The organism is Microvirga sp. P4_A5 (genome assembly GCF_056402495.1).
Window position 1 is genome coordinate 1 of sequence record NZ_JBFUHH010000020.1, and the last position, 50509, is coordinate 50509.

Here is a 50509-nt window from a genome sequence, read left to right on the forward strand (position 1 = left end):
GTCGAGGACCGCCGCGGAATGCGGATGCCCGGCGGTGGCGCCGGCGGTTTGGGAATCGGCACCATCATCGTCCTGGGCCTGATCGGCTGGGCTTTCGGCATCGATCCGCGCATTCTCATCGGCGGCGCCGAGATGATGACGGGAGGCGGCTCCGGCTACGAGCAGCCGCAGCAGCAGGGCCGGCAAGGCGCCCCTCAGGACGAAATGGGACGGTTCGCCGCCGCCATTCTCGGCAACACCGAGGACGTCTGGAAGGAGGTGCTGCCGAAACAGGCCAATCGGCAATACGAGGCGCCCAAGCTCGTGCTGTTCTCGGAAGGCACCCGCTCCGGCTGCGGCGCGGCCCAATCGGCGATGGGACCCTTCTACTGCCCCCTCGACCAGACGGTTTATATCGACCTGACATTCTTCCAGGACATGCAGCGCAAGTTCGGCACCGGCGGCGAATTCGCCTACGCGTACGTGCTCGCCCACGAGGTAGGACACCATGTGGAAAACCAGCTCGGCATCCTGCCCCGCGTCCAGGCCCGCCAGCGCGAAGTCGGCCAATCGGAAGGAAACCAGCTCTCGGTGCGCGTGGAACTGATGGCGGATTGCCTCGCCGGCGTCTGGGCCCATCATTCGCAGGCGAAATGGCAATCCCTGGAGCCGGGCGACATCGAGCAGGCGATCGCGGCGGCCGAAGCCATCGGCGACGACCGCCTGCAGCGCAAGACGCAAGGACAGGTCGTGCCGGATTCCTTCACCCACGGCTCCTCGGCCCAGCGCGTCCGATGGCTGACCACGGGCCTGAAGCAAGGTTCGGTGCAGGCCTGCGACACGTTCCGCTCGCCGAGGCTATAGGCTTCCATGCCGGGCATCGATGAGAGCCGCGGATTCGTGCCGCTGACGATCGCGGTTCTGACCGTCTCCGACACCCGGATCGCGGAGGACGACCGCTCGGGCGATACGCTGGCCGAGCGCCTGACGAAAGCCGGCCATATCCTCGGCGACCGGGCCATCGTGCCCGACAAGATCGAGATGATCCGCCGCAAGGTGAAGGCGTGGGTGGCCAATCCCGCCATCGACGTGGTCATCACCACCGGCGGGACGGGCTTTACCGGCCACGACGTGACGCCGGAGGCAATCGAACCGTTGTTCGATAAGCGCATGGACGGCTTTTCGACGGTGTTTCACCGCCTCTCGCTCGATACCGTCGGGACCTCGACCATCCAGTCGCGGGCGACCGCCGGGCTCGCGGGCACGACGTTCATCTTCGTCCTGCCCGGATCGCCGGGCGCCTGCCGGGATGCATGGGACGGCATCCTTTCCGCCCAGCTCGATTACCGGCATCGCCCCTGCAATTTCGTCGAGATCATGCCCCGGCTCGATGAGCACCTCAAACGCGGGAAGCCCGCCCGCTGAAGGCCTCGTCTCGCGCGATGGCGGCGGCCAGACGCACCGGCGCGGCACCCTTTGTCTCGCTGAGCATGACGTCCCGGCGCAGCAGATCCCCCGACCTGATGGCGTTGGGAGTCAGGATCATGCGAATCGCGTCCCGCAAAACTCCTCGCAGGCCCTGATGCCGCCGCAACCGGGCGCGCTCGTGCCGATTGCCGCTCACGCCCACGAAGCGGTCGAGAACCCGGATCCAGCCCTCCTGCGGCAGATCGCCGTCGTCGAGGCAGAGAAGCCATTCGTGGCGGGCGCTGCCAGCGGCTTCGACCCATGAGCCTGCTCTCGCCACGACGAGCGTAGCGCCCGCCGCCTCGGCCACCCGCGCGACATCCTCGTCGAGGTTTTCGGCAAGGATGACGGCGTCGGCCACGAGGCCGTCCGCCACCGCCGGAACGAGGGCGCTGAGGGTGACCGCAAGGGCTTCGGCACCGTGAGAGACGCGGATGAGAACGGTAATCATGGGGACAACATAACGTTTTTGCGGAACGAAGTCGCCACAAAGGCGTCTTGATTATGTTCCACTTCTGTTCTTTGTTCATGAAACGTTCTCATTCCGTGATTCTCCCGAGGCACCGAAAATGTCCGTCCGCGTCAGAGAAACCAGCAGCCCGGCAGGCGCCTTCCCTCCCGCCCTCTCCCGAGCCGAGGCGGCCGATGCCGCCCGTCGGCGGCTGATCGATCCAGCCACGCGGGTCGACGCGGACCGCCGTCGCGGACGGGGCGCGGTCACCAACCCGACCGGCCGTTTCGAGCCCGCCCGGCGCGAGACCTTCGAGGATGGCTGGGCGTTCGAGGACGAACCGGCGCCCCTCAACACCGAGGTGATCATCGAGAAGCCGCGCACCATCATCGCGCGCAACGATTCCCCCGATATCGGCTTCGACCGCTCGATCAACCCTTACCGGGGTTGCGAGCATGGCTGTTCCTATTGTTTTGCGAGACCCAGCCACGCGTTTCAGGGGCTCTCGTCCGGGCTTGATTTCGAGACCAAGATCTTTGCCAAGCCGAGCGGCCCCGAGCTTCTGGAGAAAGAGCTGAGGGCCAAGGGCTACGAGCCCCGGACCATCGCGATGGGCTCCAACACCGACCCCTACCAACCGGTCGAGAAGCAATTCCGCATCACCCGCCAGATCCTCGAGGTGCTGGACCGGACGAACCACCCGGTCGGAATCGTCACGAAATCGGCGCTCGTCACGCGCGACATCGACATCCTGAGCCGGATGGCCGACCGGCAATTGGCCAAGGTGGCGATTTCCATCACGACGCTCGATCCGAAGCTGGCCCGCAAGATGGAGCCGCGCGCCGCCTCGCCGGCGAAAAGGCTCGAGACGGTGCGCAAGCTGTCGGACGCGGGCATTCCCGTGACGGTCCTGGTCGCGCCGATCATTCCGGCCATCAACGACCATGAAATCGAGGCGATCCTCAAGGCCGCCCACGCCGCCGGAGCGCGCGAGGCGGGCTATGTCCTTTTGCGGCTTCCGCACGATCTCAAGGAGCTGATGCGCGATTGGCTCGCGGAGCATTATCCCGACAAGCTCAATCACGTTTTCTCCCTCCTGCAGGAGGCGCGCGGCGGCAAGGATTACGATTCGGAATGGGGCGTCAGGCAGACGGGCGTAGGCCCCTTCGCGTGGATGCTCGGCCGCCGCTTCGAGACCACCACGGCGCGCCTGGGCATGAACACGAGGCGGATCAAGCTGCGCACCGATCTCTTCGCGCCGCCGGCGAAGGACAAGGATCAATTGTCGCTGTTTTGAGTGCTTTCCCTCCCCCTTGCAGGGAGGGATCAAGGGTGGGGGTCGCAAGGTCCGCCGCGGTGGATTCAGGCTTTCGCTCGCGCTCAAGGCAATGCGCCCCTGACATCCGGTTTCACCAGTCGTTCCACCCCACCTCCAACTCCTCACCGCAAGGGGGAGAAGAGTTTCGTCGGCGCTTTCAAAAAACGGGCGTCCTTACCCCTTGCGGGGAGCGACTCGACTCGGCCATCCGTGACTTGCCGCGACAGTGAGCGGCGATGAACGGTCTGGCGGCGCTCGTCGTTTCGCGCTTTCATCCCGTCATGTCCGAACCGATTCGCATTCCGCCGCCCGACATCGGCCTCAAGCGCGAGCGCGCCTTGAAGCGCGCCGGCTTCACCTGCGTCGCCGGCCTCGACGAGGTCGGGCGCGGGCCGCTTGCCGGGCCTGTGGTTTCGGCGGCCGTCGTGCTCGATCTGAAGCGCGTGCCCGCGGGGCTTGCCGATTCGAAGGCCCTGGCGCCCGAGCAGCGGGAAGCGTTGTTCGACAAGATCCTCGCCACCGCCCATGTGGGGATCGCGTCGATCTCCCATAGCGACGTGGACAGCATCAACATCCGGCAGGCTTCCCTTCTCGCCATGTGCCGGGCGCTGGCGGCATTGCCCTGCACGCCCGACATGGCGCTGGTCGACGGCAACGATCCGCCGAACCTGCCCTGCAAGGTCGAAGCGATCATCAAGGGCGATGCGTCCATCGCGTCGATCGCCGCCGCCTCCATCGTCGCCAAGGTGGTGCGCGACCGCCTGATGGCGCGGCTGGGCGCGATTTACCCGGTCTACGGGTTTCACACCAATGCTGGATACGGCACCCGATCCCACCTGTCCGCGCTGGCGAGCGACGGCCCCTGCCCGTTCCATCGCATGACATTTTCGCCCCTGCGCCAAGGGTTACTGGATCTGTAACCTAGCTTAACGCTCGTTAACCCAAAAAACTCAATTATTACAATACGTAGGCAAAGTTTGCCGATCTAAAATAAGATCGGTTTTTCGCCGCTTGGAAACTTCGTCTTTACCCTAACGCTCCATGATCCGGATTGTCAGTTGCGTAAACGGTGATCACCCATGGGTACCTCGCGTACCGGGGCCGCCGGCGCCGCCTCCCGGATTGTTGTCTCGCGTACCGGGCGGCTTGCGTCGGCGCCTCGGACGGGGCTCAAAGCCCCCTCGTCCGTCTTGCCAAAACCATCCCTCAAGAGAGACGTTTCTCTCGGGTCCCTTCCACTCAACGAGATCCTTCTCGGCGATTGCATCGCTTCTCTGGCGAAGCTTCCCGCCGAGAGCGTGGACGTGGTCTTCGCCGACCCGCCCTACAATCTCCAGCTCGAACAGGCGCTGACGCGCCCGGACCAGAGCCTCGTCGACGCCGTCGACGACGACTGGGACAAATTCGCGAGCTTCTCCGATTACGACAGTTTCACCCGCGCCTGGTTGTCGGGCGTGCGGCGCGTGATGAAGAAGAACGCGACTTTGTGGGTGATCGGCTCCTATCACAACATCTTCCGCGTCGGCGCGACCTTGCAGGACCTCGATTTCTGGCTCCTCAACGACATCGTGTGGCGCAAGGCCAACCCGATGCCGAATTTCCGCGGCCGTCGCTTCACCAACGCGCACGAGACCATGATCTGGGCTTCGAAGAGCGCGGATGCGAAGGCCTACACCTTCCATTACGACGCGATGAAATCCGCCAACGAAGACGTGCAGATGCGCTCGGATTGGTTCATCCCGCTCTGCACCGGCGACGAGCGCCTCAAAGGCGAGGACGGCCGCAAGGTCCATCCGACCCAGAAACCCGAAGCGCTCCTCGCCCGCATCCTGCTCTCCTCGTCGAATCCCGGCGACGTGGTGCTCGACCCGTTCTTCGGCACCGGCACCACCGGCGCGGTGGCAAAGAAACTCGGTCGCCACTTCATCGGCCTCGAACGCGATCCGCTCTACGCCAAGGCCGCGCGGGCCCGCATCGACGGCGTCGAGCCGCTCTCCGGCGTATCGATCGCCGCCGCGCCGGAGAAACGCGCGGAAATCCGCGTGCCGTTCCTCTCGCTCATCGAAGGCGGACACGTGAAAGCCGGCGAGACGCTCGTCGACGAACGCCGGCGCTTTCAGGCGATCGTGCGCGCCGACGGCACCCTGACCCTCGGCCCGATCATCGGCTCGATCCACAAGGTCGGCGCGCTGACGCAAGGCCTCCCCGCCTGCAACGGCTGGACGTTCTGGCACGTGGAACGCAACGGCAAGCTCGTCTGCATCGACGAGTTCCGCGCGAAGGTGAGAGCCGAGATCGCATCTTAAAGTGGACAAAAGCCCAAGGTTTCAAATGGCCGGGTCCTGCCCGGCCATTCGCTTGTTCGGCGCTCCTGAGTGTCATTCCTCTGACGCATTCGAGCCGGGACTGACAGGCAGCAACGCGCCCTGTCCCAAAACGAGAGTCGGCGCGCGCTTGCCGGGATTCGCGTTGAGGGTCTGCAGGATGCGCAGATTCATGAGTTCCGCGTTCCCTTTCAGCAACCGCGACGCGTTGGCGAGTGACCGTATAGCGGCGTGCTCACCGCGGGCCCGCTCCAATGCGGCGAGCCCTTCCGTTTTGGCTCGCTCCACCTCGGTGATCATTCGACGGATTTCCGGGGGTAGGACTACGGACGTGATGGTCACAGCCTTGACTACACAGCCGACAGGTGAGGCGGAAATCGAACTCTGAAGTTTCTCATCAAGTGCGGCCCGGTCGGTAAGAAACACTTCGAGGGTGGATTCGCCTGCGAGCTTCGTCAGTGCGCGCACGAAACCAAGCCGAAGCTGTTCATCGCGGTCGTTGGCCTCGAATGCACGCTTCGGGTCTACAATCTCGTAAGCTATCGTGGCGCCCACGCGGAACATCCACTTGTCGGCGCTTGCAACATCAAGCGGATAAACCGCGAGAAGTTGCTCGTGCTTGCGCAGAGTATGAATATCGCGTGTTGCAATCCCCAGCCTGAAATATCGGCCTGGCGGTAGCACACGCGCGAACTGGCCCGCCACATAAAGCAGTGCGTGCTCCCACTCGTATACAGTAACGAGCAGTTCCGATCGATTCAGCAGCCATCGCCCGAGCGTTCGAAACGCCAATAGAATAATCAACGCGGCGAAAAGTGCGGACGCGAGATTCCAGAATGCGATAGATTGTTCCATCGTGCGTAACGCCCGTGCTGAGTAGAGGCTCCTGCACCACGACGAACGAGCGGGAGTCCGAAACTCACAAAGCCCATTCGCCGTTTGCCCTTGGGCGGGTGCAGGAGACCCATTTTGCGGTGACCAATCCGGGAGATTTGCTCTTCTTTGAACTGGCCGCGCTCTCGCGAGCGACGCGTTGAAAGAACAAATGCTAGGGGATTCAAACCCGCTACCTTGTTACAATACAGGAAGGGGAAGGTGAAGCTTTATCTTCATGCTCCCGGGCGGAGGCTGTCGGATCGGTGGCCGAAATCTGAAGACCTCCCCACCAACTATAGCGGGCTGCCCTGAGAGCCCGCGCGGACAAAGATGGATCGGCAATTCCGCCCGCTCCAACCGCGACGTCCCCCATGGCAAATCACCCGCACTCCTTTAGCATCGTCTCATGGCTTCTTCTCCTCTCGACCCCGCCCGGCTCCCGCAGCCGCACCCGTCCTGGGACGATCTCCGGATTTTCCTGGCCGTGGTGGCTCATGGATCGCTGAACGCCGCCGGGCGCGCACTCGGTCAGAGCCAGCCGACCGTCGCGCGCCGGATGCGGGTGCTGGAGGATGTGCTGGGCGTGTCCCTGTTCGAGCGCGGGCCCAACAACCTCGCCCTCACCGAGGCGGGCCGCGCGATCCTCGAGGCGGCGGCGCCGATGGCGGAAGCGGCCGACGCGGTGCCGCGTCTCGCCGCCGGCTACCGGCCGGATTCCGCCGCGCCCGTGCGGATCACCGCCACCATGTCGATGACCCTGTTTCTCTCGTATCACGCAGCGGAATTCGCAGGCGCGATCGAACCGATTCCCATTGCGTACATTCCGAGCCGGCGGCGGCTCGACCTTGCCACCGGCGAAGCCGACATCGCGCTTCGCATGCGCGCCCTGCCGGACAGCGACAATCTCGTCGCACGCAGCCTTGGACGGGTGGCGTTCGCCGTCTATGCCCGCACCGCCGACATCTCGACGGTCATCGTACCGCCGGAAGATCCGAACCTCTCGCAACAGGCAGCGCTGATCGGGCGCTTCGCGGAGGGGCGCACGATCGCCGCGCGCATCGGCGACATGCCGATCCGCTATCAGGCGGCGAGATCCGGGCTGGGCGCGGCGGTCCTGCCGTGCTGGCTCGGCGATTCCGATCCGGACCTCATCCGCGTCCTCGATTCCCCGGCCGAGATGGTGGAGGACGCCTCCCTCGTCATGCACCGCCGAAGCCGCAACCTGCCTCAGGTTCGGCGCGTGGCGGACGCGATCATCGCGCTGTTCCGGGCCAAGCAGGACGTGCTGGCGGGAGTGAGGGCCCGTTAGTCCGTCGGCTTTCGCGCCGCCTTCGCGGGCTTTCCGGGATCGAACGCATGGGCCAGCACCTTCTTCATCACCCCCGGCAGGGCCTCCTCGTGCAGATCGCGCCGAAAGGTCCAGCGCATGTCGCCCGGTTCCGGCGTCCCGCGCGGCACCTTCGCGAGGAAAACCGTCAATTCGAGCGGAAAATGCGTGAAGACATGACGGACGATGCCGGGCAGGCGCTGCCAGCGCGCCTCGATGGGGGCATCGAGCATCGCGCGGGAGGGTTCGTAATCCGGCTCCCACACGCTTGTGGGCATTTCCACCATGCCCCCAAGCAGCCCCTGCGCCGGACGGGTGCGGAGCAGGACGCTGTCATCGGCGCGCAAAACCACGAAGGCGGCGCCGCGGCGGAGGGTGCCGGTGATCTTCTTCTGCTTCTTCGGATAGAGCTCCTGCGTCCCCTCGGCCCGGGCCTCGCAGGGCTCCATCCAGGGGCAGAGGGCGCAGGCCGGTCTCTTCGGCGTGCAGATCGTGGCGCCGAGATCCATGAGCGCCTGTGCGAAATCCCCCGGCCTGTCGACCGGGACCAGATCCAGCGTGATCGCGCGGATGGTCGGCTTCACCTTGGGGAGGGGCTCATCGATCGTGAAGAGACGCGAGACGACCCGCTCGACATTGCCGTCCACCGCGGCGGCCGTTTGGTCGAACGCGATGGCGGCGACAGCGGCCGCCGTATAGGCCCCCACCCCCGGCAGGGTCAGCAGTTCAGCCTCCGTGCCGGGAAAATCGCCGCCGAATCGCTCCATCACCGCGTTGGCGCAGGCATGGAGATTGCGGGCGCGCGAATAATAGCCGAGCCCGGCCCAGGCTTGCATGACCTGGTCGACGGGTGYCCCGGCCAGGGCTTCGACGGTGGGGAAGCGGTCGAGGAAGCGCAGGTAGAAGGGCTTGACCGCCGTCACTGTGGTTTGCTGCAGCATGATCTCGGACAGCCACACCCGATAGGGATCGGCGACCTCCCCCGGCTGGGCGCGCCACGGCAGGACCCGCCGGTGGCGATCGTACCAGGCGAGCAGATCGTCGGCTTTGGGCTTGGTGGCGCGCGGTCCGGAGAGTAGCATGAGGCTGTGGATAGCGATCCTGTCCGAATAATCCAGCGCTGCTTTGGATCAAATGACCCTGCGTAAGACACCCAATCTCCGGCCCCGACCTCATGCGTAAGCCGAGACCGCGCGCCAAGCCGCTCGCCGATTTTCTCGACGTCGCCCTGGGGCCGAGCCTTGCCCGGCAGGGTTTCGCCACGTCGGATGTGATCGTCGCATGGCCCGATATCGTGGGGGAGCGCCTGGCCGCCTTCACGCAGCCCCTGAAGATCGAGTGGAAGCGGAAAGGCCCCAATGCGGACCCGGAGGCCCGGCCCGAACCTGCGATTCTCGTCGTGCGCACGGAGAGCGCCTTCGCGCTGGAGATGCAGCACCTCGCGCCCATCGTGATCGAACGGGTGAACACCTATTACGGCTGGCGCTGCATCGGGCGGATCGTCCTCAAGCAGGGGCCGGTCATGCGGCCGGAGAAAAAGCGGCCGGTCGTGCCGGTCTTGAGCGAGGCGGACCGGCTGCGGGTCGCCGCCGCGACGCAGCCGATCGAGGAGGATGCCCTGCGCCTCGCCCTCGACAGGCTGGGTCACGCGATCGTCGGACATCCCACGAAAGCGTGACGAACGGAACGCTTGCCACAATTCCGATCTGCCTCTACCGCAAGACGAACCGTCTTCAGGAGCACCTTCACCGATGATCACCCGGCGCCATACGCTTCAGCTTCTCGGAACCGCCAGTGCGGCCGCCCTCGTCATGACGAGCCCGCCGGCTTTCGCCCAGAACGTCGCGCCGACCGATCTCGCGGTGCCCGGCCCCCTCGGGGACGTCGTTCAGGGTCCGGCCGACGCCAAGGTGACGATCGTCGAATATGCGTCCTTGACCTGCTCCCATTGCGCCAGTTTCCACAAGAACACCTATCCCGAGTTGAAGAAGCGCTACATCGACACCAACAAGGTGCGATTCATCCTGCGCGAATTCCCCCTCGACCCACTCGCCACGGCCGGTTTCATGCTGGCGCGGTGCGACGGAGAGGCGAAATACTATCCCATCACCGACCTGCTCTTCGAACAGCAGAAGAACTGGGCCTTTACCGAAAAACCCCTCGACGCCCTGCGGCAACTGATGCGCCAGGCCGGTTTTTCACAGGAGAAGTTCGAAGCTTGCTTGCAGGATCAGAAACTTTATGACGCGGTGAATGCTGTGAAAAACCGCGGTGTCGATACGTTCAAGGTGGACTCGACGCCGACCTTCTTCATCAATGGCCAGCGTCATCCCGGAGCCCTTTCAATCGATGAGATCGAGAAGATCATCAAGCCTCTGCTGGGAGAGTGATCTCCCCGCCCCTGCCCTGACCGGGCGGGCCGAAGGGGTGCGTCGATGAAACTGACGCGGCTGCGCATCGCAGGGTTCAAGACCTTCGTCGAACCGATGGATTTCCTGATCGAGACCGGCCTGACCGGCGTGGTCGGGCCGAACGGTTGCGGCAAGTCGAACCTCGTCGAGGCATTACGCTGGGTCATGGGAGAGAACTCCCACAAGAACATGCGCGCCACCGGCATGGACGACGTCATCTTCTCCGGCTCAGGGGGCCGTCCGGCCCGCAACACCGCCGAGGTGATGCTGACCATCGACAATGCCGAGCGCACCGCGCCGGCGGCGTTCAACGATGCCGACATGCTGGAAATCTCGCGCCGGATCGAGCGCGAGGAGGGCTCGACCTACCGCATCAACGGAAAGGAAGTCCGGGCCCGCGACGTCCAGATCCTGTTTGCCGATGCCGCCACCGGCGCCCGCTCGCCCTCCCTGGTGCGGCAGGGTCAGATCAGCGAGATCATTTCGGCCAAGCCGCAATCCCGCCGCCGCATCCTCGAGGACGCGGCCGGCATCGCGGGCCTGCATGCCCGCCGTCACGAGGCCGAGCTTCGCCTGAAGGCCGCCGAGGACAACCTCCTGCGCGTCGAGGACGTGCTGCGCGAACTCGAGACCCAGGTCGACAGCCTGAAGCGCCAGGGCCGCCAGGCCTCCCGCTACAAGAACCTGTCGGCCGAGATTCGCCGCCTCGAAGCTCTCCTGTTCGCCATCGGCTTTGCGGATGCGCGCGAACAGGCGGCGTCCTCCGAACGTCAGGCGGCCGAAGACCTGAAGGCCGTCGCCGAGCGCACCGAGGAGCAGACCCGCGCCGCCACCGCGCAGGCGATTGCCGCCCACGGTTTGCCGGCCTTGCGGGATGCCGAGGTGAAGGCCGCGGCGGCGCTTCAGCGGCTCACCCACGCCCGCAACGAACTCGAATCGGAGGAGCGCCGCTCCAAGGAACGGGTCACCGAACTCGAACGCCATATCGGCGACCTCAACCGCGATCTTGCCCGGGAGGCGGCGCAGAAAAGCGACGCCCAGGGCTCCGTCGAGCGCCTCCGGGAGGAGGCCGCCGAGATCGCGCTGACCACCGAAGGCGCCGCCGATTCCCGCATCGAGAGCGAAGAGCGGCTGCGGGTCGTCGAGACAGAACTGGCGGAAGCCGAGGCCGCGCTCGGGGCGTTGCAGGCGCAGACCTCCGATCTCAATGCCCGGCGCGCCGCACTCGAACGTTCGATCCGCGACGAAATGGAGCGCGCGTCCCGTTTCGCCTCCGAGAAGGAGCGTCTGGAGCGCGACGTCGCGGCGCTCTCGAGTTCCTCGGACGATTCGCCTCCCATCGACCTTTTGCGCGAAGACATGGTCATCGCCGAGGACGCGGTGGCGCAGGCCGAAGAGGCCGTGCTGGCGGCGCGCGAGGAATTGGCCGCCGCCCGGGAGGCCGAGAGCCGCCTGCGCCAGCCCCTTAACGAGGCCGAGCGCAAGGCGCAGCAGCTCGAAACCGAAGCGCGCACCCTCGCCAAGCTCTTCGTCTCCCAGAGCGGGGACCTGTGGCCGCCTGCGCTTGACCAGATCACCGTCCAGAAGGGCTACGAGACGGCGCTCGGCGCGGCCCTCGGCGACGATCTCGACGCGTCCACCAACGCATCGGCTCCCGCGCATTGGGCCGATACGGGCACGGGCGAAAGCGATCCGTCTCTTCCTGACGGCGTCTTGGCTCTCGCCTCCGTTGCCAACGCCCCCTCGGCCCTGCAGCGCCGCCTGAGGCAGGTCGGCATCGTCGTTAAGGCCGACGGCCTGCGGCTTCGCGCGAGCTTGAAGCCAGGGCAGCGGCTGGTCTCGCGGGAGGGCGATCTCTGGCGCTGGGACGGTTTTACCACCGCCGCCGAAGCGCCTTCCGCCGCCGCCCGTCGTCTCGCCGAAAAAAACCGCCTCGGCGACCTGGAAATCGACGCTGCCGAGGCGCGTGAAACCGTCGAGCATTTACGTGCCGAGGCCGAGGAAACGCACGACGCCGTCCGCCGCGCCGCCGCCCATGAAATGCAGGCCATCGAGACCGCCCGGCAGACCCGTCAGGCGGTCGACGGCGCCCGCACARGGCTTGCCCAGGCCGAACGGCGCGAGGCCGAGCTCGGGCAGCGTCGCTCCGCCCTGCAGGAGGGCCTGGCCCGCCTGTCCGCCAGCGAAGCGGAGGCCGTGGACAGGATCCGCGACGCCGAAGCAGCCCTTGAGGACCTGGCCCCCGCCCCCGATCTCGAAAACCAGCTGCTGGAAGAGCGCACCCGGGTGGCCGAGCGCCGGGCCGCGGCCTCCGAGGCCCGGGCAGCCCTCCAATCCCTTGTCCACGAGGCCGAGCTGCGCCGACGGAGGCAGGAATCGATTGCCGCCGATATCCGACTCTGGACCGACCGCACGGAGCGTGCCGCCCGCGCCCTGGAGGATCTCGGCGAACGTCTGGAGCGGGCGCAGGAGGAGCACCAGCGCCTGCTGGAGGCTCCCGACACCTATCTGATGCGCCGCCGTGCCCTGATGGCGGAAATCGACGCGGCCGAACTCGCCCGCAAGGCGGCGGCTGACCACCTCGCCGATGCGGAAACGAATCTCGCCGAGACCGACCGCGCCGCCCGCGCCGCCCTCGAAGCCCTGTCGGCCGCCCGCGAAGCCCGGGCGGGATCGCAGGCGCGTCACGAGGCGGCCGTGCAGCGCCTTACCGAGATCACCCACAGCATCGCCGAAACGCTGGAGACGACGCCGGCCGGGCTGATCGAGCTCGCGGGGCTGGAGTACGGCGTCGAGCTGCCCTCCCAGCATGAGATCGAATCGAAATTGCACAGCCTCAAGAGCGACCGCGAGCGCCTCGGCGCAGTCAATCTGCGGGCCGACGAAGAGCTCACGGATCTCGAAGGCAAGCACACGGGAATCGCCACCGAGCGCGACGACCTCGTCGAGGCGATCAAGCGCCTGCGGCAAGCCATCGGCAGCCTCAATCGCGAGGGCCGCGAGCGGCTGCTGGCCGCCTTCGACGTGGTGAACGGCCATTTCAAGGAACTCTTCACCACCCTGTTCGGCGGCGGCACCGCCGAGCTCACGCTGGTCGATTCGGACGATCCGCTGGAGGCCGGCCTCGACATTCTCGCCCGCCCCCCCGGCAAGAAACCGCAGAGCATGACCCTGCTGTCGGGCGGCGAGCAGGCCCTGACAGCGACGGCGCTGATCTTCGCGGTGTTCCTGACGAATCCCTCGCCGATCTGCGTGCTCGACGAGGTCGACGCACCCCTCGACGACGCCAATGTGGAGCGCTATTGCGACCTCCTCGACAGCATGTCGCGGCAGACCGATACCCGCTTCGTGGTCATCACCCACAACCCCATCACCATGGCGCGCATGGATCGCCTGTTCGGCGTCACCATGGCGGAGCGGGGCGTCTCCCAGCTGGTTTCGGTGGACCTGCAGAGCGCCGAGCGCATTCTCGAAACGGCGTAAGGCTTTCAGGCCTTGTCACAGTTCGGCCTCAAAATGCGCGCGGCATTCCTGCAAAGCCGCGAGCGAACCTCTATTTTTAGAGGTTTTTCAAATACTTAAAGCTTTCCCGCGCTGCCTTGACAGGGGGGACCCCCGCTCATATGTTGCGCGCGGCTTTCGGGGCCAGGCCGGAAGACCTTTTCGCGCACTGCTTTGACGGGGAGAACGCCATGGCGGATCCAACGAAGCGGGGCGATGAAAGCGGTCAGAGGCAGGGCAGCTCCGGCGATGCCGATCTTTCAGCGAGACTGAAGTCCCTCGATGCACGGCTCGAACAAGTGGCCGGGCAGAGCCGGGAGACTAAGGAAACGCAAACCCGCAAGACGTCGGATTCGAATGCGCTCGGCCAGGCTTTGAGGCTTTCGGCGGAGTTCATTTCCGGAGTGGCCGCGGGGGGAATCATCGGGTTCATCGTCGACCGGCTGTTCGGAACGTCCCCATGGGGGCTCGTCGTCTGYATCATCCTGGGGTTCTGCGCCGGGATGCTCAATCTGTTCAGGGCTGCCGGGATGGTGAAACCCGCGCGACCGGACGAGAAGCAGTAAACGGGCTCCTGAAGTCAGACGACCTTGTGACTTACGGCAACAGCGAAGCGAAGAGTGGATCATGGCGAGCCCGATCGAACAATTCCAGATCAAGCCCATCATTCCTGCCATTGGATTCACCAACTCGTCCCTGTTCATGGTCGGCGCGGCGGCGCTGATCGTCGGCGGCCTGATGTTCGCGAGCCGCAAGCGCGCCGTCGTTCCCGGCCGCTCGCAATCGATCGCCGAGATGTTGCACGAATTCGTCGCCGGCACGCTGAAGGATGCGACCGGCGCGGAGGGCATGAAGTTCTTCCCGCTCGTGTTCTCGCTGTTCATGTTCGTCTTGACCGCGAACCTGCTCGGGATGATTCCCGGCTTCTTCACGGTGACGAGTCACGTCATCGTCACCTTCGCGCTCGCCCTGCTGGTGATCAGCACCATCGTGATCTACGGCTTCATGAAGCACGGCACGCATTTCCTCGGGCTGTTCGTGCCCTCCGGCGTTCCCGGCTGGCTCTTGCCCTTCATCGTGGTGATCGAGATCATCTCGTTCCTGTCCCGTCCCATTTCGCTGAGCCTGCGTCTCTTCGCCAACATGCTGGCCGGACACATCGCGCTCAAAGTTTTCGCTGGATTCGTTGTTTCGCTCCTCGCAGCGGGCGGCGCCTTCGCGTTTCTCGCTCCGCTCCCGCTTCTCATGGCGGTTGCGCTCATGGCGTTCGAATTCCTCGTCGCCTTTCTGCAGGCCTACGTCTTCACGGTGTTGACCTGCATCTACCTGAACGACGCGCTGCACCCAGGTCACTAGGTCCGCGCCGAGTTACACCCTGCCTTCCCGGCTAACACCCCTATCCAAGGAGATCACGATGGATCCGGTTGCTTTCAAATACCTCGGCGCGGGCCTTGCCTGCATCGGCATGGGCCTCGCCGCTATGGGCGTGGGCAACATCTTCGGTAACTTCCTCTCGGGCGCCCTGCGCAACCCGTCGGCTGCCGACGGTCAGTTCGCGCGCGCGTTCATCGGCGCGGCGCTCGCAGAAGGTCTCGGCATCTTCTGTCTCGTCGTCGCTCTCGTTCTGCTGTTCACCTAATTTTGAATCGGTGACCGGGAAGGCAAGGCACTTTCGTGTTTTGCCTTGAATACGGTGGCGGCGGATCTTCCGCCGTCATTCGATTTTTTCAAAGACCTCCATCCGTGACAGGATCGGCTCCATGGCTCAGGCACAAACCACGCACGCGACAACCGAGGCCCATGGGGGCGCTCACGAAGATATCGGCTTTCCGCCGCTGAAGACGGAAACCTTTGCCGGCCAGCTCGTCTGGCTCGCTATCACCTTCGTGCTGCTCTACGTCCTGCTTTCGCGGATGGTCCTGCCTCGCCTGGGCGGTATCCTCGAACACCGCCGCTCGACGATCGCCAAGGATCTCGACGACGCGGCCGCCATGAAACAAAGGGCAGAGGACGCCGGCGCCGCCTACGAGAAGGCTCTCGCCGAAGCGCGCTCCCGCGCACAAGTTCTCGCGCAGGAAACCCGCTCGAAGCTTGCGGCCGAATCGGATGCCAAGCGCAAGGTGCTCGAAGCCGATCTCGGCAAGCGCCTCGCCGAAGCCGAAGCCGTCATCGCCGCCAAGAAGACGCAGGCGATGGGCAATGTCCGCGGCATCGCCTCCGACATCTCGATTGCCATCGTCGAACGTCTGACCGGCAAGGCACCGAGTGCCCAGACGATCGAAGACGCTCTCGACAACGTGAAAGCCTGAGGAGTTTACGATGTTCGCCAGCGCAGAATTTTGGGTTGCCGTCGCGTTCTTCATCTTCTGGGGCGTGATGTTCTATTACGGCGTGCCGGGCAAGCTCGTGGAATCGCTCGACCGCCGCGGCAAGCGCATTGCCGATGAGCTTTCCGAGGCCAAGCGCCTGCGTCAGGACGCCGAGGCCCTGTTGAAGGAATTCGAGCAGAAGCGCGGCGCGGCCGAACGCGAGGCCGCCGAGATCGTTTCTCTCGCCCGCGAAGAGGCCGAACGCCTCGCCCGCGAGGCGCAGGAAAAGATCGCCGATTTCGTGAAGCGCCGCACCGCATCGGCCGAGGCGAAGATCGCCCAAGCCGAAACGCAGGCCACCGCCGAAGTGCGCGCCGCCGCGGTCGATGCCGCCGTCAAGGCCTCGGAGCGCGTTCTGCGCGACGAACTCAAAGGCCCCGCCGCCACGTCGCTCCTCGAGCGCAGCCTCGGCGACGTGCGCGCGAAACTGCAATAGAACCCGCCTCTAGGCGGTTCGCATCAAGGCCGCCCCGAGGCGGCCTTTTTCTTTTCGGGAGACGCCATGCTGGTCATTTTCGATTGCGACGGCGTGCTGGTGGATTCCGAGGCGCTTGCCTGCCAGGTCGACGCGGACGTTCTGACGTCCCTCGGCATCGCCTATACGCGCGACGAAATCATCAACCAGTTCGTGGGCGTGAGCCTGAAGGACATGATGGCGCAGATCGAGCGGGAACACGAACGAACCCTGCCGGCCGATTTCGCCGACACCTTGAACCGCACCCTGTTCGCCCGCTTCGAGCGCGAGCTGCGGCCCATCGAAGGAGTCCGCGACGCGATCCTCGCCCTCCCCCATCGCCGCTGCGTCGCCTCATCCTCGCTGCCTGAGCGCATCGCCTTCTCGCTGCGCCTGACCGGGCTCGACGACCTCTTCGAGCATGTGTTCAGCGCCAGCGAAGTACGGCGCGGAAAGCCCACGCCGGATCTGTTTCTGCATGTGGCGGAGCGGATGGGATCGAGCGCCGATGGCTGCGTCGTCATCGAGGATTCGATCGCGGGCGTGCAAGCGGCACGAGCTGCCGGCATGAAAGTCGTTGGCTTTGCGGGCGGCGGCCATTGCGGGCCGGGGCATGTCGACAGGCTGAAGGCGGCTGGTGCGCTGAGCGTCATAGACCGGATGGCGGAACTTCCGGAAACATTGCGCGCCCTCACCTCTCCCTGAGGGCGAGGTCGAGCGAAGCGAGGGTGAGGGTTTTCACCGGAAAGCGCACTCCCCTCACCCGGACCTGCGGTCCGACCTCTCCCCRCGGGAGAGGTGAAGGGTGCTGATCGTCATCGASGGATGGCGGAGCTTCCGCAGMCRTTGCCCGCCCWCACCTCTCCCTGAGGGAGAGGTCGAGCGAAGCGAGGGTGAGGGTTTTGCCTTCTCCGGAAAGCGCRCTCCCCTCACCCGGACCTCSGGTCCGACCTCTCCCCGCGGGAGAGGTGATGGGTGCAGAAATGGCCGGCACGAACCCGGCCATCACACGGTCCACGACCGTTGAAAGTTCACTCGGCCGCCTCCGCCAGCGGCGCCGGCTTTGTCCATTTGAGCACCGGAGTGCGCGCCGCGCGGGTCTCGTCGAGGCGGCGGCGGGGGGCGTGGTAGGGTGCGCCCGAGAAGCGGTCCGTCTCCCCGGCCTTCGCCGACATGGCGAGGTCGCGAAGCGCCGCGATGAACAGATCGAGCGAGGCTTTCGATTCCGATTCCGTCGGTTCGATCAGCATCGCGCCATGGACCACGAGGGGGAAATACATCGTCATCGGATGATAGCCCTCGTCGATCATCGCCTTGGCGAAATCGAGCGTGGTGACGCCGGTATCCTTGAGCCACGTGTCGTCGAACAGCACCTCGTGCATGCACGGCTTGTCGCCGAAGGGCTGCGAGAACAGATCCGACAGGCTGGCGCGGATGTAGTTGGCGTTGAGCACCGCATCCTCGGAGGCCTGCTTCATGCCGTCGGACCCGTGCGACAGCATGTAGGTCAGCGCGCGCACATACATGCCCATCTGGCCGTGAAACGCCGTCATGCGGCCGAAGGGCTGCTCGGCCGCATCCTTCGCCTCCTCGACCAGCGTTAGCACGCCGTCCTTCGCGGTGATGAACGGCACCGGCGCGAAGGGTGCGAGGCGCGCGGAGAGCACCACCGGACCCGAGCCGGGGCCGCCGCCGCCATGGGGCGTCGAGAAGGTCTTGTGCAGGTTGATGTGCATGGCGTCGATGCCGAGATCGCCGGGCCGCGCCTTGCCTACGATGGCGTTGAAATTGGCGCCGTCGCAATAGAAATACGCGCCCGCATCGTGGATCGCCTTGGCGATCTCGATGACCTGGTTTTCGAACAGACCGCAGGTATTGGGGTTCGTCAGCATAATGGCCGCCACATCGGGGCCGATCAGCTTCTTCACGTCGTCCACATGCACCCAGCCGTCGTCGCGCGCCGGCACGGGACGCACGTTGAAACCGATGAGCGCGGCGGTCGCCGGATTGGTGCCGTGCGCCGAATCGGGCACGAGCACCACGTTGCGGGTTTTTCCTTCGCCCTTCGCGTCGATGGCGGCCTTGATGGCCATCATGCCGCAAAGCTCGCCATGGGCACCGGCTTTCGGCGACAGCGCCACCGTCGTGGTGTTGGTGAGCGTCACCAGATAGCGCGACAGCTCGTCCATCACCTCGAGCGCACCGCGCACGGTGGAGATTGGCTGCAGCGGATGCACGTCGGAGAAGCCGGGTAGCCGCGCCATGCGCTCGTTGAGACGCGCATTATGCTTCATGGTGCAGGAGCCGAGCGGAAACAGGCCCGTATCGATGCCGTAATTCATCTGGCTCAGGCGCACGTAGTGGCGCATCGCCTCCGGCTCGGAGAGGCCCGGCAGGCCGATCGCATCCTTGCGCTCCATGCCGCCGAGACGGGGCGTGAACGCGTCCGGCTCGTCGAGATCGACGCCGGTGGTTTCATGATGGCCGATCTCGAAGATCAACGGCTCGATCTGCGCCAGCGCCTTGTTGCCGGTGAAGGTCGGGTGGGCGCTGGTGCCGGATTTTCCAGCCGCGGTAGGACGTCCCTGACGGTTCAGCATCACAGAACCTCCTGCAAGGCGGCAACGAAGGCCGCGCGATCATCGTCGGTGTTCACTTCGGTGGATGCGACCAGCAGCAGATTGCCGAGGCCGGCATCGGGCAGCAGGCGCGAGACGGGAACGCCCGCGAGCACGCCCTTCTCCGCAAGGCGCTCGACGATTTCCGCTGCGGGCTTGGCGAGCTTCACGGTGAATTCGTTGAAGAACGTCTTGTTCAAAACCTCGACGCCCTTCACGGCGGCAAGTCGATCGGCGAGCTTCACGGCGTTCGCATGGTTGATGCGCGCGAGGTGCTTCAGGCCCGCCTCGCCGAGCAGCGTCATGTGAATGGTGAAGGCGAGGCAGCACAGGCCCGAATTGGTGCAGATATTCGACGTGGCCTTGTCGCGGCGGATATGCTGCTCGCGAGTGGAGAGCGTCAGCACGAAGCCGCGATTGCCGTCCGCGTCCACCGTCTCGCCGCAGAGGCGACCGGGCATCTGGCGGACATATTTCGATTGCGTGGCGAAGAGACCCACATACGGACCGCCGAAATTCAGCGCGTTGCCGATCGACTGGCCCTCGCCGACCACGATATCGGCGCCCATCGCGCCGGGGGATTGCAGAAGGCCCAGCGACACGACCTCGGTGAACACCGCGATCAGCAGCGCGCCATGCTGGTGCGCCTTGTCGGCGATGGCTTTCAGGTCGCGCACATTGCCGAACACGTCCGGCGTCTGCACCACCACGCACGACACGCTGTCGTCGATGCTGGCGAGAATGTCCTCGGTGGCGCCGACATCGGGCGCCAACGCCACGACCTCGTCGCTCGCCATCTTCGACAGGGTCTTGACCACATCGACGTAATGCGGATGCAACCCGCCCGAGAGCACCGCCTTGCGCCGCTTGGTGACGCGATGCGCCATCAGCACCGCCTCCCCGGTTCCGGTGGAGCCGTCATACATGGAGGCGTTCGCCACATCCATGCCGGTGAGCGCCGCAACTTGCGTCTGGAACTCGAACAGATATTGCAGCGTGYCTTGCGCGATTTCCGGCTGGTAGGGCGTGTAGCTGGTCAGGAACTCCGAGCGCTGGATCAGGTGATCGACGGTCGCCGGGACGTGATGCTTGTAGGCGCCAGCGCCGACGAAGAACGGCACGGAGGAAGCCGGCACGTTCTTTGCCGCCATGCGCGACATGATGCGCTCGACTTCCAACTCGCCCTTGCGGCGCGGCAGATCGACCGGCGCCTTCAGCAGTGCGTGATTGGGGATGTCGGCAAACAGATCGTCGACGTGTTTGACGCCGATGCGGGCGAGCATCTCGCCACGATCAGTGTCGGTAAGGGGAAGATAGCGCATCGCCCAATGACCTCAAAAAAGTTAGTGCGAGGGAATGCCCTTCACCACGATTTCCGTGAGCACGGAATTCGCGATGAAGCATTCCTGGTGAGACAGATGATGAATTTCGGCGAGTTGCTCGTTCGTCGGAACTCGGTCGCCTGAAAATGCGATGGTCGGATCGAGGGTGATCCTCGACACGAAGAGCTTGCCGTTCGCGTTCTTCGTCATGACGCCGACAGCGTTGTCCTCGTATCGGTCGACAACGAAGCGCTTCTTGCCCGCGATGGCCAGGAAGGTCAGCATGTGGCAGCTCGAGACCGCCGCAACGAAGGCCTCTTCCGGATCGACCGCCTCGGCGCGCGACAGCGGCAACGGCACGACCGAAGGTGAGGCCGACGCCGCGACCTCGATGCCGCCATCGAAGCGCCACACATGACCACGGCTGTAGCGGCCATCGGAGAAAACCTCCCCGTTGCGCGTCCAGCTTACCGTTGCGGTGTATTCGTGCGACATGCGGCCTGCGACCTCAGGAGATCGACTTCACGAATTCTTGGTACTGTTCTTCGGTCATGAGCGCATCGAGCTCGCCTGCGTCCGCGACCTTCAGTTTCAGGAACCAGCCCCGACCGGCCGGGTCTTCGTTGACGGTGCCGGGGGTCGATTCCAGCTCGCCATTCACCGCGACCACTTCGCCCGAAACCGGCGCGTAGATTTCGCTCGCGGCCTTCACGCTCTCGACCACCGCGGCCTCGGCGCCCTTGTTGAGAACCTTGCCGACGCTCGGCAGCTCCACATAGACGACATCGCCCAGCTGCGCCTGTGCGTAGTCGGAGATCCCGATGACGGCGGTATCGCCCTCGAGGCGGATATATTCGTGATCTTTGGTGTAGCGCGTTGTCATGTTCTGGTTCCCTTGATGTTCAGCGCTTGTAGCGGTGCGGTGCGAAAGGCATGGCGGCGACTCTTGCCGGGATCGGCTTGCCGCGAACGACGAGATGAAGATCTGTTCCCACGGCCGAGACGTCCTTCGAGACGTAACCCATGGCGACGGGACCGTTGATTGTGGGGCCGAAGCCGCCCGACGTCACGATGCCGACTTCGCGGCCATCCGTCGTCGTGATGGTCGCGCCTTCGCGCGCCGGCGCCCGTCCCTCGGGCTTCAGACCCACGCGCACTCGCGATGGACCGTCCTTGATCTCGCGCTGGATGCGGGCCGCGCCCGGAAATCCGCCTTCCTCGCGGCGGCGCTTCTGGATCGACCAGATCAGGCCGGCCTCAACGGGAGACGTGGTGGTGTCGATGTCATGGCCGTAGAGGCAGAGCCCTGCTTCGAGGCGCAGGGAATCGCGTGCGCCAAGGCCGATGGCCTTGACCTCGGGATCGCCGAGAAACGCCCGCCACAAGGCCGCCGCCTTGTCGACCTTGACGGAAATTTCGTAGCCGTCTTCGCCCGTATAGCCCGAGCGCGAAACATGGCAATCGAATCCCGCCACTTTCATGGTGCGCGCGGCCATGAAGGTCATGTCGACGGCCTCCGGCGCAAGCTTCGACATCACCTCGACGGCCTTGGGGCCCTGAAGGGCCATGAGCGCGCGATCGTCGGCGCGCGTCAGCGTCACGCCCTTCGGAAGCCGTGCGCCGATATGGGCGTAATCCGCATCCTTCATGGAGGCGTTGACGACCAGCATCAGGGTTCCGGCATCGGCCTCGTTCGCGGAACGGCTCACCATGAGGTCGTCGAGAATGCAGCCGGTCTCGTCCAGAAGCTGCGAATAGCGCTGCTGTCCGGGCTTGAGGTTGAGGATATCGGCCGGAACGAGCGCCTCGAGGGCGCGCGCCACCGTCTCGTGGCTCCCATCGACGGCGGTGAGAAACGCCTGGCCCATATGCGAGACGTCGAACAGGCCGGCATGATCGCGGGTCCAGTTGTGCTCGGTCATGATTCCGGTGGGGTACTGGACCGGCATGTCGTAGCCGGCGAACGGCACCATGCGGGCGCCCAGCGCCACGTGCTCGGCGTGCAGCGGGGTCTGAAGCAGCGTCTCGTCGGCGTGGACTGGCTCGGCCATGGATTTCCCTCAAAAGGCGCGCGTTCGACGGGTCTCCGAAGACCCGCGTCTCACGCCCCCTCTGTCCCATGACCTGAGAGATTTCCCTTCGGCGCCCGGAAGCGAAAAAGGTTACGCCCTTCGGTGGGCGACGTCGCGAAACGTCACCGCTTTCCAGAGTGCCAGCTCCCCAGCGGTCCTTTTGCCTGAGCGTTTCCGGGGCGGTTGCGCCTTCGGCGCCGGGCTCGAAGCCCGGTCTCTTCCGCGGGGATCAGCGGCYGATCAACCTCTGGCGAGGAATCCGGGTTCTGTCAATCGAGCAGGCGGCCCACAGCGCCCGTACCACTTCACAATTGACGCCCCCATTCCCAAGCCCCATGCTAAAAGGCCTATTCACAGAAGGGGAGAAACGCGGCCTGATGCGGTCGGCAGCTCCTGAGATCGTTGTTCGAACTCATCATCGCTATCTGCCTGATCGCCCTCAACGGCGTCTTTGCCCTGTCTGAGCTTGCTGTCGTTTCCGCCCGCCGTCCCCGTCTCAAAGCCATGGCCCAGAAAGGCCGTCCGGGCGCCAGGATCGCCCTGAAGCTGATGGAGGATTCGGGGCGGTTTCTCTCCACCGTCCAGATCGGCATCACCCTCGTGGGCATCCTGGCCGGCGCCTTCTCGGGCGCCGCCCTCGGCGCGCGGCTGACGGTGATCCTCGCCGAAAACGGCGTTCCGCAAGGGGTGGCCGAGCCCCTTGGGTTCGGCATCGTCATCGGCCTCATCACGTTCTTTTCCATCGTGATCGGCGAATTGGTGCCCAAGCAATTCGCCCTCCGCCATCCGGAGGGCGTGGCCTGCGCGGTGGCGCCCCTGATGCTGTTGATCTCCAAGGTCGCGGCGCCGGCGATCTGGCTCCTCAATACGTCGACCCGGGTGATCTTCCGGTTGTTCGGGGGGAGCTCGGAAGGCGACAATACGGTCACTGAAGAAGAGATCAGGATGCTCGTCGGCGAGGCCGAGAGCGCGGGCGTGATCGAAGAGGAGGAGCGCCGCATGATCGGCGGCGTGCTGCGCCTCGGCGACCGGCAGGTCCGCGCCCTCATGACGCCCCGGACCAACGTGGACTGGATCGACCTTGCGGACGATGCGGACGCGATTCGAGATCTTCTCGTCACGACGCCCCATTCCCGCCTGCCCGTCAGCGAGGGCGACGCCGACAACATGATCGGCGTGGTGCAGTCACGGGAGCTGCTGGCGGCGATCCTCAGCGGCGAGACGCTGGACGTGCGCAAGTACGTGCGAGTCGCCCCCGTCATTCCCGACACGCTCTATGCCCTCGACGCCCTGTCGCTCCTGCGCGACGCCGAGGTGCCGATGGCCCTGGTCCACGACGAATACGGCCATTTCGAAGGGGTGGTGACGCCCGCGGATGCTCTGGAATCCATCGTCGGCGTGTTCCGCTCCGACGCCGAAACGCCCGAACCGGACGCCGTGCGCCGGGAGGACGGATCATGGCTCCTCGCAGGCTCCATGCCGGTGGACGAGATGGAGGAGATCATCGGGGTGTCGCTGCCCGACGGCCGGACCTACCACACGGTCGGCGGCCTGGTGATCAGCGAGTTGCAGCATCTTCCCGTGGAAGGCGAGCACGTGGACGCGTTCGGCTGGCGGTTCGAGGTGATCGACCTCGACGGTCGGCGGATCGACAAGATCCTGGCCTCTTCGCTGGTACAGCGCGCCGGGGCGGCGCCGCACCCGCATTAGCGGGATCGGTCTCCCGGCTCAGCCGCGCGTGCGACGGCGGGGCGCGGCGTTGCCGCTTCCGAGGCTCACCTCGATCTCGAAGACGCTGGCGTCCCGCGCCGGAACGACGATGCCTTCCTCGACGAACGCGAAGCTCCCCTGCGTATCGCCCGGCGGAACGACGACGTTCAGGCGGCGCGACCGGCTGGCGATCGTGGTGGATCCGCTCTTCACCAGAATATGGACCGGCACGTCATAGCGCCCCGGCGATCCGCCGACGCCGAGGAGAGCGCGGCCCTCGACCCCCACGCGCACGAGGGTGGTGCCGTCCGGACTGCCGACGCATTCCCGGGCAATCTGGCCAAGCGCGATCTGGCTGCGGAGCGCGCCGCCGTCTCCGGTCCGCCCGCCGGCGAAGGATTGCATCGAGGCACCGCCTTCGGGGATGTCGACCGACGGGCAATAGACGTCCTCGATGGAAGTCTTGGCAGGCGGCGGCACCGTCGGGCCTGCCAGCAGCAGCGCGTTGCCGAGGCTGGACCCGCCTTCTCCGGGCGCACCGCAGCCCGCAAGGGCCGATACACCGAGCACGGCCAGCGCCAAACCTGCCTTGCGGCTCAATCCACCCATGACGTCCCCCAAACCCTCTGACGAATAACGATGACCTTACGGCAGCGCGTCGAACCCGGTGGCGAAGCCGTTCAGCGAGACCGGAATTCCGATGCCTTCTTCGGGCGTCTGGAACACGATGAAGGTGGCGGTCTGGCCGGACTTCATCTGGTTGATCAGGTTGTCCTCCATCACCACTTCGGCGACGCAGCCGGTCGTCAGGCAGCGCACGAATCCGGCGCGCCCGATATCGGTCTGATCGATCTTCAGGCCAAGTCCCGACGGCAACAGGATACCAAGCGGCGCCACGATGCGCAGGAGCCGGCTTTTGCCATCCGCAGTTTTCAACACGATTATCACGAGCGTGATATTGGGCCGGTCTTCGGCCGCCACGTTCTGGACGAGAGCGCATTGCTCGCTCGTGGCGCCCGCCGGCGTCTCGCAGCGCATCTGCCAATCGCCGAACGTATTCTTGACCATTCCCTGCGCGCTGGCGCTCCCGCCCGCCATCGCGGCGGACAACCCCACCAGCGCGGCCGATGCGGCGCGAATCCATCGTGTTCTGCCCACAGGGCACCTCCGTTATCGAGCCCCGGCGGATCGACCCCCGAGGCAGCGGCTCAAAACGCCGAACCGATCCATGTTTCGACCGTTCGGACCATGGCTGGGGCGGCGATGTCAAGCTGGAGCCGCATCCCTTCGCGCCGAAATGGGCTTTTGGCCGTTATGACGCATAAATTGCGACGCTTGCACCGTTGCGCTCCTGCGCGTCCTGTGGTCATAGACGCTGGACGAAGGTGATGGCGCAGGCTGGGCACCGCTTTTTGCGCGCGCTTGTCCCGTCCGTCCCAATGGTTTCGTGGCCGATCTCGGTCACTCTATCTAGGAGCTTTGGTACACCGATGCGGATCGAGACGTCAGGACTTCGATCGGCGATCCCCCTCCTCACGGCGGCGGTCGCATTTGTGTCAGGCATCAGTGCGGCGTCGGCCGGCACTGGCGCGCCGACCCCCTGGGAAATGGGAATGCAGGGCATGGTGACCGAAGTCGGTCGCGATATGTCCAATTTCCACACTTGGCTGGTCTGGCTCATCGCAGCCATCTGCGTGTTCGTGCTGGCTCTGATCATCATCATCGCCGTGCGCTTCAACGAGGCGAAGAATCCGGTTCCCTCCAGGACGACCCACCATACGTGGCTGGAAGTGGCCTGGACCATCGTCCCGGTCCTGATCCTCATCGCCATCTCGATCCCCTCCTTCCGGCTGCTCCGCCTGCAGCTCATCATCCCGCCGGCCGACGTGGTCGTGAAGACGACCGGCTATTCCTGGTACTGGGGCTATGAATACGCAGCCGACCAGGGCGGCGGGTTCAAGTTCGATTCGAACATGGTCGACGCCAAGGACCTGAAGCCCGGCCAGCCACGCCTCCTGACCGTCGACAACGAGATGGTCGTGCCGGTGAACAAGGTCGTGAAGGTCCAGGTCACCGCGGCCGACGTGCTTCATTCCTTCACCATCCCCTCCTTCGGCATCAAGGTCGACGCCGTCCCCGGGCGCCTGAACGAAACCTGGTTCCGGGCCGAGGTGGAGGGCGTGTATCATGGCCAGTGCTCCGAGCTTTGCGGCAACGGACACCCCTACATGCCGATTACCGTCCGGGTCGTCAGCGAGCAGCAATATGCCGCTTGGCTAACCGAGGCGAAGCAGAAGTATGCTTCGCAGGACGGCTCCGCCCCGTTCAAGCTCGCCACCGCACAGTAATTCCCAAAGAAGGACCACAGAGGTCTCATCATGGCACACGCAGCTGACGCCGCTCACGCGGATCACCACGATCACGTCCCGACCTTCTGGCGCCGGTGGTTCATGTCGACGAACCACAAGGACATCGGCACGCTCTACTTCCTGTTCGGCTTCATGGCCGGCATCGTCGGCGGCGCCCTGTCGATCGCCATGCGGCTGGAACTGCAGCAGCCGGGCCTGCAATTCTTCTCGAACCCGCAATCCTTCAACGTCATCGTGACCGGCCACGGCCTCATCATGGTGTTCTTCATGGTGATGCCCACCCTGATCGGCGGGTTCGGCAACTGGTTCGTGCCCTTGATGATCGGAGCGCCCGACATGGCGTTTCCGCGGATGAACAACATCTCGTTCTGGCTGCTCGTGGCGGCCTGGGTGCTGCTGCTCTGCTCGCTGTTCGTGGAGGGCGCTCCCGGCTCGCTCGGCTTCGGCGGCGGCTGGACGGTCTATCCGCCGCTCTCGGTCACCGGCCATCCCGGCCCGGCGCTCGATTTCGGCATCCTGGCGCTCCACCTCGCGGGTGCGTCCTCGATCCTCGGCGCCATCAACTTCATCACCACCATCCTCAACATGCGCGCTCCCGGCATGACGCTGCACAAGATGCCGCTCTTCGCCTGGTCGATGCTGGTGACGGCGTTCCTGCTGCTTCTGTCGCTCCCGGTTCTCGCCGGCGCGATCACCATGCTGCTGACGGATCGCAACTTCGGCACCACCTTCTTCGATCCGTCGGGCGGTGGCGATCCGATCCTCTACCAGCACCTGTTCTGGTTCTTCGGTCACCCCGAAGTGTACATCATGATCCTGCCGGCCTTCGGCATCGTCAGCCACATCATCTCGACATTCTCCAAGAAGCCGATCTTCGGCTATCTCGGCATGGCCTACGCCATGGTGGCGATCGGCGTCGTCGGCTTCGTCGTGTGGGCTCACCACATGTTCACGGTCGGCCTGTCCCTCCAGACCCAGGCGTATTTCGTCTTTGCCACCATGGTGATCGCGGTGCCCACCGGCATCAAGATCTTCTCGTGGATCGCAACCATGTGGGGCGGCTCGATCCGCTTCACCGCCGCGATGCTGTGGGCGGTAGGTTTCGTGTTCCTGTTCACGGTCGGCGGCGTGACCGGCGTCGTGCTGGCGAATGCGGGCGTCGACCGCTACATGCACGACACCTATTACGTCGTGGCGCATTTCCACTACGTGCTGTCGCTCGGCGCCGTCTTCATCATCTTCGCCGGCATGTACTACTGGTTCCCGAAGATCACCGGCTACATGATGCCGGAATGGATCGGCAAGACGCATTTCTGGATCGCCTTCATCGGCTCCAACCTGCTGTTCTTCCCGATGCACTTCCTCGGCCTGTCGGGCATGCCGCGCCGCTATGCGGACTATCCGGATGCCTTCGCGGGCTGGAACATGGTGTCGTCGATCGGCTCCTACATCTTTGCCGTGGGCGTTCTCCTCTTCGCCTTCGGCGTCGTCTACGCCTTTAAACGCAAGGAGAAGGCGGCTGGAAATCCGTGGGGAGAGGGTGCGACCACCCTCGAATGGACCCTGCCCTCCCCGCCGCCGTTCCACCAGTTCGAGACCCTGCCGCGCATCGCCGACACGGGACACTAGCCACAATCGGACGGGCGGCATCCGCCGCCCGCTCCTTCCCGGAGGGTTTTGGGGAAAGCCCGAAATCTTCCGGCAAGGAGTTGATAGCGAGAAGCAGAGGGCCAGTTGCCCGGCCCGCTTCGAAAGATCACCATGATGACCATTGCAACCAACACAATGACCGACGATTCCCAAGAAACCCCTGCGACCGCGGGGATTTCGAAAGGAGAGGTGTCGGATTACTTCGCCCTCCTGAAACCCCGGGTGATGTTCCTTGTGGTGTTCACGGCCCTGGTCGGCATGATCGTCGTCCATCCCGACGTGAATCCGGTCGTTGCCTTCGCGTCGCTCCTGATGATCGCCATCGGCGCCGGCGGGTCCGGCTGTTTGAACATGTGGTGGGACGCGGATATCGACGCCATCATGGTCCGCACCCGCAAGCGGCCCATTCCTGCCGGCCGCATCGCCCCCGGCGAGGCGCTCGCTTTCGGCATGACCCTGTCGGTCGGTTCCGTGATCGTGCTCGGTCTGGTCAGCAACGTGCTGGCCGCCGGTCTTCTGGCCTTCACGATCTTCTTCTACGCGGTGATCTATTCCATGTGGCTCAAGCGCTCGACGCCGCAGAACATCGTCATCGGCGGCGCAGCCGGCGCTCTTCCGCCCATCGTCGCGCAGGCGGCGGTGGCAGGCCATGTGGGCTGGGAAAGCGTGATCCTCTTCGCCATCATCTTCATCTGGACGCCGCCCCATTTCTGGGCTCTTGCGCTGGTTAAATCGAGCGATTACGAGCGGGCCGGCATTCCGATGATGCCCAATGTGGCGGGTCCCGATTCGACCCGGCGGCAGATCCTTGCCTACACCGTGCTTCTCGCCCCGCTCGGCCTCGCGCCGGTGGCGTACGGTTTCGGCGGCATCGCCTACGCGATCATCGCGACCATCGGCGGCCTCGGCATGCTGGCGCTCGCCGTGCAGGTCTACCGGCTTCGGCAGGGCGAGCCGGCGATGCGGGTGGCGCAGCAGCTTTTCGCGTTCTCGATCCTCTACCTGTTCGTGCTCTTCGCGACGCTTCTGGCCGAGCATGCGCTGGGGTTCTTCCGGCCGGTTTTCGGGTGACCCGATGACGACACCATCCCCCCGTGCCCGTCTGAGCCCCGAAGAGCAGAAGCGCCGCCGCAAGCGGTCCCTCGCTCTCGCGCTGACGCTGGGCGCTCTCGTGCTTCTGTTCTACGTGGTGACGATCGCAAAGCTCGGTCCCGGCGTTCTGCAGCGTCCGATGTGAGGTGGTGATGGCAGGTCCAGGCAACATCCAACGCAGCAACCGCAAGGTCGTGGTCGCCTGCGCGGGCATGGCCCTCGGCATGATCGGCCTCGCCTACGCGTCGGTGCCGCTCTACGACCTGTTCTGCAAGGTCACCGGGTTCAACGGCACCCCGATCCAGCGGGCGGACAACGCCTCCGACGTGATCGACCGGACCATCTCGGTTCGGTTCGACGCCAACGTCGTGCCGGGCCTGAACTGGGCATTCACGCCCGAGGTGCCCGAGGTGAAGGTCAAGCTCGGCGAGACGACGACGGTTCTCTACCGCGTCATGAATCGCGGCACGAAGCCCACCACCGGCATCGCCACCTATAACGTGCAGCCGGACCTCGCCGGCTCCTATTTCTCCAAACTCGAGTGCTTCTGCTTCACCGAACAGACCCTCAAGCCGGGAGAAACCCTCGAATCCGCCGTCGTCTTCTATGTCGATCCTCGCATTGTCGAGGATTCGGACATCAAGGACATTTCCTCCATCACCCTTTCGTACACCTACTTCCCCTCCAAGGGCGGGAAGCCGGTTGCCGAAGCCCCCTCAACCGCAACCACACCGATCGTTCAATAACGGCGTGACAAGCTGGGCGGAAACGTCCTAGAGCATGTCCGGAAACTGGCAGCTCTCAAGCGATCACTCCTTCGGAGCACGGAGACGACAAGAATGGCCGAGGCCCACGCGAAACATCACGATTACCACCTTGTGGATCCGAGCCCGTGGCCGCTTATCGGTTCGATCAGCGCGTTTCTGATGGCCTCGGGATTCGTCGTCTGGTGGAAGGGCATGGCGATTGCCGGCACGCATCCGGGCGCGTTCATCTTCGGCGCAGGCATCATCGGCGTGTTGTTCACCATGTTCAGCTGGTGGAGCGACGTGATCGCCGAGGCCAATAGCGGCGAATTCCACTCCCGCGTCGTCCAGCTTCACCACCGCTACGGCATGATGCTGTTCATCGCCTCCGAGGTGATGTTCTTTGTGGCGTGGTTCTGGGCCTATTTCGACGCCGCCCTCTATCCCAACGACCCGATGCAATATGCGCGGGTCGAGACACTCGGCGGCGTCTGGCCGCCCAAGGGCATCGAGACCTTCGATCCCTGGCACCTGCCGCTGCTCAACACCCTCATCCTGCTGACCTCCGGCACCACCGTCACCTGGGCGCACCACGCGCTGCTCGAGGGCGACCGCAAGGGCGTCAAGGTCGGCCTGTGGCTCACCATCATCCTGGGCCTCGTGTTCAGCTGCGTCCAGGCGATCGAGTACAGCCACGCCGGTTTCGGCTTCAAGGGCAACATCTACGGCGCCACCTTCTTCATGGCGACGGGCTTCCACGGCGCGCACGTGATCATCGGCACGATCTTCCTGATCGTCTGCCTGCTGCGCACCTATCGGGGCGATTTCACGCCACGGCAGCATCTCGGCTTCGAGTTCGCCGCCTGGTACTGGCATTTCGTGGACGTGGTCTGGCTGTTCCTGTTCGCCGCCATCTACGTGTGGGGCTACGGTGGGCCGGTCGCCGGCGGGCACTAGGCGCCCTTTCATCACGAGCATTCGGGGGGCGGCGACAAGCCGCCCTTCTCATTTGCAGATTGCCGTTTATGTGAAGCGTGAATCTCGCGCTTTCGTGTCGGCGCCGGATGTCTTCGTTGCTGAGCTTTCGCGGCCCCCGGTTCGGCGGCCGCCAAGTCTCCGGAGTTCCAAACACGTGCCCCATGATCGTTCCGCGGCTGCGCCGATCCTCACCGGTCTCAAGGGGCTGTGCCCCCGCTGCGGGAAAGGCCACGTCTTCACCGGCTTCCTGACGCTGCGGCCGAATTGCGAGGTCTGCGGTCTCGATCTCTCCTTCGCGGATACCGGCGACGGCCCGGCCTTCTTCGTCATGTCGATCGTCGGCATCTCGGTGGTCGGCCTCGCCCTCTKGGTGGAATTCACCTATGAGCCGCCGATCTGGCTTCACATGGTCATGTGGTTCGCCCTCACGGGAATTCTCAGTCTGGCCCTCGTGCGGCCCCTCAAGGGCGTCCTCACGGCGCTGCAATACCACCACAAGGCCGAAGAAGGCCGTTTCGAGAAGTGACCGTTCCCGTGTCCCGCTGGCGCTCCCTGATCGTCCCGTCGATGGCCGCGCTCGTTGCGCTGGCGATCCTCATCGGACTTGGAACCTGGCAGCTTCAGCGCAAGGCCTGGAAGGAAGACCTCGTCACCCGCATCGAGGCCCGCGCCTACGGGGAGGCCGGCGAAATCGTGCCGYCGGCCGGCTGGGGCGCCTGGAACCAGGCGGAGGACGAGTTCCGCAAGGTCCGAATTCGGGGCACCTTCCTCCACCAGTTCGAAACCCCGGTCTATGGGCTGGCGCCGGGCCAGCGCGGATCGCCCCTGCAGGGCTATTTCCTGATGACGCCGTTGCGAATGGACAACGGCGCCATCGTAATGGTCAATCGCGGCATCGTCCCGACCGCGCTTCGCGAACCCGCCGCGCGGCCGGAGAGCCAACCGGCCGGCCTCGTGACGGTGATGGGCCTCGTGCGCGCGCCCCAGGAGCGCAATTCCTTCACGCCRAACGACGATCCCGCGCGCAAGGAATGGTTCACGCTCGATCCCCAGGCGATCGGCCGTGCGAACGGGCTGGAGCGCGTTGCTCCCTTTTATGTGGCGGCGGATGCGACGCCCGGTCCCGGCGGATGGCCCAAGGGTGGCCAGACCGATCTCACCCTTCCCAACAACCACCTGCAGTATGCGTTCACGTGGTTCGGGATCGCCCTCACGCTCATCGGCGTCTACGGGGCATTCGCGTGGCGCAAGCTGAGACGCCCGGAATCGCTAGAGCTGGAACAGGGCGAAAAAGCCGAAACCTAGGATCACCAACCCGGCGCTGACGATCTTCGCCACGTGGAGATAATTCAGGAGATTGGCCGATCGGGCCTGGTCTTCGGCCCGCTCCGCCCTGGACATCGCCTGGCGCGCCCGGAACTGCTCCGCATAGAGCGACGTGGTCATGTTTCCGCTCRTCGCGCCGTCTTTTTCGATTTCGATCCGCTGAGCCATGACGCCGATCAGCAGCCCGAGGATTCCGAGACCGAGAAAGCCCACGAGGGCAAACATCACGGCCGTCAGAAGCGCCAGGCTTCCGATGAGAAAGGGCAGAAGGATCCAGTCGAGCCGTGTCATCTTCATGGGATTTCTCCCTGCCGTCCGGACCCACCTTGGGCCGCCTCCACGCCGAGGGCAACTCCCATGCCGGCCTCTCCGGCCTTCCGTTTGCGATCCGTCGCCCTTAGCGCTTGTCCTCTCCGGCCCCGGCTCATAATGTCCRCCAAATTTCAGGAGATCTGACGTGCTCCATGTCTCGACCCGGGGCGAAGCCCCCGCGCTCGGTTTCGCCGATGCCCTCCTCGCCGGTCTGGCGCGGGACGGCGGCCTCTACCTGCCCGAGAGCTGGCCTGTTCTGTCCACGGAGACGATCCGGGGTTTTTCCGGCAAGTCCTATGCGGATGTGGCGAAAGCGGTGCTGGCGCCCCTCGTGGACGGCGACATTCCCGAGGCGGACTTGAACCGGATGATCGACGAGGCCTATGCGGGCTTCCGTCATCCGGCGACCTGCCCTCTCGTCCAACTCGACGACAACCTGTTCGTCCTGGAGCTTTTCCACGGTCCGACGCTCGCCTTCAAGGACGTGGCGATGCAGCTTCTCGGGCGGCTGATGGATTACGTGTTGCGGGCGCGAGGAACGCGCGCCACCATCGTCGGTGCGACCTCGGGCGATACCGGGAGCGCCGCGGTCGAAGCCTTCCGGGGCCTCGATCAGGTCGATATCTTCATCCTCTATCCGCATGGCCGCGTCTCGGACGTGCAGCGGCGTCAGATGACCACGGTGGCATCGCCGAACGTGCACGCGCTCGCCATCGAGGGCACGTTCGACGATTGCCAATCGATGGTGAAGGGCATGTTCAATCACGCCCGCTTTCGCGACGACCTGCACCTGTCGGGCGTCAATTCCATCAACTGGGCCCGGATCGCCGCGCAGGTGGTGTATTACTTCACCGCCGCCGTCGCTCTCGGGGCGCCCGACCGGCGCATCTCGTTCTCGGTCCCGACGGGCAATTTCGGCGATATCCTGGCGGGCTTTGTCGCCAAGCGCATGGGCCTCCCGATCGAGCGGCTGATGATCGGCACCAACGCCAACGACATCCTGGCCCGGACGCTGGCAACCGGAACTTACGAAATCAAGGGCGTCCAGCCCACCGACTCGCCTTCCATGGACATCCAGATCTCGTCCAATTTCGAGCGGCTGCTATTCGAGGCTTACGATCGGGATGCCGGCGCGGTGCGGGCTGCGATGGGGAGCCTCGCGCAATCGAAATCCTTCACACTCAAGGACGGGCCCTTGGGCCGGATCCGCGATGAATTTTCCGCTCTGGCGGTCAATGAGGCTGCCGTCGCCGGCGAAATGGCCGAGACGTGGCGGGAAACCGGCTATGTGCTCGATCCGCACAGCGCCGTGGGCACGAAGGCGGCTCGCGCCCTTCTGGAACGTCAACCGGGCGTCCCCGTCGTCGCTCTTTCCACGGCCCATCCGGCGAAATTCCCCGACGCGGTCGAGCGCGCGACGGGCCTGCGCCCCGCGCTCCCGCCGCACATGGCCGATCTCATGACGCGACCCGAGACCTTCACCGTGCTGCCGCACGACCAGACAACCGTCGAAACCTTCATTCGGGACCGCGCCCGGGCCGCATCGGGCATCGCCGCATGAGCGAGACCCTCGTCCAGGCCGGGCGCATCGAGATCACGCAGCTCGCCAACGGCCTCACGGTCGCCACCGAGCGCATGCCCGAAATCGCCACCGCGACGCTCGGAGTGTGGGTCGGAACCGGTTCGCGTCACGAGCAGGCCCACGAGCATGGGCTTTCGCATCTCATCGAACACATGGCGTTCAAGGGTACGTCGCGCCGCTCGGCCCGGCAGATCGCCGAGGACATCGAGAATGTGGGCGGCGACATCAACGCCGCCACCAGCGTCGAATATACGAGTTACACGGCCAGGGTGCTGGGCGAGAACGTGGATCTGGCCCTCGACGTGCTCGGCGACATCCTGATCCATTCGGTTTTCGACGCGGCGGAGCTTGCCCGCGAAAAGGGCGTCATCCTGCAGGAATACGCCGCCGTCGAAGATACGCCGGACGACCTCGTCTACGACGCCTTCATGGAATCCGCCTACGCGCGCCAGCCGATCGGTCGTCCCATCCTCGGCACGCCCGACACCATCAAGGCCTTCGACGAGGCCACCATCCGGGCGTTCCTCGCCCGCGAATACATCCCCGCCAAGATGGTGATCGCGGCGGCGGGCGACGTGGAGCATGCGCGGATCGTCGATTCGGCCGAGCGGCATTTCGGCGCCATGCCGGCGGTGCCCGAGCGGGAGCCGGAGCCGGGCCGCTATACGGGCGGCGAGCGGCGCATTTCCCGCAAGCTCGAACAGGCCAATATCGTCCTCGGCCTGCCCGGCCTCTCCTTTAAAGACCCCGGCTATTACGGCGCGCATCTGTTCGCCCATATCCTCGGCGGAGGCCTGACGTCGCGCCTCTGGCACGAGGTGCGCGAGACCCGGGGGCTCGCCTATTCGATCGACGCTTTCCACTGGCCCTTCTCGGATTGCGGCCTTTTCGGAATCGGCGCCGGTACCGCGGGCTCGGACGTTGCCGAACTGATGAAGGTGACGCTGGAATGCATGCGCGAGGCCGCCGACAACGTCACCGACGTCGAGATGGTCCGCGCCAAGGCGCAGATGAAGGTCGCCCTGCTCACGGCGCTCGAGACGCCGGGCGGACGAACCGAGCGTATCGCCCGCCAGCGCCTGTCCTGGGGGCGGCTGGTCCCCAGTGAGGAAATCGTCGCAAAGGTTGATGCCCTAACGGCAGAGCAGGTGCATGGCGCCGGCCGCTCGCTCCTGTCGGGCGCACCCACGATCGCCGCCATCGGCCCCATCAAGGGCCTGCCGTCGCTGGACAGGCTCGCGGCGGAGCTGCTTGCGTGACGGGGCAGAGAGCCGGTGGGTCCGGAGGGTAGCGTCCTCAATCCCGCCGCAAACGAGAGCCATTGCCTCCTGCCCAAGCCCGACACCCTGTCCTGCGGACAAGTCGGGCCACCTGTCGAGATCGCCTTGCCCTCAAGCCTCCTGACCGATACCAATCCCCTTCCATCCTTGCGGCTCGGACGAAAGACGGAAGCGTTGCGGATCGTTTCTTTCGCCATCACCTTGTTTGTCGCGGCCCTGATGTGGCTCGCCCTGCCCGGCATCGGACAGGCTGTGGAATCCGTGCGGGTCGATCCCGCCACCAAGGCCATCGACCTTGCGCCCATGGTGGAGCGCTACCGGTCGGACGGCGACGAGATCCGCATCTCCACGGCGCCCGGGCGCGACGGCATCGTCCGCCGGATCGCCGTGAAGGCCCGTGAATCCGGCACCCGGCCCGACTGGATCGTCTTCGCGCTTACCAACGATACCGACGAGCAGGTCGATCGCCTCCTCGTGGCTCCCCATTTCCGCCTCACCGGCTCCGGCGTCGTCTGGCCCGATCTCGGGTCCACGCGCATCGAGGCCATCACGGCGAGCCAGGGCATCCGGCCGGAGAGGGACGACAGCCCGGACGCGGATATCTTCCTGATCACGCTCGATCCCGGCACGACCGTGACGTTCGTGGCCGAGCTTCGCTCCGCCGAACTGCCGCAATTACAGCTCTGGAACGCGGATGCCTACAAGGACCGGGTCAACGGCCTGACGCTCTACAAGGGCATCATCATCGGCATCGCGGGTCTTCTGGCGCTGTTCCTCACCATCGTGTTCGTGGTGAAGGGTGCGCTGATCTTCCCCGCCGCCGCCGCCCTCGCCTGGGCGGTTCTCGCCTATGCGTGCATCGATTTCGGGTTCTTCCAGCGCATCTTCCCCATCACCGAGAAGGCCGAGCAGGTCTATCGCGCCGGCGCCGAGGCGGTGCTCGCCGCGACCCTCCTGGTGTTCCTGTTCGCCTATCTCAACCTCAATCGCTGGCATGTGCGCTACAGCCACGTGACGGCGTTCTGGCTCGTATTTCTCGGAGCTCTCGTCGGGCTCGCGGTGATCGATCCGCCGGTCGCGTCCGGTGTGGCGCGAATCTCCATCGCGGCGGTGGCAGGCATCGGCTTCATCCTCGTGCTTCATCTCGCGACCCATGGCTACGATCGCGCCATCATGCTGGTGCCGACCTGGCTCCTGCTGATCGCCTGGGTGACGGCAGCGACGTTCACGGTCACGGGTCAGCTTCTCTCCGATCTCGTGCCGCCGGCCCTCATCGGCGGGCTGGTGCTGATCGTCATGCTCATCGGTTTCACGGTGATGCAGCACGCCTTCGCGGGCGGCGCCTTCGCGCCCGGCCAGAGCAACGAGACGGAACGGCGGGCCCTCGCGTCCTCCGGCGCGGGCGATGTCGTGTTCGACTGGGACGTCACCTCCGACAAGATCTATGTGAGCCCGGAAGTGGAGCATCAGCTCGGCCTCCGGCGCGGCGCGCTCGAGGGCGCGGCCTCCGACTGGCTCGACCTGATCCATCCCTTCGACAAGGATCGCTACCGCGCGTCGCTCGACGCCGTGATCGAGCAGCGTCGCGGGCGTCTGTCGCAGGATTTCCGACTGCGGGGATCGTCAGGCGCTCACCATTGGTTCCGCCTCAAGGCCCGGCCGGTCATCGGCACGGATGGCGAGGTCATCCGCGTGGTCGGCACCCTGTCCGACGTGACGGATGCCAAGACCGCCGAGGAGCGGCTGCTGCACGATGCAGTTCACGACAACCTGACGAGCCTTCCGAACCGCCAGCTCTTCTACGACCGTCTCGAAGCGGCGCTGACTTTCGCGAGCCAGGATGATTCCTTAAGGCCGACGGTGCTCGTGGTCGATATCGACCAGTTCAAGACGACCAACGACGCGGTCGGGTATGCGGCGGGCGATTCGATCCTGCTGACCCTGTCGCGCCGCCTCAGCCGCCTTCTGCGACCGCAGGATACGCTGGCGCGCGTTTCCGGCGACGAATTCGCCATCGTGCTTCTGTCCGAACGCGAACCCGACCGGATCATCGCTTTCGCCGACATGGTGCGGCGCGCGGTGACGACGCCGATCACCTATGCGGAGCGCGAGATCTTCCTCACCGCCTCCATCGGCCTTTCGCTGCACGACCCGCAGATCGCCGCGCGGCGCGAGGAAGTCCTGCGCAATTCCGAAATCGCCATGACCCACGCGAAGCGGCATGGGGGCGATCGCATCGAGGTGTTCCGGCCCAACATGCGCTCCGATCGCAGCGACCACGCCACGATGGAAAACGATCTCCGGCAGGCGCTCGACCGCAACGAGATCAGGGTTCTGTTCAAGCCGATCGTACGCCTGGAGGATCGCACCATCGCGGGCTTCGAATCGATGCTCCGCTGGGACCATCCCCGTCTCGGTCGCGTGGGACCCGAAGATTTCATGGCGATCGCAGAGGAATCCGGCCTCATCGTCAATCTCGGCTTCTTCCTGCTCGAACAGACCGCGCGGGAATTGGCGGCATGGCAGAGCGCGCTGGAAGTGGAGCCGCCGATCTTTGCCAGCGTGAACATGTCGAGCCATCACCTGCTCCGCCACGACCTTCTGCAGGACGTAAAGGCCGTCATCGCCCGCACCGGCGTGCTTCCGGGTTCCCTGAAGCTCGAGATGAACGAAAGCCTGGTGATGGAGAATCCCGAATATTCGGCGCAGATCCTGAGCCGCCTGCGCGATCTCGGCGCCGGGTTGTCGCTGGATGATTTCGGCACGGGCTACTCGGCCCTGTCCTACCTGCTGCGGTTCCCCTTCGACACGATCAAGATCGACGAATCCTTCGTGCGCCAGATGGCCGACAACAAGCCCGTGATCCTGCGCTCCATCATCAAGATGGCGCACGAACTCGGCATGGAAACGGTGGCCGAGGGCGCCGAGACGGAATCGGAAGCAATCGAGCTCTACCAGCTGGGCTGCGAATACGCGCAAGGCCCGGTCTTCGGCGAGCCCATGTCGATGTTGCAGGCACGCCAACTCGTCGGGGCGGCGCCCGAAGCGGCCTGATCTTCGACATCAGGCGTGGCCGGCATCCATGGACAGCATCGCGGGCTCCACGCCCAGGCGCCGGAGCGCCTCGTCGTAGCGCGCATCCACCGGGGTCCCGAACAACAAGTCCGCGTCCGCCGGGCAATTCAGCCAGCCATTCGCCTGAATCTCATGCTCGAGCTGCCCGGCGGACCAGCCTGCATAGCCGAGCGCCAGGATCGCGTCCTTCGGGCCTTCGCCGCGCGCCAGCGCGCGCAGGATATCGATGGTGGCGGTCAGGCACACGTCGTCGTCGATGGGCAGCGTGGATTGGGCCATGTGAAAATCGGGCGAGTGCAGGACGAGTCCCCGGGTGGTCTCGACGGGACCGCCGATGAGCACTTCCATGGAGACAAGCGACGGCGGAAGCCGGATGCGGTCCGCCTCCGGGATGATTTCGAGCTGCACCAGAAGGTCCGGCAAGTTCACGTCCGGCGCGGGGCGCGTCAGCACGATACCCATGGCGCCCTCGGCCGAATGAGCGCAGAGATAAATGACCGACCGGGCGAAGCGCTCATCCTCCATGCCGGGCATCGCCAGCAGGAGTTGGCCATCGAGATAGCCCGGAAAAATTTCGGACGGGGTCGGCGGAAAGCTCATCTTTCGGGTTCCTGTCAGGATGGCCCTGCGCCCACATCACGGGATCGTGGATGGCTTTGGCCGTCATAAACCTCGTATGGGGAAGCCTCACAGATCGTCATGGGTTCCATGGTATTTCGCATCCGCTTCTTTTCGACGCTTTTTTGCCTCGCGCTCGGCCTTTTTCCCGTCGCGGGACACAGTCAGGAATCGCAAGGCTGGGTGCAAGGCCTCCATTCGCGCGCCCGGCTTATTTCGGGCGACCGCAAGGGCGCGGAGTGGCTCGCGGGCTTCGAGATCGCGCTCGACCCCGGATTCAAGACCTATTGGCGCAGCCCCGGCGACAGCGGTTTGCCACCCCGCTTCGACTGGTCGGGTTCCGTCAACGTGAAGGCGGTGGATATCCGCTGGCCGGCCCCGACGCGCTCGGAGGATGCGACCGGCGTTTCGTTCGTCTATCACGACGCCGTGCTTCTGCCGGTTCTGGTCGAAGCCGCCGACCCGGAAAAACCGGTCAGGCTGGCGCTGCATGTCGAATACGGCATCTGCAAGGATATCTGCATTCCGGCGAGCGCCGACCTTTCGCAGGTGCTGGGCACGCCCCCGTCGCAACAAGCCGCGATCGAGGCCGTGCTGCGGACCAAGGTCCCACGGCAACAGGAAATCGGCGCGAAGGCCGAGCCTTCCATTCTCAGCGTGGAGCCGGGCGCCAGGGACGTGGCGGGATTCACGGCCCATCTGAAGGCGCCAGCTGGGAGCGCCCCGACCCTTTTCGCCGAAGGTCCCGATGGCTGGTATTTCTCGACCTCCGAGCCCGATGCCCAGAACCGCGTCGCGGTGAAACTGGAAGAAAAGCCCGCGGACGCGACCGGACCCGTTTCCCTGAGGCTCACCGTCGTGGCGGGAGAAAAGTCGGCCGAGAGCACGGTGAGGCTCGACGCCAACGGGAAGCCACGCTAGGACACCCCCAGTTCATGGTCACCCTTGGAGAATAGCCGATGACGATTCAGGTCGGAGAAAGCCTGCCGCAAGTCACTTTCCGCATCATGACGGCGGACGGGCCGGTTGCGAAGACCACCGACGATCTGTTCAAGGGCCGCAATGTCGTCCTCGTCGCGGTTCCCGGCGCCTTCACGCCGACCTGCCACCGCAACCACCTGCCGGGCTATGTGGAAAACCTGCAGGCCATCAAGGCGAAGGGCGTCGACGCCATCCTGGTGACGGCCGTGAACGACGTGTTCGTCATGGATGCCTGGTCGAAAGCCGCGGGCGCCGACGGCATCGAGTTCATCTCCGACGGCAACGGCGATTTCGCCCGCGCGATCGGCCTCAGCATGGACGGGTCGGGCTTTGGTCTCGGCACGCGCTCCCAGCGCTATTCCATGGTGGTGGAGAACGGCGTCGTGAAGTCGCTGAACGTCGAGGACGCTCCGGCAAAGGCCCAGATCTCGGGCGCCGAGAACCTGCTCAAGCACCTCTGAGCGCGCCTGCGCACAGCCGTCGCTAGCGCGATGCGAGCGGCGGCTTTGCTGCCTTCTTGAACGGCTGCATGGCGGCGACCGCGAGTTGGTCGACGCGGATATTGGTCTCATCGGTGGCGTGGCCCTTGACCCAGTGCCACACCACCTGATGGCTCGCTGCCGCCTGTTCGAGATCGCGCCAAAGATCTTCGTTCTTCACCGGCTTGTTGTCGGACGTGCGCCAGCCGCGACGCTTCCAGTTGGCCAGCCACGACGTGATGCCCTGACGCACATATTGCGAGTCCGTGTAGATATCGACGGCGCAGTCTCTCGTCAGCGATTTCAGCCCTTCGATGGCGGCGCGCAATTCCATGCGGTTGTTGGTGGTGTGCTCCTCGCCGCCCGAAATTTCCTTCTCGCTTCCCTTGAACGACAGGATCGCGGCCCAGCCGCCGGGGCCCGGATTTCCCGAGCAGGCGCCGTCCGTGTAGATTTTCACACGCTCGGGCGTGGTCATTTCAGGAGCCCGTATTCGCTGGCGTTTCGCGCCTGCCGATGGAAGTTGAGCTTGCGGTCGTATTCGAGCGGATCCTTCGGCTTCACCAGAGCGCCGGGCGGAACGTTCAGCCAATCGACGAGGCGCGTCAGCATGAAGCGCATGGCCGAGCCGCGGCAAAGCACCGGCAATGCGTCGATCTCGGATGCATCGAGCGGGCGCACCGCCTGGTAGCCGCCGAGAAGATTGCGGCCCTTGGTAAGGTTGAACGAACCGTCCTGTTCGAAGCACCAGGCATTGAGGCAGATCGCGACGTCGTAGGCGAACGCATCGGTGCAGGCGAAATAGAAATCGATCAGGCCCGATACCTCACGGCCGATGAAGAAGACGTTATCGGTGAAGAGATCGGCGTGGATGATTCCGCTCGGCAGGTTCGCGGGCCAATCCCTCCGCAGCGCGACGAGCTCCCGCCGCGTCCTGTCCGCAAGTCCCCCCGACACGCGGTCCGCCTGCGACTCGGCTTGCGCGAACAGCGGCTGCCAGCCGCTCACCGACAGGGAATTCGGCCGCGTCATCGGAAAGTCGCGCCCGTCGAGATGGAGCTGTGCCAGCGCCGACCCAAGCGCGGCGCAATGTTGCGCGGTGGGCCTGCGTACCGCGATGCCGTCCAGAAACGTGAACACGGCGGCGGGTCGTCCCGACAACCGGCCCAGCGTCTGCCCGTCGCGGTTCTTCAGCGGCAGCGGGCAATTCAGGCCCTTGGCGGCGAGGTGCTGCATGAGACCGAGAAAGAACGGCAGATCGCTCTCGTTCACCCGCTTCTCGTAGAGGGTGAGGATGTAGGAGCCCGCCGTGGTGTGGAGATAGTAATTGGTGTTCTCGACGCCTTCGGCGATGCCCTTGTAGGACAGCAATTCGCCGATGTCGTAGCCTGCGAGGAACGCGAACAGTTCCTCGTCCAGGACCTCCGTGTAGACCGCCATCGCCTATTCCGCTGCCTGCTCGCGCAATTCGCGCGGGAGCGGAAAAAACACGCTCTCATCCGCCGTGGAGACGCTCTCGACCGACACCTCGAAGCGCGTCGCGAAGGCATCGATGATTTCCTCGACCAGAACCTCCGGCGCGGACGCGCCCGCGGTAATGCCGAGGCTTCTGATATCGCCGAACAGGGACCAGTCGATATCGTCCGCCCGCAGCAGGAGCCGCACCAGCGCGCAGCCCTCCCGCTCGGCGACCTCGAGCAGACGCTGCGAGTTGGAGGAATTCGGCGAACCGACCACGATCATCGCATCGACCAGCGGGGCGACGCGCTTGACGGCGCCCTGGCGGTTCGTGGTGGCGTAGCAGATGTCTTCCTTGTGCGGCCCGACGATCGTCGGATAGCGCGCCTTCAGCGCCGCCACCATCTCGCTCGTATCGTCGACCGACAGGGTCGTCTGGGTGACGAACGACAGGTTGTTCTCGTCGACGGGTTTCAGCGCCGCGATATCCGCGACCGTCTCCAGAAGCGTCGTGGCGCCTGCCGGCAGCTGGCCCATGGTGCCGACGACCTCCGGGTGGCCGGCATGTCCGATGAGCAGGATGTGCCGCCCGCGCTTGTGATGCGCGAGCGCTTCGCGGTGAACCTTGGTGACCAGCGGACAGGTGGCGTCGATGGCGAAGAGCCGCCGCGCCAGAGCCGCCTCCGGCACGGATTTCGGGACCCCGTGGGCCGAGAAGATGACCGGGGCGTCTCCATCCGGCACTTCGTCCAGCTCGCGAACGAAAACCGCCCCCTTCCGGCGCAGGTTCTCGACCACGTACTTGTTGTGAACGATCTCATGGCGGACATAGACCGGCGCGCCATGGAGCGCCAAGGCCCGCTCGACCGCATCGATGGCGCGCACGACGCCCGCGCAGAACCCGCGCGGGGCGCAAAGCAGGATGTCGAGAGGCGGCTTGGTCATGATGGGGCGATGTGGCGAGACGGACCCCTTCCTGTCAAGCGGGTCGCGGCATATTAAGAGCCGTTGACGCTAGGCAAGAAACGCTCGCACTCAACCCCGAGTCACCCTAGAAAGGTCGGCATTAGTTCTCTTCTTGCGAAAAAATGATGGCGGATCCAGCCTCTCATGTCAGCTTCCTGCCGCCCATCCTGACGTTCTGCGGCGCGGCCGTGGTGGCGGTTCCGCTCTTTCGTCTGCTCGGCCTCAGCGCGGTGCTGGGATACCTCGCCGCAGGGGTGGTGATCGGTCCCTCGGGCCTTGGTCTGGTGGGAGAACCAGAGACGATCGCCACCGTGGCGGAGCTCGGCGTCGTGCTGCTGCTCTTCATCATCGGGCTTGAGCTGAAGCTGAGCCATTTGTGGTCCTTGAAGCGGGACATATTCGGGTTGGGGCTGCTGCAGGTGGTGGTGACCGCCCTTTGCCTCGGCGCGTGCGCGTCGCTGATCGGTTTCTCCACCAACGCCTCGATCGTTACCGGCATGGCCCTCGCCCTCTCCTCCACCGCCATCGGCCTGCAGACGCTGGACGAGCGGAACGACCTTCAGGCCCCCTACGGTCAGCGTTCCTTCGCGGTGCTCCTGTTCCAGGATCTCTCGGTGGTGCCGATCCTCGCCATCCTGCCGCTCCTTGCCACCGGCGCGGCCACGCTGGAAAGCGGATCGATGGTCGACCGCCTCGTCCATCTCGGAACCGCCATAGGCGCCATTTTCGCTGTGGTGCTGATCGGCCGTTACGGGCTGAACCCGTTCTTTCGCGTGCTCGCCCGCAGCGGCGCGCGCGAGGTCATGACCGCGTCGGCGCTGCTGGTCGTGCTCGGCGCGGCGCTCCTGTTGCAGGAAGTCGGCCTTTCGATGGCCATGGGCGCCTTTCTCGCCGGGCTTTTGCTGGCGGAATCGAATTTCCGGCACCAGCTCGAAGCCGATATCGAACCGTTTCGCGGAATCCTGCTCGGCCTGTTCTTCATGAGCGTCGGCATGTCGATCGACCTGTCACTGTTGCGGCAGCAATGGCTGGTGCTGCTCCTCGCGGCCCCCGCGGTGGTCGTCGTGAAGTCGCTCATCGTCGTTCTCGTGTCGAAAATTTTCGGTGCGAGCACCCGCGATGCGATCCGCTCCGGCGCGCTGCTGTCGCCCGCCGGTGAATTCGCCTTCGTGCTGCTTCCCGTCGCCCTCGGGCTGGGATTGCTGCGGACGCCCGAAGCACAGTTGGTGGCGGCGCTTGCGGCCATCACCATGCTGCTCGGTCCCATCACCGCCACGCTGCTGGAGAAAATGCTGCAACGGGCATTCGTCGCACAGCCGGAAACCGGCGCGATGCCCGGCCAGCATGCCGAATTGTCGAGCCGCGTGCTGGTCATCGGCTTCGGGCGGTTCGGCCAGATCGTCAATCAGGTCCTGCTCACGCAAGGCATCGACGCCACCGTGATCGACAACGACGTGGAGCGCATTCGCGATGCGGGACGTTTCGGACTCCAGGTCTATTACGGCGACGGAACCCGTCTCGACGTTTTGCGGGCGGCCGGCGCCGAAAAGGCCGAGATGATCTGCGTCTGCACCGATCATGCGGAAACGACCGACAAGATCGTCGACATCATTCACGAGAACTTCGCCAACGCCCGAAGCTTCGTGCGCGCCTATGACCGCATCCACGCCGTCTCGCTGCTGAACATGGATGTGGATTATCAGGTTCGCGAAGTGTTCGAATCCTCCATCTCGTTCGGCCGCGTCGCGCTGGAAGAGCTCGGCATCGATCCCGAAACCGCCAGTGCCACCGCCAATGACGTGCGCAAGCGCGATACCGCCCGCCTGATGCTGCAGAAGGCGGGCGACGCGATGGACGGCGCGGAGCTGGTGGCCGGCGCGAAAATTTCTCCTGAGCCGCTGGTGGCGCCAGCGGCGAAGGCCCGGGGCCTCAATGCCGAGACACGGGACATTCTGGGCGAGGGGTCGTTCTGATGGACCGGCCGAGCGGACGGATTTTGCCGGCGGGGGATTCACCGCCGCCGCGCTTCGTCGTCGGATCGACCATGCGGCACGTGCTCGTCATGACAGGCACGGGCGCGGCCGGTCTGATCGCCATCTTCCTCGTCGATCTCGTGTCGCTCCTCTACATCTCGTGGCTCAATTCCCCGAGCCTGACCGCCGGCGTCGGCATTGCCACGGTGGTGATGTTTCTCACCGTCTCGATCAATGTGGGGCTGATGATCCCCATCGGCGCGCTCGTCTCGCGGGCGCTCGGCGCCCGGGACCGGGAGAGGGCATGCGAACTCGCATCGTCCGGCCTCGTCCTGATGTTTCTCGTGGCGACGGCGCTCAGCTTTATCCTGCTGCCATTCCTGCCGCAGATTCTGACGCTGCTCGGCGCCTCCGGCCAGACCCATCAAGTCGCCAAGGAGTTCCTGTGGATCGCTCTGCCGACGAATGGCGTCATGGCTGTCGGCATGGGCCTTTCGACCGTCCTTCGTGCAGCGGGCGACGCCCGTCGCAGCATGTACGCCACCCTCTCGGTCGCCATCGTGACGGTCGCGCTCGATCCGGTGCTGATCTTCGGCCTGGGCCTGAAGGCCAACGGCGCCGCCATCACCATCGGCATTGCGCGGTTGGCTTACGTCTATGTGAGCTACCGCTACGTGATCCGGAACCACGACCTGCTGAGGCGGCCGAGCGTGCCGGCACTGCTGCGGGATGCACGGCCGTTTTTCGCCATCGCCATTCCGGCGATCCTGACCAACATCGCGGCCCCGGCCGCGAATGCGTTCTTCACCAGCATCATGGCGCGCTTCGGCGACGAGGCGATCGCGGCCTCGGCGATCATCGACCGCGTGACGCCGGTGGCGTTCGGCGGCCTTTTCGCCCTCGCGGGGGCGATCGGGCCCGTCATGGGACAGAACTGGGGGGCGCGCCATTTCGACCGGGTGCGGCAGACGCTCCGGGACTCGCTCCTGTTCATGACCGTCTACGTCGTGGTGGTCTGGCTCGCGCTCTACCTGCTTCGGGCCCCCCTCACCCTGGCCTTCAACGCGCCCCCGCTGACCACGGAGATCGTGCAGTTCTTCTGCCAGATCAGCGGGTTCATCTGGTTTTTCATCGGGCTGGTCTTCGTCGCCAACGCGTCGTTCAACAACCTCGGGTTCCCCTTGTTGTCGACCTTCTTCAATTGGGGCCGCGCCACCCTGGGGATGATCCCGTTCGCCTATATGGGCGCCGAAATGGCCGGGCCGAAGGGTGCGCTGGTGGGCATCGGGGCCGGCTCCGTGGCTTTCGGGATCGGCGCGGCCTTCACTTCCTTCTGGACAGTCAGGCGGTTGGAGCGCCAAGCTGCGGTAGCACTCTAGGGCGGGCACGGGAGGAGTCGGCGATGTTCAACTGGTTCGACCTCATGCGGCAGGCACAGGAGAGCGTCGGTACCACGATGCTGGCCAAGCAATTTCACCTCGATCCCCATCAGACCCAGGCGACCCTGGCGGCCTTCCTTCCTGCTTTCGCCATGGGCATGCAGCACGCCATGGGCACCAAGCCCGCCGACGCCATGGTGCAGAACCTGTTCGGAGGCGCCTACCAGAATCTCTGGCTCAACGCCGCCCAGGCCTTCACGCCCGGTGCCCAGCGGAACGGGGAGCAGATTCTCGATCGGATCTTCGGCTCCGATGAGACGAGCCGGCGCGTGGCGCAGCAAGCTGCCGAGATTTCCGGCGTCAATGCGGAGGTGATGCGGCAGATGATGCCGGTGCTCGCCGGCATCTACGCAGGCGGCTTCTACCATTGGATGTCGGGCCAGACACGCGCCATGAACAAGGCCGGTGAGCCCGCCCCACAGCCGGCGCCCGTGCCCGACTTCGCCGAATCCTGGGCCCGCATGTATGCGGCATGGACAGGCCAGTCACCCGCCGCCCCCAAGCCGGAGCCGGAGCCCACCGCGACCCCGTTCGAGACGATGATGGCGGGCTTTCTCCCGTCTTCACCGGACAACGAGAAACCGCAGCCCACCGAAAAGGCGCGCCGTGACAAGAAAGCAGCGCCAAACAAGCCTCCCGCCTGGGAGGACATGATGGAGAAAGGTCGGGATATGCAGGAGCAATATCTCGCCTCTCTCCAATCCATCTTCCAGGAAGCCGAGAAGACGACCGCCAAGAAGCGCTGATTCAGGCGGGGTAACCGAGGGACGTGTCGAGCGGGACCGCCGGACGAACGGCGTCGGGCGCCCTCACCTTCTGCGAGCGCGCCGATGGCTCATCCCATCGAACCAGGAATACCGCGCGATCGCGGAAAAACGGCTCCGCGAGTGCTCCCTCGACTTCGCTGCGCGTCAGGCCGAGATCGCTGAGCATCCGATCATCGAATTCGGCGAGGTTGCGGATTTCGCGGCGGTGCCGCCAGCGGGTGACCACGCTGCCGAGCGCAGCGCCGGTTGCCGACGCGAGCCGCCGAAACGGGGCCACGATCGAGGCAGGCAGAAGCGTATGGGCGAGGGCGATCATCGCAGGTCTCCAGAACATCTAGGGAAAGACGCGGCAAGCCGACCGACTTGCCGGCGTCTGAAAAAATATAACATCGGTCGTTTCATCACTTGAAGTGATTGTTTGAGATGGCTAACATTCACGTCATTGATGAGGATTCAAGGCGATGCACCTTCTCGATATCGATCAGTTGCGCACATTCGTGGCGATAGCCGACACCGGCTCGTTTACCCGCGCGGCGGATGTGGTTCACAAGACCCAGAGCGCCGTCTCCATGCAGATGAAGCGGCTGGAGGAGCGGCTCGGACGACCGATTTTCGAACGCGACGGGCGCCTCTCGAGGCTCACCGACGAGGGGGAACGCCTGCTCGACTATGCGCGGCGCATCGTGCGCCTCAACACCGAATGCATGGCGTCGTTCAACGACAACGAGCTGATCGGGCGCGTGCGGCTCGGATTGCCGGACGATTATGCCGACCGGTATCTCCCCGAGATCCTGGCGCGGTTTTCACGCTCCAATCCCAAGGCCGAAGTCACGGTCATGTGCGAGCCCACGCACAACCTCATCGAGCGGGTGCAGCACGGCGACATCGACCTGGCGATCATCACCCACGTGGACCGGCGAGGTCCTTCGGAGATCGTGCGGATCGAGCAGCTGCTATGGGTGACCTCGGCGCGCCACGCGGTCCATGAGGAAAGCCCCATCCCGCTGGCGCTCGGACGCCCGAACTGCGACTGGCGTCACTCGGCCACCGAGGCGCTCGAAGGCGCGGACCGCCGCTTCCGCATCCTTTACGTGGCGTGGCACTCGACCGCCGTCGGAGCGGCCGTGCTGGCGGGGCTCGCGGTGTCGGTGTTGCCCGAAAGCGCCGTGCGGCCCGGCATGCGGATCCTCGGCCCGTCCGACGGTTTCCCCGCACTGCCCTCGTGCAAGATCGGCCTGCTCCGCGCCCGCGGTGGAGAAAATCCTCTGGCGGATGCGTTGGGGTTTCACATCAAGCAATCGCTCGACAACCTCGGCGCGACCCGGCCGCTGCTGGCGCCGGCGGCCGAATGATCACGCCTTGGCGGTGGGGCGGCGCATTACCAGCACGTTGCCGATGATCGCGAACACCACGCCGATCGCGGCGAGCGGCGTCCACACATAGCCTTCGACGGCGGTCGACACGGCAAGCGCCACGATGGGGAAAAGCACCGTCGTGTATCCCGCCCGTGCCGGGCCGAGACGACGCAATAGCGTGAGGTAGGAGGCGAATGCCAGCACCGAAGCGCCGACGGCGAGGTAGATGAGCGATCCCACATACGTGAAGGTCGGCTCGATGATGAAGGCATTCCCGCGCATCACGTTGATGAGAAGAAGCAGGAATGACCCATAGGTCATCGCCCAGGCATTCGCGGAGAGAAGGGGCACACCCCGGCGCTGGACAGAGGTCGAGATCATGTTGCCGGCGCAGAAGAACAGAGTGCCAAGCACGCAAAGGCCGAGCCCCCAAAGCGCGCCGGCGTTGAAACCCGCGCCGTTGATCTCCGGCCAGAACAAAAGCCCGAGCCCACCGACGCCCAGGACCGCTCCCGCGGCGACGCGCATCTCGACCCCCTGCCGGAACAGGACGATTCCCAGCACCATGTTGAAGATCGACGCAAGGGAGAACACGACGGACAAGAGGCCGGAGGGCACCGTAAGGCCGCCGTAGTAAAAGCAGAGGAAGTTGAATGAGAACAGGCAGCAGCCGACGCCGAAGAACCGCAAGTGATCGGCCAACGGAAAGCGGACCTGCCGGCCCGAGAACGCCACCCAGCCCCACATGCAGAAGACGGCGAGCAGAAAGCGCCAGAACACCGACATCTCGGGCGCCACGACGCCGAGCTGCGCATGGATGGCGATCCAGCTCACGCCCCACAGGAAGACCGTCGCGATGTAGAGGCCGAGGGTCGTGCCGTCCATGGCAGGACTCACAATGCCGCTCCCTGGTCCGGGGACCGGGGGGTGTGCTCGGATGGGGTGAACGGCGTGTGACATGGATCGTCCCGGTATTGAACTCTGTTTCAATACAAAACGTCACCCATCACTTCAAATGATGAATTGTCATTGGTCACGCGTCAGGAGTTGATGGAAGAGGCAAAACCCAGTTCAGGTGCTCCGGGCGACCGACTGGCTGCGGCGTGGACGTTTGGCCGGCGACAGGACCACCACCTTCGTCCCCACGTCGATGCGGCCATAGAGGTGCATCGCGTCCTGGTTAATCATGCGGATGCACCCGGACGAAACGCTTTTGCCGATGGTCCAGGGCTCGAAGGTGCCATGGATGCGGAAGAGCGTGTCGCGATTGTCCTTCCAGAGGTAGAGTGCCCTCGCGCCCAGCGGGTTGCCGGGGCCGCCCCGCATGCCGATGCCGCTCTGCAATTCGCTCATCTGCCGGAGCAGTTCCGGCTGGCGGGCGAACATCTCCTTGGGCGGATACCAATCGGGCCAGACCTGTTTGTCGCCGACGGACGCGACGCCCGACCAGCCGAATCCCGACCGCCCGACGCCGACGCCGTAGCGGATCGCCGAGCCGCCATCTCCGACGAGATAGAGATAATGCGCCGCGGGATCGACCACGACCGTCCCGGGGGCTTCCGCGGTGTCGTACGCCACCCTGGCCCTCAAAAAGGCGGGATCGATCTGCGACAGGTTGATCGCCGGGACGGGGTAGAGATCGTCGACGGCGGCGTACATGGCGTCGAGGTCCGGACGAAAAGTTAGCGGCTGGGCGAGGGATTTCGGCACGCGCAACGCCGCATAAGCGACGGGCGTCGCGAGACCCAGCATAAAAACGCGGCGGCTGAGATCGTGCATGTCCAGGCTCCCATTCTCTCCGGTCTCATTTAGGATTCGAAACCGGCGCGACCAGTCCGCGGTAACGGTTGCCGCGGCATTCGCC

The 50509-nt window shown here is 65.0% G+C and carries 51 protein-coding genes and 1 riboswitch; of the genes, 33 read left to right on the plus strand and 18 right to left on the minus strand.

Features of this window, described 5'->3' with window-relative positions:
- Positions 1-843: KPN_02809 family neutral zinc metallopeptidase (gene ypfJ, locus AC1DVM_RS08060; protein WP_477253526.1), on the plus strand; the 843-nt coding region annotated here is incomplete at its 5' end.
- A 6-nt stretch (positions 844-849) separates the two neighbouring features.
- Entirely contained in the window at positions 850-1404 is a 555-nt protein-coding gene (moaB, locus tag AC1DVM_RS08065) for a molybdenum cofactor biosynthesis protein B (RefSeq protein ID WP_477253527.1), read from the plus strand.
- On the opposite strand, the gene AC1DVM_RS08070 is transcribed toward moaB, so the two are convergent.
- Complete coding sequence (locus AC1DVM_RS08070; RefSeq protein ID WP_477253529.1) at positions 1379-1897, minus strand: hypothetical protein; 519 nt, start codon at positions 1895-1897, stop codon at positions 1379-1381. The two genes, moaB and AC1DVM_RS08070, sit on opposite strands and share 26 nt — an antisense overlap.
- Before the next feature lie 118 nt (positions 1898-2015).
- Between AC1DVM_RS08070 and AC1DVM_RS08075 the strand changes: the two genes are divergently transcribed.
- The 3 genes from AC1DVM_RS08075 to AC1DVM_RS08085 all read left to right on the plus strand — a co-directional run bounded on the left by AC1DVM_RS08075 (position 2016) and on the right by AC1DVM_RS08085 (position 5521).
- Complete coding sequence (locus tag AC1DVM_RS08075) at positions 2016-3194, plus strand: PA0069 family radical SAM protein (RefSeq protein WP_477253531.1); 1179 nt, start codon at positions 2016-2018, stop codon at positions 3192-3194.
- Positions 3195-3451: 257 nt separating this feature from the next.
- Positions 3452-4135 (plus strand): ribonuclease HII, encoded by a 684-nt coding sequence (locus AC1DVM_RS08080; RefSeq protein WP_477253533.1) that lies wholly within the window; start codon positions 3452-3454, stop codon positions 4133-4135.
- Between the two features lie 159 nt (positions 4136-4294).
- Positions 4295-5521: a DNA methyltransferase gene (locus AC1DVM_RS08085; protein ID WP_477253535.1), complete on the plus strand. Its 1227-nt coding sequence runs from the start codon at positions 4295-4297 to the stop codon at positions 5519-5521.
- A 72-nt stretch (positions 5522-5593) separates the two neighbouring features.
- Here the strand turns inward: AC1DVM_RS08085 and AC1DVM_RS08090 are convergent, their stop codons facing one another.
- Positions 5594-6394 carry an SPFH domain-containing protein gene (locus AC1DVM_RS08090; RefSeq protein ID WP_477253536.1) on the minus strand — a complete coding sequence of 267 codons (801 nt, stop codon included), beginning with the start codon at positions 6392-6394 and terminating at the stop codon, positions 5594-5596.
- Between the two features lie 427 nt (positions 6395-6821).
- Between AC1DVM_RS08090 and AC1DVM_RS08095 the strand changes: the two genes are divergently transcribed.
- Positions 6822-7724: a LysR family transcriptional regulator gene (locus AC1DVM_RS08095; RefSeq protein ID WP_477253538.1), complete on the plus strand. Its 903-nt coding sequence runs from the start codon at positions 6822-6824 to the stop codon at positions 7722-7724.
- On the opposite strand, the gene mutY is transcribed toward AC1DVM_RS08095, so the two are convergent.
- Positions 7721-8824 (minus strand): A/G-specific adenine glycosylase, encoded by a 1104-nt coding sequence (gene mutY, locus AC1DVM_RS08100; protein ID WP_477253540.1) that lies wholly within the window; start codon positions 8822-8824, stop codon positions 7721-7723. The two genes, AC1DVM_RS08095 and mutY, sit on opposite strands and share 4 nt — an antisense overlap.
- A gap of 92 nt (positions 8825-8916) precedes the next feature.
- On the opposite strand from mutY, the gene AC1DVM_RS08105 reads away from it, so the two are divergent.
- The 9 genes from AC1DVM_RS08105 to AC1DVM_RS08145 all read left to right on the plus strand — a co-directional run bounded on the left by AC1DVM_RS08105 (position 8917) and on the right by AC1DVM_RS08145 (position 17182).
- Positions 8917-9420: a DUF721 domain-containing protein gene (locus tag AC1DVM_RS08105; protein ID WP_477253541.1), complete on the plus strand. Its 504-nt coding sequence runs from the start codon at positions 8917-8919 to the stop codon at positions 9418-9420.
- Between the two features lie 73 nt (positions 9421-9493).
- Complete coding sequence (locus AC1DVM_RS08110) at positions 9494-10132, plus strand: DsbA family protein (protein ID WP_477253543.1); 639 nt, start codon at positions 9494-9496, stop codon at positions 10130-10132.
- 45 nt (positions 10133-10177) lie between these two features.
- Positions 10178-13636: a chromosome segregation protein SMC gene (smc, locus tag AC1DVM_RS08115; protein WP_477253545.1), complete on the plus strand. Its 3459-nt coding sequence runs from the start codon at positions 10178-10180 to the stop codon at positions 13634-13636.
- Between the two features lie 209 nt (positions 13637-13845).
- Positions 13846-14220, plus strand: a complete 375-nt coding sequence (locus AC1DVM_RS08120; protein WP_477253547.1) for an AtpZ/AtpI family protein — start codon at positions 13846-13848, stop codon at positions 14218-14220.
- A gap of 61 nt (positions 14221-14281) precedes the next feature.
- Complete coding sequence (locus tag AC1DVM_RS08125) at positions 14282-15010, plus strand: F0F1 ATP synthase subunit A (protein WP_477253548.1); 729 nt, start codon at positions 14282-14284, stop codon at positions 15008-15010.
- 58 nt (positions 15011-15068) lie between these two features.
- Positions 15069-15293 carry a F0F1 ATP synthase subunit C gene (locus AC1DVM_RS08130; RefSeq protein ID WP_150949349.1) on the plus strand — a complete coding sequence of 75 codons (225 nt, stop codon included), beginning with the start codon at positions 15069-15071 and terminating at the stop codon, positions 15291-15293.
- A 121-nt stretch (positions 15294-15414) separates the two neighbouring features.
- The gene (locus AC1DVM_RS08135) at positions 15415-15963 is read left to right on the plus strand and encodes a F0F1 ATP synthase subunit B family protein (RefSeq protein WP_477253550.1); all 549 of its coding nucleotides are present in this window, start codon (positions 15415-15417) and stop codon (positions 15961-15963) included.
- Positions 15964-15973: 10 nt separating this feature from the next.
- The gene (locus AC1DVM_RS08140; RefSeq protein ID WP_477253552.1) at positions 15974-16459 is read left to right on the plus strand and encodes a F0F1 ATP synthase subunit B family protein; all 486 of its coding nucleotides are present in this window, start codon (positions 15974-15976) and stop codon (positions 16457-16459) included.
- Positions 16460-16525: 66 nt separating this feature from the next.
- Positions 16526-17182 (plus strand): HAD family hydrolase, encoded by a 657-nt coding sequence (locus AC1DVM_RS08145; protein WP_477253554.1) that lies wholly within the window; start codon positions 16526-16528, stop codon positions 17180-17182.
- A gap of 326 nt (positions 17183-17508) precedes the next feature.
- On the opposite strand, the gene gcvPB is transcribed toward AC1DVM_RS08145, so the two are convergent.
- Genes gcvPB through gcvT form a run of 5 tightly spaced genes read right to left on the minus strand, consistent with a single transcriptional unit; the run spans position 17509 to position 22468 of the window.
- Positions 17509-19077, minus strand: coding sequence for an aminomethyl-transferring glycine dehydrogenase subunit GcvPB (gene gcvPB, locus AC1DVM_RS08150; RefSeq protein ID WP_477253555.1), 1569 nt, complete (start codon positions 19075-19077; stop codon positions 17509-17511).
- Positions 19077-20417 carry an aminomethyl-transferring glycine dehydrogenase subunit GcvPA gene (gene gcvPA / locus AC1DVM_RS08155; protein WP_477253557.1) on the minus strand — a complete coding sequence of 447 codons (1341 nt, stop codon included), beginning with the start codon at positions 20415-20417 and terminating at the stop codon, positions 19077-19079. The genes gcvPB and gcvPA overlap by 1 nt, the downstream gene beginning before the upstream one ends.
- Before the next feature lie 21 nt (positions 20418-20438).
- On the minus strand, positions 20439-20912 hold the full coding sequence (locus tag AC1DVM_RS08160; protein WP_477253559.1) for an OsmC family protein: 474 nt from the start codon (positions 20910-20912) through the stop codon (positions 20439-20441).
- A 13-nt stretch (positions 20913-20925) separates the two neighbouring features.
- Positions 20926-21300, minus strand: coding sequence for a glycine cleavage system protein GcvH (gcvH, locus tag AC1DVM_RS08165; RefSeq protein ID WP_477253561.1), 375 nt, complete (start codon positions 21298-21300; stop codon positions 20926-20928).
- 19 nt (positions 21301-21319) lie between these two features.
- Complete coding sequence (gene gcvT / locus AC1DVM_RS08170) at positions 21320-22468, minus strand: glycine cleavage system aminomethyltransferase GcvT (RefSeq protein WP_477253562.1); 1149 nt, start codon at positions 22466-22468, stop codon at positions 21320-21322.
- Between the two features lie 163 nt (positions 22469-22631).
- A riboswitch (glycine riboswitch) is annotated at positions 22632-22722 on the minus strand.
- 169 nt (positions 22723-22891) lie between these two features.
- Between gcvT and AC1DVM_RS08175 the strand changes: the two genes are divergently transcribed.
- Positions 22892-24199: a hemolysin family protein gene (locus AC1DVM_RS08175; protein ID WP_477253564.1), complete on the plus strand. Its 1308-nt coding sequence runs from the start codon at positions 22892-22894 to the stop codon at positions 24197-24199.
- An 18-nt stretch (positions 24200-24217) separates the two neighbouring features.
- On the opposite strand, the gene AC1DVM_RS08180 is transcribed toward AC1DVM_RS08175, so the two are convergent.
- Together AC1DVM_RS08180 and AC1DVM_RS08185 are read right to left on the minus strand one after the other, a co-directional pair.
- Positions 24218-24808, minus strand: a complete 591-nt coding sequence (locus AC1DVM_RS08180) for a hypothetical protein (protein ID WP_477253566.1) — start codon at positions 24806-24808, stop codon at positions 24218-24220.
- Between the two features lie 36 nt (positions 24809-24844).
- Entirely contained in the window at positions 24845-25297 is a 453-nt protein-coding gene (locus tag AC1DVM_RS08185) for an invasion associated locus B family protein (protein ID WP_477253609.1), read from the minus strand.
- Positions 25298-25689: 392 nt separating this feature from the next.
- Between AC1DVM_RS08185 and coxB the strand changes: the two genes are divergently transcribed.
- The 8 genes from coxB to AC1DVM_RS08225 all read left to right on the plus strand — a co-directional run bounded on the left by coxB (position 25690) and on the right by AC1DVM_RS08225 (position 32339).
- A complete protein-coding gene (gene coxB, locus AC1DVM_RS08190; protein WP_477253568.1) occupies positions 25690-26547 on the plus strand; it encodes a cytochrome c oxidase subunit II in 858 nt (285 codons plus the stop codon).
- A 30-nt stretch (positions 26548-26577) separates the two neighbouring features.
- Complete coding sequence (ctaD, locus tag AC1DVM_RS08195; protein WP_477253570.1) at positions 26578-28197, plus strand: cytochrome c oxidase subunit I; 1620 nt, start codon at positions 26578-26580, stop codon at positions 28195-28197.
- Between the two features lie 156 nt (positions 28198-28353).
- Positions 28354-29289 (plus strand): heme o synthase, encoded by a 936-nt coding sequence (locus tag AC1DVM_RS08200; RefSeq protein WP_477253610.1) that lies wholly within the window; start codon positions 28354-28356, stop codon positions 29287-29289.
- A gap of 4 nt (positions 29290-29293) precedes the next feature.
- The gene (locus AC1DVM_RS08205; RefSeq protein ID WP_477253572.1) at positions 29294-29455 is read left to right on the plus strand and encodes a hypothetical protein; all 162 of its coding nucleotides are present in this window, start codon (positions 29294-29296) and stop codon (positions 29453-29455) included.
- A gap of 7 nt (positions 29456-29462) precedes the next feature.
- On the plus strand, positions 29463-30056 hold the full coding sequence (locus AC1DVM_RS08210) for a cytochrome c oxidase assembly protein (protein ID WP_477253574.1): 594 nt from the start codon (positions 29463-29465) through the stop codon (positions 30054-30056).
- Between the two features lie 93 nt (positions 30057-30149).
- A complete protein-coding gene (locus tag AC1DVM_RS08215; RefSeq protein ID WP_477253576.1) occupies positions 30150-31013 on the plus strand; it encodes a cytochrome c oxidase subunit 3 in 864 nt (287 codons plus the stop codon).
- A 175-nt stretch (positions 31014-31188) separates the two neighbouring features.
- Positions 31189-31560 (plus strand): DUF983 domain-containing protein, encoded by a 372-nt coding sequence (locus AC1DVM_RS08220; RefSeq protein WP_477253578.1) that lies wholly within the window; start codon positions 31189-31191, stop codon positions 31558-31560.
- 41 nt (positions 31561-31601) lie between these two features.
- On the plus strand, positions 31602-32339 hold the full coding sequence (locus AC1DVM_RS08225) for an SURF1 family protein (protein WP_477253612.1): 738 nt from the start codon (positions 31602-31604) through the stop codon (positions 32337-32339).
- Here AC1DVM_RS08225 and AC1DVM_RS08230 read toward each other — a convergent pair.
- Positions 32304-32657 carry a hypothetical protein gene (locus AC1DVM_RS08230; RefSeq protein ID WP_477253580.1) on the minus strand — a complete coding sequence of 118 codons (354 nt, stop codon included), beginning with the start codon at positions 32655-32657 and terminating at the stop codon, positions 32304-32306. The two genes, AC1DVM_RS08225 and AC1DVM_RS08230, sit on opposite strands and share 36 nt — an antisense overlap.
- A gap of 160 nt (positions 32658-32817) precedes the next feature.
- On the opposite strand from AC1DVM_RS08230, the gene thrC reads away from it, so the two are divergent.
- The 3 genes from thrC to AC1DVM_RS08245 all read left to right on the plus strand — a co-directional run bounded on the left by thrC (position 32818) and on the right by AC1DVM_RS08245 (position 38588).
- Positions 32818-34233 (plus strand): threonine synthase, encoded by a 1416-nt coding sequence (gene thrC / locus AC1DVM_RS08235; protein WP_477253581.1) that lies wholly within the window; start codon positions 32818-32820, stop codon positions 34231-34233.
- The gene (locus tag AC1DVM_RS08240) at positions 34230-35513 is read left to right on the plus strand and encodes a M16 family metallopeptidase (RefSeq protein ID WP_477253583.1); all 1284 of its coding nucleotides are present in this window, start codon (positions 34230-34232) and stop codon (positions 35511-35513) included. The genes thrC and AC1DVM_RS08240 overlap by 4 nt, the downstream gene beginning before the upstream one ends.
- Before the next feature lie 240 nt (positions 35514-35753).
- The gene (locus AC1DVM_RS08245; RefSeq protein WP_477253614.1) at positions 35754-38588 is read left to right on the plus strand and encodes an EAL domain-containing protein; all 2835 of its coding nucleotides are present in this window, start codon (positions 35754-35756) and stop codon (positions 38586-38588) included.
- A gap of 9 nt (positions 38589-38597) precedes the next feature.
- Here the strand turns inward: AC1DVM_RS08245 and AC1DVM_RS08250 are convergent, their stop codons facing one another.
- Positions 38598-39209, minus strand: a complete 612-nt coding sequence (locus tag AC1DVM_RS08250; protein ID WP_477253585.1) for a YqgE/AlgH family protein — start codon at positions 39207-39209, stop codon at positions 38598-38600.
- Positions 39210-39308: 99 nt separating this feature from the next.
- On the opposite strand from AC1DVM_RS08250, the gene AC1DVM_RS08255 reads away from it, so the two are divergent.
- Entirely contained in the window at positions 39309-40148 is an 840-nt protein-coding gene (locus AC1DVM_RS08255) for a protein-disulfide reductase DsbD domain-containing protein (protein WP_477253587.1), read from the plus strand.
- 38 nt (positions 40149-40186) lie between these two features.
- Positions 40187-40669 (plus strand): redoxin family protein, encoded by a 483-nt coding sequence (locus AC1DVM_RS08260; protein WP_477253588.1) that lies wholly within the window; start codon positions 40187-40189, stop codon positions 40667-40669.
- Positions 40670-40691: 22 nt separating this feature from the next.
- Here AC1DVM_RS08260 and rnhA read toward each other — a convergent pair whose 3' ends face one another.
- The 3 genes from rnhA to ispH are packed head-to-tail and all read right to left on the minus strand — an operon-like array spanning position 40692 to position 43090.
- Positions 40692-41165, minus strand: a complete 474-nt coding sequence (gene rnhA / locus AC1DVM_RS08265; RefSeq protein WP_477253590.1) for a ribonuclease HI — start codon at positions 41163-41165, stop codon at positions 40692-40694.
- Positions 41162-42127, minus strand: coding sequence for a homoserine kinase (gene thrB, locus AC1DVM_RS08270; protein WP_477253592.1), 966 nt, complete (start codon positions 42125-42127; stop codon positions 41162-41164). The genes rnhA and thrB overlap by 4 nt, the downstream gene beginning before the upstream one ends.
- A 3-nt stretch (positions 42128-42130) precedes the next feature.
- Positions 42131-43090 (minus strand): 4-hydroxy-3-methylbut-2-enyl diphosphate reductase, encoded by a 960-nt coding sequence (gene ispH, locus AC1DVM_RS08275; RefSeq protein WP_477253594.1) that lies wholly within the window; start codon positions 43088-43090, stop codon positions 42131-42133.
- A gap of 146 nt (positions 43091-43236) precedes the next feature.
- Here ispH and AC1DVM_RS08280 point away from each other — a divergent pair, with 146 nt between their 5' ends.
- The 3 genes from AC1DVM_RS08280 to AC1DVM_RS08290 are packed head-to-tail and all read left to right on the plus strand — an operon-like array spanning position 43237 to position 47269.
- Complete coding sequence (locus tag AC1DVM_RS08280; RefSeq protein ID WP_477253596.1) at positions 43237-45084, plus strand: monovalent cation:proton antiporter-2 (CPA2) family protein; 1848 nt, start codon at positions 43237-43239, stop codon at positions 45082-45084.
- Positions 45084-46463 carry an MATE family efflux transporter gene (locus AC1DVM_RS08285; RefSeq protein ID WP_477253597.1) on the plus strand — a complete coding sequence of 460 codons (1380 nt, stop codon included), beginning with the start codon at positions 45084-45086 and terminating at the stop codon, positions 46461-46463. Before AC1DVM_RS08280 ends, AC1DVM_RS08285 begins: the two co-directional genes overlap by 1 nt.
- Positions 46464-46486: 23 nt before the next feature.
- Positions 46487-47269, plus strand: a complete 783-nt coding sequence (locus AC1DVM_RS08290) for a DUF937 domain-containing protein (protein ID WP_477253599.1) — start codon at positions 46487-46489, stop codon at positions 47267-47269.
- A gap of 1 nt (position 47270) precedes the next feature.
- Here the strand turns inward: AC1DVM_RS08290 and AC1DVM_RS08295 are convergent, their stop codons facing one another.
- Complete coding sequence (locus tag AC1DVM_RS08295) at positions 47271-47606, minus strand: DUF1127 domain-containing protein (protein WP_477253601.1); 336 nt, start codon at positions 47604-47606, stop codon at positions 47271-47273.
- Between the two features lie 145 nt (positions 47607-47751).
- On the opposite strand from AC1DVM_RS08295, the gene AC1DVM_RS08300 reads away from it, so the two are divergent.
- The gene (locus AC1DVM_RS08300; RefSeq protein ID WP_477253603.1) at positions 47752-48642 is read left to right on the plus strand and encodes a LysR substrate-binding domain-containing protein; all 891 of its coding nucleotides are present in this window, start codon (positions 47752-47754) and stop codon (positions 48640-48642) included.
- Here AC1DVM_RS08300 and AC1DVM_RS08305 read toward each other — a convergent pair whose 3' ends face one another.
- A complete protein-coding gene (locus tag AC1DVM_RS08305) occupies positions 48643-49530 on the minus strand; it encodes a DMT family transporter (RefSeq protein WP_477253605.1) in 888 nt (295 codons plus the stop codon). It abuts the gene before it with no gap.
- Positions 49531-49716: 186 nt separating this feature from the next.
- Positions 49717-50424 carry a L,D-transpeptidase gene (locus AC1DVM_RS08310; protein ID WP_477253607.1) on the minus strand — a complete coding sequence of 236 codons (708 nt, stop codon included), beginning with the start codon at positions 50422-50424 and terminating at the stop codon, positions 49717-49719.
- Positions 50425-50509 lie beyond the last annotated feature (85 nt).

Bases quoted from the DNA above. Each gene is read 5' to 3' on its own strand.
- AC1DVM_RS08135 (WP_477253550.1), top strand. From the start codon at position 15,415: ATGGCTCAGGCACAAACCACGCACGCGACAACCGAGGCCCATGGGGGC.
- AC1DVM_RS08125 (WP_477253548.1), top strand. From the start codon at position 14,282: ATGGCGAGCCCGATCGAACAATTCCAGATCAAGCCCATCATTCCTGCC.
- AC1DVM_RS08095 (WP_477253538.1), top strand. From the start codon at position 6,822: ATGGCTTCTTCTCCTCTCGACCCCGCCCGGCTCCCGCAGCCGCACCCG.
- AC1DVM_RS08130 (WP_150949349.1), top strand. From the start codon at position 15,069: ATGGATCCGGTTGCTTTCAAATACCTCGGCGCGGGCCTTGCCTGCATC.
- AC1DVM_RS08075 (WP_477253531.1), top strand. From the start codon at position 2,016: ATGTCCGTCCGCGTCAGAGAAACCAGCAGCCCGGCAGGCGCCTTCCCT.
- gcvT (WP_477253562.1), bottom strand. From the start codon at position 22,468: ATGGCCGAGCCAGTCCACGCCGACGAGACGCTGCTTCAGACCCCGCTG.
- AC1DVM_RS08280 (WP_477253596.1), top strand. From the start codon at position 43,237: ATGGCGGATCCAGCCTCTCATGTCAGCTTCCTGCCGCCCATCCTGACG.
- gcvPB (WP_477253555.1), bottom strand. From the start codon at position 19,077: ATGCTGAACCGTCAGGGACGTCCTACCGCGGCTGGAAAATCCGGCACC.
- gcvH (WP_477253561.1), bottom strand. From the start codon at position 21,300: ATGACAACGCGCTACACCAAAGATCACGAATATATCCGCCTCGAGGGC.
- AC1DVM_RS08260 (WP_477253588.1), top strand. From the start codon at position 40,187: ATGACGATTCAGGTCGGAGAAAGCCTGCCGCAAGTCACTTTCCGCATC.
- AC1DVM_RS08305 (WP_477253605.1), bottom strand. From the start codon at position 49,530: ATGGACGGCACGACCCTCGGCCTCTACATCGCGACGGTCTTCCTGTGG.
- AC1DVM_RS08210 (WP_477253574.1), top strand. From the start codon at position 29,463: ATGGCAGGTCCAGGCAACATCCAACGCAGCAACCGCAAGGTCGTGGTC.
- AC1DVM_RS08200 (WP_477253610.1), top strand. From the start codon at position 28,354: ATGACCGACGATTCCCAAGAAACCCCTGCGACCGCGGGGATTTCGAAA.
- AC1DVM_RS08110 (WP_477253543.1), top strand. From the start codon at position 9,494: ATGATCACCCGGCGCCATACGCTTCAGCTTCTCGGAACCGCCAGTGCG.
- AC1DVM_RS08215 (WP_477253576.1), top strand. From the start codon at position 30,150: ATGGCCGAGGCCCACGCGAAACATCACGATTACCACCTTGTGGATCCG.
- AC1DVM_RS08255 (WP_477253587.1), top strand. From the start codon at position 39,309: ATGGGTTCCATGGTATTTCGCATCCGCTTCTTTTCGACGCTTTTTTGC.
- AC1DVM_RS08245 (WP_477253614.1), top strand. From the start codon at position 35,754: ATGTGGCTCGCCCTGCCCGGCATCGGACAGGCTGTGGAATCCGTGCGG.
- AC1DVM_RS08300 (WP_477253603.1), top strand. From the start codon at position 47,752: ATGCACCTTCTCGATATCGATCAGTTGCGCACATTCGTGGCGATAGCC.
- moaB (WP_477253527.1), top strand. From the start codon at position 850: ATGCCGGGCATCGATGAGAGCCGCGGATTCGTGCCGCTGACGATCGCG.
- thrB (WP_477253592.1), bottom strand. From the start codon at position 42,127: ATGGCGGTCTACACGGAGGTCCTGGACGAGGAACTGTTCGCGTTCCTC.
- AC1DVM_RS08205 (WP_477253572.1), top strand. From the start codon at position 29,294: ATGACGACACCATCCCCCCGTGCCCGTCTGAGCCCCGAAGAGCAGAAG.
- AC1DVM_RS08250 (WP_477253585.1), bottom strand. From the start codon at position 39,209: ATGAGCTTTCCGCCGACCCCGTCCGAAATTTTTCCGGGCTATCTCGAT.
- ctaD (WP_477253570.1), top strand. From the start codon at position 26,578: ATGGCACACGCAGCTGACGCCGCTCACGCGGATCACCACGATCACGTC.
- AC1DVM_RS08180 (WP_477253566.1), bottom strand. From the start codon at position 24,808: ATGGGTGGATTGAGCCGCAAGGCAGGTTTGGCGCTGGCCGTGCTCGGT.
- AC1DVM_RS08295 (WP_477253601.1), bottom strand. From the start codon at position 47,606: ATGATCGCCCTCGCCCATACGCTTCTGCCTGCCTCGATCGTGGCCCCG.
- AC1DVM_RS08185 (WP_477253609.1), bottom strand. From the start codon at position 25,297: ATGGCGGGCGGGAGCGCCAGCGCGCAGGGAATGGTCAAGAATACGTTC.
- AC1DVM_RS08240 (WP_477253583.1), top strand. From the start codon at position 34,230: ATGAGCGAGACCCTCGTCCAGGCCGGGCGCATCGAGATCACGCAGCTC.
- rnhA (WP_477253590.1), bottom strand. From the start codon at position 41,165: ATGACCACGCCCGAGCGTGTGAAAATCTACACGGACGGCGCCTGCTCG.
- AC1DVM_RS08085 (WP_477253535.1), top strand. From the start codon at position 4,295: ATGGGTACCTCGCGTACCGGGGCCGCCGGCGCCGCCTCCCGGATTGTT.
- AC1DVM_RS08080 (WP_477253533.1), top strand. From the start codon at position 3,452: ATGAACGGTCTGGCGGCGCTCGTCGTTTCGCGCTTTCATCCCGTCATG.
- AC1DVM_RS08070 (WP_477253529.1), bottom strand. From the start codon at position 1,897: ATGATTACCGTTCTCATCCGCGTCTCTCACGGTGCCGAAGCCCTTGCG.
- AC1DVM_RS08105 (WP_477253541.1), top strand. From the start codon at position 8,917: ATGCGTAAGCCGAGACCGCGCGCCAAGCCGCTCGCCGATTTTCTCGAC.
- AC1DVM_RS08090 (WP_477253536.1), bottom strand. From the start codon at position 6,394: ATGGAACAATCTATCGCATTCTGGAATCTCGCGTCCGCACTTTTCGCC.
- AC1DVM_RS08285 (WP_477253597.1), top strand. From the start codon at position 45,084: ATGGACCGGCCGAGCGGACGGATTTTGCCGGCGGGGGATTCACCGCCG.
- AC1DVM_RS08160 (WP_477253559.1), bottom strand. From the start codon at position 20,912: ATGTCGCACGAATACACCGCAACGGTAAGCTGGACGCGCAACGGGGAG.
- AC1DVM_RS08145 (WP_477253554.1), top strand. From the start codon at position 16,526: ATGCTGGTCATTTTCGATTGCGACGGCGTGCTGGTGGATTCCGAGGCG.
- AC1DVM_RS08290 (WP_477253599.1), top strand. From the start codon at position 46,487: ATGTTCAACTGGTTCGACCTCATGCGGCAGGCACAGGAGAGCGTCGGT.
- coxB (WP_477253568.1), top strand. From the start codon at position 25,690: ATGCGGATCGAGACGTCAGGACTTCGATCGGCGATCCCCCTCCTCACG.
- AC1DVM_RS08310 (WP_477253607.1), bottom strand. From the start codon at position 50,424: ATGCACGATCTCAGCCGCCGCGTTTTTATGCTGGGTCTCGCGACGCCC.
- AC1DVM_RS08140 (WP_477253552.1), top strand. From the start codon at position 15,974: ATGTTCGCCAGCGCAGAATTTTGGGTTGCCGTCGCGTTCTTCATCTTC.
- ispH (WP_477253594.1), bottom strand. From the start codon at position 43,090: ATGACCAAGCCGCCTCTCGACATCCTGCTTTGCGCCCCGCGCGGGTTC.